Genomic DNA, 57,671 nt, shown 5'->3' with positions numbered 1-57,671 from the left:
GAGATAGAGACCCGAGGAGATCAGGCCGAGATGGCTCGAGAGGTAGAGCGCGACGAAGGGTGCGAAACCCGCGCCGAACAGCCAGGCAAGATCCGCCGTCAGCGCCGCACCGGTATAGCGATAGGCGGGCGAGAAATTCGAGGCGAGCGCGCCCGATGACTGGCCGAAGGAAAGGCCGAGCAGCAGGAAGCCGACAACCATGAAGACCGCCTCGCCGACAAGACCGCTGTCGAGCAGTTGCGGTGCGAAGCCGCTGAAGACGGCGATCGCCACGGCGCAGGTGCCGAGCAGCGCCGTACGGCCGAACCGGTCGGCGAGAAACCCTGACGCGAAGATCGAGGCGACGCCGACGATGCCTGCAAGCGCCTCGATATAGAGGAAGCGTGCCGGCAGTTCGCGCGTGAACAGGAACACCCAGGACAGCGGAAACACCGTCACCATGTGGAACAAAGCGAAGCTGGCAAGCGGCGCGAAGGCCCCGATCAGGACGGTGCGTCCCTCGGCCTTGAGCGTTGCGCGGACGCGGGCCGGCTGCAGCTCGCGCGTCTCATAGAGCGCCGCATATTGCGGCGTCACGACGATGCGAAGCTTGGCAAACAGGGCGACGACATTGATCGCGAAGGCGACGAAGAAAGGATAGCGCCAGCCCCAATCGAAGAAATCCGCTGCCGAGAGATGGCCGACGAAATAGGCGAACAGCGCGCTCGCGATGATGAGGCCGACCGGCGCGCCGAGCTGCGGGATCATCGCATACCAGCCGCGGCGGGCGTCGGGCGCGTTCAGCGCCAGCAGCGAGGCAAGCCCGTCCCACGAGCCGCCCCAGGCGAGGCCCTGGCCGATGCGAAGGCCGGCGAGGAGCCAAGCCGAGGCAACGCCGATCTGCGCATGGCCGGGCAGGAACGCGATAGCGACCGTTGATATGCCGAGCAGCAGCAGGGCCACCGTCAGCTTGAGGCCGCGGCCATATTGACGGTCGATCGCCGTGAACAGCACCGTGCCGACCGGCCGCGCGATGAAGGCGAGCGCGAAGATCGCGAAGGAATAGAGTGTCCCCGTCAACGGATCGAACTGCGGGAAGACCAGCTTCGGGAAGACCACGACGGACGCGATCGCATAGACGAAGAAATCGAAGAACTCCGACGCACGCCCGATGATGACGCCAATCGCGATCTCGCCCGGCTCGACCGAACCGTGGCGCGCGTGGATGCGCACCGCGTCGTTCTCGGCTTCCGTCGCCATCGGCGTCGCGGTCGGCGTTGACGTCGCCGTCTCAGCAATCATCTCAGATCCGTTCCTTGGTCGGCGCCGATCATGCGGCAAGAGTCCTCCCTGCCATCCTGACTTTCTGTTCCCTGACGCCCTCGGCGGGCATTGGACAAATTGTCCAGTCCCGCATTTGCTGCGCTGCATCTAGTTGTCTCGGGCATGCGATGCATCCCGGACAGGTCCGAACAGTGAGCCGATTTCGTTCCCTAGCCTTGCTGCCGGCAGCGCTGCTGCTCGGCGGCTGCAATATGGTCGTCCTCGCACCATCAGGCGATGTGGCGGTGCAGCAGCGCGATCTCATCATCGTCTCGACTGTGCTGATGCTGCTGGTCATCGTGCCCGTGATGGCGCTGACCGTGCTGTTTGCCTGGCGCTACCGACACACCAATAAGGCGGCAAACTATCAGCCCGACTGGGATCATTCGACCCAGTTCGAGCTGGTGATCTGGGCGGCGCCGCTCTTGATCATCATCTGCCTCGGTGCCGTCACCTGGATGGGCACGCATCTGCTCGATCCCTATCGCCCGCTCGATCGTCTGGCCTCCGGCCAGCCCGTCACGCAGGAAATGGCGCCGCTCCGTGTCGAGGTGGTGGCGCTCGACTGGAAATGGCTCTTCATCTATCCGGATTACGGCATTGCCACCGTCAACGAACTCGCGGCCCCCGTCGACCGGCCGATCGACTTCAGCATCACCTCGTCCGCCGTGATGAACTCGTTCTTCATCCCCGCGCTTGCCGGCCAGATCTACGCGATGCCCGGCATGCAGACCAAGTTGCACGCCGTGATCAACAAGCCTGGAACCTATGAGGGCTTCTCGGCCAACTACAGCGGCGCCGGCTTCTCGCAGATGAAGTTCGCCTTCCACGGAATGAGCAACGCGGATTTCGAAACCTGGACCGCCGATGGCAAGAAGGCCGAGGGCGAACTCGATCGCGCGACCTATCTCCAGCTGGAGCAGCCGAGCGAGAACGCTCCCGTCCAGCGCTTCGCCTCCGTCGATCCCGATCTCTATCGCCGCATCCTCAACCGCTGCGTCGAGCCGGGCAAGATGTGCATGAGCGAGATGATGGCGATCGATGCCAAGGGCGGGCTCGGCATGGCCGGCATCTACAACGTCCTGCCGCTGGAATATGACAAGTACCGCCGCCGCGGCAGCGTGCTCGGCACGGAGCCGGGCTATGTGGCCAGCATCTGCACGCCCGAAGAGGCCGCCGCAATGATGGCGAGCCGGTCCCTGCCGGCCTCCGTCCCCGCCGGCGCGCCGCTCACCGGCTCCGGCCTCCGCCTCCCCGGCACGATCGTTCCCGGCTTCACGCCGGCCCGCGTCCCGTCGCTCTCCCTCCTGACCGGCGAGCGCCAACCGACGAACTCATGACCCCCGCCCCCATGTCCGATCATTCCCCCATCATCCACGCGATCTTCGGCCGCCTGACGCTTGAATCGCTGCCGCTGAACGAGCCGATCGTCGTTGGCACGTTCATCGTCGTCGCGCTTGGCGGGCTCGCCCTCCTCGGCGCGATCACCTATTTCAAGCTCTGGGGCTATCTCTGGCGCGAGTGGTTCACCAGCGTCGACCACAAGCGGATCGGCATCATGTATATGGTGCTCGGCATCATCATGCTGCTGCGCGGCTTTTCCGACGCGATCATGATGCGGCTGCAGCAGTCGATCGCATTCGGCGGCAGCCAGGGCTATCTCGACAGCCATCACTACGATCAGATCTTCACCGCCCACGGCGTGATCATGATCTTCTTCGTGGCGATGCCGCTCGTCACGGGGCTGATGAACTTCATCGTGCCGCTGCAGATCGGCGCACGCGACGTCTCATTCCCCTTCCTCAACAATTTCAGCTTCTGGATGACCGCCGCCGGCGCCGTCATCGTCATGATGTCGCTGTTCATCGGCGAGTTCGCACGCACGGGCTGGCTGGCCTATCCACCTCTCTCCAATATCGGCTACAGCCCCGATGTCGGCGTCGACTACTATATCTGGGCGCTGCAGGTGGCGGGTGTCGGGACATTGCTGTCAGGTGTCAATCTCATCTGCACGATCGTGAAGATGCGCGCGCCCGGCATGACGATGATGAAGATGCCGATCTTCACCTGGACTGCGCTCTGCACCAACATCCTGATCGTCGCGGCCTTCCCGGTGCTGACCGCCGTGCTCGCGCTCCTGTCGCTCGACCGCTATATCGGCACCAACTTCTTCACGAACGACTTCGGCGGCAATCCGATGATGTACGTGAACCTCATCTGGATCTGGGGCCATCCCGAGGTCTATATCCTGATCCTGCCCGTCTTCGGCATCTTCTCGGAAGTCACGGCGACCTTCTCTCGCAAGCGCCTCTTCGGCTATACGTCGATGGTCTATGCAACGGTCGTGATCACCGTCCTCTCCTATCTCGTCTGGCTGCACCACTTCTTCACGATGGGCTCCGGCGCCAGCGTGAACTCCTTCTTCGGCATCACGACGATGATCATCTCGATCCCGACGGGCGCGAAGATGTTCAATTGGCTGTTCACGATGTATCGCGGCCGCATCCGCTTCGAACTGCCGATGATGTGGACGCTCGCCTTCATGCTGACCTTCGTCATCGGCGGCATGACCGGCGTTCTGCTCGCGGTGCCGCCGGCGGATTTCGTGCTGCACAACTCGCTGTTCCTCGTCGCGCATTTCCACAATGTCATCATCGGCGGCGTGCTGTTCGGCCTCTTTGCCGGCATCAGCTACTGGTTCCCGAAGGCGTTCGGCTTCAAGCTCGATCCGTTCTGGGGCAAGATGTCGTTCTGGTTCTGGGTCGTCGGGTTCTACTTCGCCTTCATGCCGCTCTATGTGCTCGGCCTGATGGGCGTGACGCGGCGCCTGCGCGTGTTCGATGATCCCGCGCTGCAGATCTGGTTCGTCATCGCAGCGTTCGGTGCCGTCCTGATCGCGCTCGGCATCCTGTTCTTCCTGATACAGATCGGGGTCAGCATCCGCCGCCGCGAGAGCCTCCGCGACACGACCGGCGACCCCTGGGACGGCCGCACGCTGGAATGGGCGACCTCATCACCGCCGCCCGACTACAATTTCGCCTTCACGCCGGTCGTGCATGACAATGATGCCTGGTGGGACATGAAGAACCGCGGCTACAGGCGGCCCGAGAGCGACTTCAAGGCGATCCTGATGCCGCGCAACACCGGCACCGGCGTGATCCTTGCCGGGTTCAGCATCGCGCTCGCCTTCGGCCTGATCTGGTACATCTGGTGGCTGGCGGCGATGAGCTTCGCGGGGCTGCTGGCCGTCGCGATCGGTCATACCTTCAATTATGCCCGCGACTTCCGTATCCCGGCTGAAACCATCCTCGCGACCGAGACCGCGCGAACCCGCCTTCTGGCCGCGGAGGCGACGCGATGAGCGACACCGCCCTGACCACGCCGCAAGGCGCACCGCTGTTCCACCTCGCCGACGAGCATGAGCACGAGGAGGGCGGCAGCACCGCGCTCGGTTTCTGGATCTATCTGATGAGCGATTGCCTCATCTTTGCGATCCTGTTCGCGACCTTCGGCGTGCTCGGTGGCAGCTATGCCGCCGGCCCCTCGCCGAAGGACCTGTTCGACCTGCCGCTCGTCGCGCTCAACACGTCGATGCTGCTTCTGTCCTCGATCACCTATGGCTTTGCTATGCTGGCGATGCAGCGCGGCCGCTCCGGCCAAGTGCAGGCCTGGCTCGCGGTGACCGGACTGTTCGGCCTCGCCTTCCTCTCGATCGAGCTCTATGAGTTCGCGCATATGATCCACGAGGGCGCGACGCCGCAGCGCAGCGCCTTCCTGTCGTCCTTCTTCACGCTGGTCGGCACGCATGGCCTGCATGTCACCTTTGGCCTGATCTGGCTGGTGACCCTGATGGTCCAGGTGAAGAAGCGCGGACTGATCGCGGCCAACCAGCGCCGGCTATCCTGCCTCAGTATGTTCTGGCACTTCCTCGACGTCATCTGGATCGGCGTCTTCACCTTCGTCTATCTCATGGGGATGCTGCGATGAGCTCGACCGCTGACGCCGCGCCTGCTGCGACCCACTCGCATGGCCATAGCCATAGCCATGAGCATGCCGCGCATCCGCAGGGCACGCTGAAGAGCTATGCCATCGGCTTCGTGCTGTCGGTGATCCTGACGGCGATCCCGTTCTGGCTCGTGATGAGCGGCGCATTGCCGATGCAGGCGACGGCGATCACCATCATCGGTTTCGCCGTGGCGCAGATCCTCGTGCATATGATCTGCTTCCTGCACATGAACATGAAATCTGAGGGCGGCTGGTCGATGATGGCCCTGCTGTTCACGCTGATCCTTGTTGTCATCGCGCTCAGCGGATCGCTGTGGGTCATGTATCATCTCAACACCAACATGATGCCCGGCCACGACATGAGCCAGATGCCATGACTTCAAGCAGCGGCCCCGGCGCTCCGCATGGGGGCGCGGGACCGCAGATACCTCCGGCCGCTGCCGTTCCCCGGCGGCGGCTGACGGCTCTGATCGTTGCCGGCTGTTGCGCCGTGCTGGTTCTGACGGCGCTCGGCACCTGGCAATTGCAGCGTCGAAGCTGGAAGCTCGATCTCATCCACAAGGTCGAGCAACGGGTCGATGCCGCGCCCGTCGCGGCGCCTGACCCCGCAGCCTGGCCGATGATCAATGCGCGCGACGACGCCTATCGCCACGTCGCGCTTTCGGGCCGGTTTCTCAACGATCGCGAGACCCTCGTGCAGGCCGTGACCGAACGCGGCTCCGGCTTCTGGGTCATGACGCCGTTTGCGACCGACTGGGGGTTCACGGTGCTCGTCAATCGCGGCTTCGTGCCCGGCGACCGGCGCGATCCCGCGACGCGGCGTGAGGGGCAGATTGCCGGCGACACAGCGTTTGCCGGGCTGATGCGGATGTCGGAGCCGGGCGGAGCCTTCCTGCGCGCCAACGATCCGGCTGCCGGACGCTGGTATTCGCGCGACGTCGCTGCCATCGCGGCGGCGAAAGGGCTTGGCCCGGTCGCTCCCTATTTCGTCGATGCCGACGCGACGGAAAATCCCGGCGGCTTGCCGGTCGGTGGCCTCACCGTCATCGCCTTTCCCAACAATCACCTCATCTATGCCCTCACATGGTTCGGCATGGCCATCCTGCTCGCAGGCGCGCTGGTCCATGTGGTCCGCAGCGAGCGGCGCGCCCGCTGAGCGATCCTCGCGCCGACGTCACGCCTTTGTGTGGGGACGGCGCGCAAACGCGACCTATCTCCTGGGATCATCACCGTCACGTCCGTGAACTGACGCGCAAGCGACGCATTGAGGTCCCATGAAGCCGATCGCAACAGCCGCCCTGCTGCTCCTCTTCGTGACGAGCGCCCACGCCGCCAGTGTCAATGCCGGCAACCATCAGCCAAGCCCAACCAAGCCCTTTGCGGCGGAAGAATTGGCCAGCTTCGACACGCCCTGGGCGCTCGCCTTCCTGCCTGACGGGCGGATGCTCGTCACCGAGAAGCCCGGTCATCTCTTTCTGGTGACGCGGGACGGCAAGAAGACGCCGATCGGCAATGTCCCGGCCGTCGCGGCGCAAGGGCAGAACGGCCTGCTCGACATCGCGCCATCGCCCAATTTCCGCAGCGACCATATCGTCTATCTGACCTATGTCGCGCCCGAAGGCAGCGGTGGCACGCTGACGCTTGCGCGCGCGAAGCTCACCGTCGCGGGAACGCAGGGCAGCCTCGACGCGCTTTCCGTGATCTGGCGGCAGACGCCCGAAGGTGGCGGCGGCCAGCCGGGCGGCATCATCGCGTTCGATCCTGATGGCACGCATCTCTTCCTGACGGTCGGTGACCGCATGCGTCCCCAGAGTGCGCAGAATCCGGACGAGGCGCGCGGCAAGGTGTTGCGGCTGACCCTCGATGGCAAGGCCGCTCCCGATAATCCCGATGCCGCGGCAGGCGGCGTGCGCGCCGAGACCTGGACTACAGGGCACCGCAACCCCTACGGCCTCGCCTTCGCGCCCGACGGCGCCCTGTGGCTGAACGAGATGGGACCGCGTGGCGGCGACGAACTCAACCTGATCGAGCCGGGCAAGAACTATGGCTGGCCGATCGTCTCGAATGGCGACAACTATAACGGCACCCCGATCCCGCGCCATGCCACGCGGCCGGAATTCGCCGCGCCGCCGCTCTACTGGAACCCGGTCATCGCACCGGCTGGCCTCGTCTTCTATGAGGGCGGCATGTTCCCGCAATGGCGCGGATCGGCGTTCATCGGCGGCCTCGCCGCGACCGCGCTGGTGCGCGTCAGTTTTGACGGCAACGGAAACGCAGATGAGGCCGAACGCTGGGATATGGGGGCCCGCATCCGCGATATCGCTGTTGCGCCCGATGGCGCGCTCTGGCTGATCGAGGACGACAGTCCCGGCCGCCTGTTACGGCTCGTGCCGGCCCGTTCGCCCTCCTAGGAGACGGTGCGCACGACGACTGGGCCGCTTGCGATTGTCTCGTGCGCGATCTATCTCAGAAGACGATCAGCACGGAGCGCCATGATGACCACGAGCAGGGACGCCGCTTCATCGGGCACATCGGGCACGGCACCGCGCCTCGATGACTTCGTCTGTTTCGCGCTTTATTCCGCGAGCCACGCCTTCAACAAGATCTATCGGCCGCTCCTGCAGCCACTCGGGCTCACCTATCCGCAATATCTCGTGATGATCGTCCTGTGGGAACGGGATGGGCAGACCGTCGGCGCTCTGGGCGACCGGATCATGCTTGAATCGAGCACGCTGACGCCACTTCTGAAGCGGCTTGAAGCCAACGGCCTCGTCACCCGTCTTCGGGATGCGTCCGACGAGCGCCAGGTCCGGATTCACCTGACGGATCGTGGGCAAGCCTTACGCCATGAAGCCGAGGCTGTTCCTGCCTGCATTGCCGAAAGATCGGGGCTCGACATCGCCGAAGCCGGTCGTCTCACGGCAGCCGTATCGGCATTGCGCGATGCCTTGCGGCTGCACGGCGAGGACTGATGCCGACGCGGCGCTCACACCCCATATAAAGCAAGAACCCGTATCGAGGAGACCATCATGCTGACGACGCCGTTTCCTGTCACCCACAGCGACGACGAATGGAAGAAGCTGCTGACGCCCGAGCAATATCGGGTGATGCGGCAGCATGGGACCGAGTATCCAGGCAGTTGCGCGCTGCTGCATGAGAAGCGGCCCGGAACGTTTTTCTGCGCCGGTTGCGGCCAGGCGCTCTTCGCTGCTGACGGCAAGTTCGAGAGCGGCACCGGCTGGCCAAGTTTCAACGACCCGATCGAGGGCGCGGTCGAGACCACTGTAGACCGCAGTCACGGCATGGTCCGGACTGAGTGCCACTGCTCGCAATGCGGCAGCCATCTCGGCCATGTCTTCGAGGATGGCCCGGCGCCGACCTATCTGCGGTATTGCATCAACGGCGTCGCGATGAACTTCGAGCCCGCCTGATCGTCCCAGACGGCCCCGTGCCCCGGCCGAGCCTCGCCTGCAGACGCTACGGCGGTCCGCTGAAGGGCGGGATGTGATCACGCGATAGCGTCGCGATTTCAAGATTGCCGAGGGCGGCTGGGTCAACCCGCCGCATCGTGGCCTGATCGCGTTTGCTCTCGGGACTGTCAAGCGATGCCGCCGCGATACGGGATGTCGCGGCGGCAATTCTCGGCTATTCATGCTAGGTGGTCGCTTCGCCGTCGCGCCGAATGCGGCGCAGCGTTTCGAGAAGTTGCTTTCGGGGGATAGCGAGCGTGAACGATCGGGCTTCTGTCAGGGGCGGCAAGCGCGCTCTGAGCCATCTGGTATCCGCGGCGCTGCTGGCGCTGGTGCTCCTGCCCGCCTCTTCTCCGGCAAGAGCGCAGGACGCGACGCCAATGCGCGTCGGCACCGTGGTGGTCGAGGCGCAGCCGATCAACCCTGCCAAGGAGTTTGTCGGGCGGATCGAGGCTAAGGAGCGCGTCGCGATCCGGGCCCGCGTCACCGGCTATCTCAGCGACGTGCTGTTCAAGGAAGGACAGCAGGTCAAGGAGGGCGACCTTCTCTACAAGATTGAGAGCGAGCCGTTCGAGGCCGCGGTTGCGCAGGCGCAGGGCGCGCTCGACAAGGCGCGCGGCCAGTCTGCCTTCGCGGATGCTCAGCTTGTCCGCGCCCAGGAATTGTTGAAGACCCAGAGCGGCACGCAGGCAACGCGCGATCAGCGCCAGGCCGAGCAGCTGACCGCCAAGGGCGATGTCCAGATCGCCGAGGCGAACCTGAAGACCGCCGAGATCAATCTCGGCTACACCGAGATCAAGTCACCGATCAACGGGCTCATCGGCCGGACCAGCGTCACCAAGGGCAATGTCGTCGGTCCCGACAGCGGCGTTCTCACGACGATCGTCAGCCAGGATCCGATGTTCGTGTCCATGCCGATCAGCCAGCGCGAGTTTCTGACGCTGAAGAGCTCCGATCGCATGACGAGCGCCGGCGCGCTGTCCGTGCTGATCCGCTTCTCCGACGGGACGGCCTATGACCTGCCCGGCAAGATCGATTTCGTCGATGTCTCGGTCGATCGCGCCACGGACAGCGTGCTCGTCCGCGCCGAGGTCGCCAATCCGAACGGGCTGCTGATCGACGGCCAGCTCGTCAAAGTCGCGCTGCAGCTCGAACAGCCGGTCGAGAAGATCCTGGTGCCGCAATCGGCGCTGATCGCCGACCAGAAGGGCGTCTATGTCTTCGTGGTCGAGGATGGCAAGGCCGCCACGCGGCGGCTCACTCTCGGCGGGGAGAGCGGCACGAGCGCCATCGTCGATGACGGGCTGAAGGCGGGCGACCAGGTGATCGTACAGGGCATCGAGGCGCTGCGGCCGGGTGTTCCGGTCACGGCAACGCCTGCATCCACGCTCCCGGGCGCGGGCTGAACCCATGATCTCCGCGCTCTTCGTCGACCGCCCGCGATTCGCCATCGTCATCGCGCTGGTGACGGTCATCGCCGGCCTCGTCTCGCTGCTCGCGATCCCGATCGCGCAGTATCCCGATATCGTGCCGCCCCAGGTCTCGGTGACGACGTTCTATCCCGGCGCCTCGGCGGCCGTGGTCGAGGCGACGATTGCGCAGCCGCTCGAGAGCCAGATCGTCGGCGTCGACAAGTCGATCTACATGAAGAGCGTCAGCGGCAATGACGGCAGCTATTCGCTGCTGGTGTCGTTCGAGCTCGGCACCAATCCCGATATCAACGCCGTCAACGTCAACAACCGCGTGCAGGTGGCGCTGTCGAAGCTGCCGCAGGATGTCCAGAAGCAGGGCGTCACGGTCAAGAAGCAATCGTCAGCCCTGCTCGGTGTCATCGCGCTTTCCTCGCCGAAGGAGACGCATGACGAGCTGTTCATCTCCAACTACGCCACCATCAATCTCGTCGACGACATCCGCTCGACGCCGGGCGTCGGCGATGCCCGCCTGTTCGGGCCGCAGGACTATGCGATCCGCGCCTGGATGCAGACCGACCGGCTGACAGGCCTCGGGCTGACGACCGCCGATGTCATCAAGGCGATCCAGAGCCAGAACGTGCAGGCGGCGGTCGGGCGCATCGGCGCGCAGCCGATCTCCGACGATCAGCAGCTGCAGCTCAACATCCAGACCAAGGGCCGACTGACCTCGATCGACGAGTTCAACAAGATCATCGTCCGTACCAATGCCGACGGCTCGGTGCTTCGCCTGGCCGATGTGGCGCGGCTCGAGCTCGGCGCGGCCAATCTCGACCGCTCGACGCGGCTGAACGGCGCGCCGGCGACGCTGATCGGCATCTACCAGGCGCCAGGCGCCAACGCGCTCTCGACGCTGGCCGCGGTCAAGGCCAAGCTCGACGAAGCCAAGAAGAATTTCCCCGAGGATCTCGACTGGAAGGTCACCTACGACCCGACGACCTTCGTCTCGGCGACGATCGAGGTCGTCGAGCACACGCTCATCGAAGCCTTCGTCCTTGTCGTGCTCGTCGTCTTCCTCTTCCTCGGCAATTTCCGCGCGACGCTGATACCGACCATCGCGGTGCCGGTCAGCCTGATCGGCACCTTCATCGTGCTGAACGCCATCGGCTATTCGGCCAATACCGTCTCGCTGCTGGCGCTGATCCTTGCCATCGGCATCGTCGTCGACGACGCCATCGTGGTGGTCGAGGCGGTCGAAGCGAAGATGGAGCACCATCCGGAAATGTCGCCCAAGGAGGCGACGAAGGCGGCGATGGCGGAGATTACCGCGCCGATTATCGGCATTACGCTGGTGCTCTTGTCCGTGTTCGTGCCGGTCGCGTTCCTCGGCGGCATCACCGGCGAATTGTTCCGCCAGTTCGCGGTCACCGTCGCCGTGGCGATGCTGCTCTCCGCCATCAATGCGCTGACGCTGTCGCCGGCGCTCTGCGCCATCCTGTTGAAGCCGCATCACGGGCCGCGGCGCGGGCCGATCGGCTATGTCATGCGCGGCATCGACCGCGTACGCGACGCCTATGGCGCCGTCGTCGCGCGGCTCGTGCGCATTTCTATCATCGGCCTCGTCATGGTGATCGGCTCGGGCATCGGCATCTATGCGCTCAACAAGGTGACGCCGACCGGCTTCCTGCCGGAAGAGGACCAGGGCGCGTTCTTCGTCGTGGTGCAGACGCCGGACGGCGCTTCGATCGGCCGCACCGGCGCGGTCGTCTCGCAGGTCGAGGCGATCCTCAAGGACGAGCCGGCGATTGCCGATTATTCCTCGATCATCGGCCTCAACTTCGTCGACAACTATTCGCAGCCGAACGCAGCCTTCGTCATCGTCTCGTTGAAGCCGTTCGATGAGCGGACGGCGTCGGACGATTCCGCGACAGCCGTGATGGGCCGGCTGCGGGGCAAGCTTGCCACCGTCACCGGCGGGCGGGCGCTGCCGCTGGCGCCGCCGCCGATCATCGGCCTCGGCAATGGGGGCGGGTTCAGCTATGTGCTGCGCGCCCTCGGCAACAACGATCCGGCAGCGCTGGCACAAGCTCTGCGCGGCCTTCTCGTCGCCGCCAACCAGGATCCGCAGCTCTCGAACGTCTTCAGTACATTCTCGGCCAGCAATCCGTCGGTCTTCCTCGATATAGACCGCGACAAGGCCCAGATCCTCGGCGTCGAGATCAGCGACATCTTCGCCGCGCTGCAGACCTCGCTCGGCGGCGCCTATGTCAACGACGTCAATTTGTTCGGGCGCACCTGGCAGGTGCAGGCGCAGGCCGAGGCGAGCGACCGCAAGTCGATAGACGATATCAGCCGCATCAATGTCCGCAGCAAGACCGGCCAGATGATCGCGCTGCGCAGCTTGGTCGAAACGCGCATCGTGCTCGGGCCACAGGCGCTGATCCGCTATAACAACAAGCTGGCCGTCACAGTGCAGGGCAGCCCGGCGCCGGGAGTCTCGTCCGGTCAGGCGCTCGCCGCGATGGAAGGCGTCGCCGCGAGGTCGCTGCCATCGGGTTATGGCGGCGAATGGACCGATATCTCGTTCCAGGAAAAGCGTGCCGAAGGCCAGATGGGGATGATCCTCGGCTTCGCGGTGTTGTTCGCGTTCCTGTTCCTGGTGGCGATCTATGAGAGCTGGACCATTCCGGTGCCCGTTCTGCTTTCGGTCTCCGTCGGCATTCTCGGCGCCTTCCTCGCGCTGGTGGTCGGCCATCTGACGCTCGATCTCTACGGCCAGATCGGCATGATCGTTCTCATCGGCCTCGCCGCGAAAAACGGTATCCTGATCGTCGAATTCGCCAAGGAACGGCGCGAGCAGGGGGTGCCGCTGCTCGAGGCGGCGACGGAGGGCGCGCGGCTGCGTTTCCGTCCGGTGATGATGACGTCCTTCGCGTTCATCCTCGGCCTGGCGCCACTCGTCTTCGGCAGCGGTGCCGCGATGCTGGCGCGCCGCAACGTCTCGACGCCCGTCTTCGGCGGCATGCTGGCCGCCTCGCTGATCGGCATCTTCGCCATTCCGGCGCTCTATGTGACGTTCCAGGCGCTGCGCGAACGCGTGAAAGGCCAGAAGGAGGCCTGACCGGGACCGGAGTTTATACCCGGTAAAGGCGAATCCGTTGTTTGCCTACACTTTATGCTTGCGTTTTCATCGATGATGATACTCTCATGAGTTGAGGGTGTAATCCGGGGGGATGCACGCCATGTCGCCAGTTGGGGGAGGCATCGCTTCGGGCGGTCGCGACCGCAGTGATGCGATGGTATGGCTGCAGCGCGATCTCCGTGCGCTCGGCTATCTGGCCGGCGGCCTCGACGGCAGCTTCGGCGCAGCGACCGCCCGCGCCATCCGGGCGCTGAAGATTGATCTTGTCCTCAATGACGGCAGCTCGCGCGGCGGCGATGGTCCTGCGCCGGTCAAGGTGCGCGATTACGCGCGTGGCCGCGCGGTGGCGCCCGGGGATACGGTCGACGCGCTGCTGATCGCCATCATCGCCGAGATGATCGGAGATCCAGCCTTCCCGAAGATCCCTTCCTCCGAGGACCCCGCCGGCGGGAATGCGCAGGCCACGGCGATGCTGGCGCAGCTGAGCGGGGTCGGCGCTCCCATGCCGTTCCTGTTCGCGATGATGTTGCAGGAAAGCGGCCGGCGACACTTCAACGTGCCGAAGTCCGGCGGCCTCGATACCTTTCTCGTCATGGGGCTCGACCGCAACGACGGAGAACAGCCCGATCGCATCACATCGCGCGGCTATGGGATCGGCCAGTATACGCTGTTCCATCATCCGGCCCGGCCGGAGGAGATCGCGGCGCTCATCCGCGACCCGGTGCATAATATCAGCCGGGCGATCGCCGAATTCACTGAGAAATTCGGCCGCTTCGTCGTTGGACCCGATGATCGCGCCGATGACCGGACCGCCGAGAACCCGCTGCTGCGGCTGCGGCTCTGTCGCTATGCGAAGGACGATGCGCGCTACATGACGGATTGCCGCGCCTGCGCACGGGCGGCGCGCCCGGTCACCATCCGCGCCGGCGTGCCGCTCTATCCCGGATCCAACCAGACCTATCGCGCGACGCCCTATTACCCGAGCGCCGATTACGGCAGCGTGCCCGACCGATCGGATTTCGGCTGCGACTGGCCCTATGCCGCCCGGCGCTACAATGGCAGCGGCATCAACTCTTTCCATTATCAGGTCCGCATCCTCAGGAACCTTTTTCTCGGAGCATGACGGCGGGCAGCCCCGAAGCCGGCTGCCGAACGTACCGGACGAAGGAGGGGCCGCGATGAGCCTCACAACCCTGCTCGGCGTCGCGATTTCGCTGGGCTTCGCCTATCTGCTGCTGAGTACGATCGCCTCGACGGTCAATGAACTCGTTGTCGGCATCACCAAGACGCGGGCAAAGGATCTGCGCGGCGCGATCGAAGCGCTGGTCGGCGACGGTGGCCAGTCGTTCGCGACCTCGCTGGCCGATAGAGTCTATGATCATGCCCTTGTCGCCGGCACGGCGAAGAGCGGCCTTCCCGCCTATGTTCCTTCGCGCAACTTCACGGTGGCGCTGCTCGATACGGTCCTTGGCGCCCAGCAGCAGCCGACGCTCACCGGCGTTCAGACGGCCATCGCCACCATGCCGCCCGGACCGGTCCGCCAAGCGCTGACGAGCCTGCTCGACAATGCCGGTGGCGATCTTGCGGTCTTCAAGACCTCGATCGACCGCTGGTACGACGATGCGATGGACCGTCTCGGCGGCGCCTATAAGCGCCGTGCGCAATGGACGCTATTCGCCATCGGGCTGCTGCTGGCCGCGTTCCTCAATGTCGACACCGTGCGCATGGTCAGGGTGTTGATGCGCGATCCCGTGCAACTCGAGGCATCAGTGAAGGCTGCGACAGCCTATATGGAATCCGTCGCGGCTGCCGCGGACAAGGCCCGCCAGCAGGCTGCCGACACGCCGGCGACCGGTACGACGCAGACGGAGACCGCCGCGACGCCCGACACCGTCGCGCAGCTCAAGGACATCCATCAGCGGCTGCTCGACGAGATCGGTACGCTGACCGCGAGTCCGCTACCCATCGGCTGGGAGACCTGCGTCGAGACCGCGAAACCCAAGGTCGACTGCACCAAGGCGGTAACGCTCGAGAACGTCCGGCACTTCAGGACGCCGATCCTGCCGATGATAGCCGGCTGGCTGCTGACAGCCATCGCGGTATCGTTCGGGGGTCCGTTCTGGTTCGACCTCATCAACCAGTTCATCAACCTGCGCAGCTCGGGGCCGAAGCCGGACGACCCCCGCAGGCAGACATCCTAGGAGCGCGCGATGGGCTACACGCTGAGCGCCGAGGATTTCAATGCCACCTTTCCGCCTGATCGCGACAAGCGGAAGGACACGTTCGAGATCGCTTTCGCGCTCGCCGGGACCGTCTCGGCCGGTGCCTATACAGCGGGCGTGCTCGACTATCTCGGCGAGGCGCTCGACGCCTGGGAAGCGGCCAAGGAACGCGGCGATGAGGATGCGCCGGGACACAGGGTCACGATCCGGGCTCTGGCCGGCGCTTCGGGGGGCGCGCTGAACGGCGCCATCTTCCTGCGTGCCGCCGGCCGGACATTTCCGCGCGGCGAGACCGAGGACAATCCGTTCTACGCGTCCTGGTGCGGCAGGGACTGCGTGACCATCAGCAAGCTGTTGGCGCCTGGAACCTCGCCAGGCGCCCATTCGGAAGCGCTGTTCAATACGTCGGCGATTGACCAGTGCATCGCACAGCTGCTGGCGTTCGGGAACCATCCGCATCCAAACCATCCGGTGCCGCAAGTCCGGGGCTATCTCGCCGATCCGCTGCGGCTGGTGGTAACGATGAGCAATCTGACGGGGACGCCCTACCGGGTCGATCTCAGGGGCAACGGCAATACCGGCTTCGAGATCTGGCGCCACGACGATACGGCGCGCTTCGCCCTGTCAGTGCCGGGCGCCGACACTGTTGCGGGCACACCGCCGCGGGTCGACGAAATCGCGCTGTCGAGCGTCAGCCCGGACGGATGGGACTGGCTGCAGGAGGCGGCACTCGCCACCTGCGCCTTTCCGATCGCCTTCAACGCACGTCCCGTCCGCCGCACGGACAAGCAGATCGCCGCACGCGCCACGGTAATGGCAGCTGCCGGCGAGACGAAGGCGTCGGTGGCGTCGATGGTACCCGTCTGGGAGAAGCTCGATCCGTGGCTGCAGCAGAATGCGACGACTCTGATGGTCGATGGCGGCGCGACCAACAATGAGCCGATCGGCGCCGCCCATGTCGAACTTGCCGGTCTCACCGGCAGCAACCCGCGCAACGTCGAGGAGGCGTGCCGGGCGGTGATCCTCGTTGATCCGTTCGCAACCCCTAGCGCGATGCCGAAGTCGCCGACGACCGCGGCCGATCTCGCCCGCGCCGTCGTCCGCCTGCTGCTCGACCAGGCCCGCTACCGCGCCGGCGACATCGCACTCGCCGTCGACGACGACGTCTACAGCCGCTTCCTGATCGGTGCCGGCATGACCGGCGCCGCCACGCCGACATTGGCCTCCGGCAGTCTCGGCGCGTTCGGCGGCTTCCTCGACCGCGAACTGCTCAAGCATGATTTCGCCCTCGGACGATACGACGCCTATCTCTTCCTGACCCGCAGCTTCCGCTTCGATCCGCTCAACGTGATCTTCGCCAACGCGGCGACCCCATGGACGCCCGGCCAGATCAATATCTATACGACCGGCGCCTATATCTTTCCGGGCCAGAAGCCGGCCGAGATCGGATTCCTGCCGATGATCCCGCTGATGGAATCGCTGCGAGAGAATCCGCCGAGGCCGCCGCCATCGGTTCCGAAGGCCACGCTTCCGAAGGGATTCGACGACCAGATCGCGGTCTGGCTCGATGGTTTGTTCGAACGAGTCCTGGCGGCCACCTCCCTCAACTTCGTCATGAAGACGGGGGCCAAAGGGCTGTGGAAGGCTTGGGGCCGCAGCAAGGCTCGCGGCGAGATCCTCAAGCGGATCTAGCAGCCGACCGCCGCGCCGCCTCAGGACACCTTTGATCGCGGGGTCGGGGCGAGCGGCAGGGCTGCAAACCGGTAGCCATCGCGGCCGGCCGCCTTGGCTTCATAGAGCGCGAGATCGGCGCGGCGCATGGCGTCTTCGATCGCCTCGGTGCGATCGGTCAGGGCGATGCCGAAGCTGGCCGTTACGCGATGGTCCTCTGGCAACATCGGATAGATGGTCATCGCCGACAGCTCGCGGATGGCGTCGATATAGACGCGCGCCGCCGCGATGCTGCAATCCGTCATCAGGATGCAGAATTCCTCGCCACCGATCCGGCCGCAGACCCCGTCCTTGCCGGCAAATTCCGCGAGATTGGTGCCGAACGTACGGATGACGTCATCGCCGGCGGCATGGCCGAAGCGATCATTGATCGATTTGAAGTGATCGAGATCGCACATGATGAGGGTCGACTGGATGCCGCTTTGAGACGTTCTCAGCGCGCGGTCCGCCTGCTCCAGGAAGGCGCCGCGATTGAGCGTGCCGGAAAGCGCGTCGCGCTGCAGGCGCCTCGCCGCCTCGGCCATCACGGCGCTGGTCACAAGGCCGGTGATCGCGACGCCCAGCAGCAATGAGAGGATGCCGCCCATCGTCTGAGAGTAATGCGCATAGACGCTGTTAAGATAATCGGTGCCGGGGCCGTCATCGGAGAGGGCGATCGAAACGGCCTTGGCCAGGAACTGGATGGCGGATGCCGCAAGAACGATTGCGAGCCCGAGATCGACAGCCCTGCGGCGCGAACAGGTCAGCGTGATGACGGCTGCGATGGCGAGCATGACGGCAAACGGCGTCTGATAGGCAAAAGCCCGCAGCGTCACGCTGCCGACCGGGCCGAGAATGGCGACTACGTTGAGCACCGCGGCCAGCAGCGCGAGGCCGAACAGCGGCCTAACGCTGCTGCCGGGACGATAGTGCCGTGTCAATCCAGCGGTGATCAGCGTCAACGCCCCCATGAACAGCACGAAGGACATCATCTGGAAGAGAGGGACGGACGGCAGTGTCGATGCGAGGGCCTGGACGCAGACCGTCGCCGACGCCGCAAGAAAGCCGGCCGCGCACCAGCGCCCGACCGACACCTCCGTCCGCCAGGTCAGCGCGAGAAAGGCGGCGGCAAAGGAAACACCAATCGCGAAATTGATCGCCAGGAGAAAGGCTGCACTACCCATCCGTTTCGCTTCGTCTCCACCTCGAGCGAATAGGCTCTGCTTCGCGCAGACCGTCCGCAAACGTGTCGAACTGCGCTGCCCCGCCACAGGTGGCGGAACTCCGAAGCTTTATCGCTTCAGCGCCTTGTCAGGAAGAGACGGATGAGGCGCGCGCTCTCTTCAGCGATCCCCGCGATCAGCGCTTCGCCCTTTTCGGCCGTTGCCGGACGCGGATCGCCAAATACGCCTGAGCGGTTGAATGTCGAAAGGTCAATCGGGGCGGTACCGAACAGCTCCGGAAATTCGGGATACTCGGGCGCGGCCTTGTCCATCCGCACGAGTTCCGGCGCCAGCGCGAGCATCATCGAGGTCTCGACTTCGTCGGCGTGGTAGAAAGTAGGCGCGGCTGGCCGGCTGTCGCAGATCGCGGACGCGATCCGCTCCATGCCCGGATAGTCGAGATGCATGACCGGAAAGCCGATCTCCGTCTTCAGCGCCCGGGCAGCGAGGGCAATCGGTTCGCGGTTGCCGAAATGACCGTTGATGATCACGAGCGCCTTGACGCCCATTCGGGCGAGGCCGCGTCCAAGATCGATCAGCACGGCGCGCAGCGTATCGGGCGAGAGTGACAGCGTGCCGGCGAAGCCTTCATTGTTCCAGGCATCACCATAGGCGATCGGCGGCAGCAGCATCCCGTCGATTGCGCCAGCGATGCGCCGTGCCACGCCCTGCGCCATCACCGTATCGGTCGAGAGCGGCAGATGGGCGCCATGCTGCTCCTGCGCGCCGACCGCGAGCACGGCCACGGCGCCTTTCTCGATGGCGGCCTTCACTTCGGGGGATGTGGCGGCGTGGAGATCGAGCATCGCGGTCATTCCTTGTTCGAGCGGCCGCGCCGGAACGGCACGCCGAGCGCGGCAGGCGCTCCGCCCCGGCCAACAAATCCGGCGAGGACGATGATGGTCAGGACGTAAGGCAGCATCAACAGGAACTGGAACGGGACCCCGGTCGGCAGGATCTGCGCTCGGAGCTGCAAGGCGTCGGCCGCCCCGAAGAGCAGCGAAGCGAGCAGCACGCCGACCGCATGCCGGCGGCCGAGAATGAGGATCGCCAGCGCGATATAGCCGCGTCCCGCCGTCATGCCATCGATGAACACACCGGTAGCCGATAGCGACAGGAAAGCGCCTCCGAGTGCGGCCAACGCGCCTGAAAGACCGATGGCGAAATAGCGGATGCCGTGGACATTGACGCCCAGCGTCTCGGCCGCCTCCGGATGCTCGCCGACGGCGCGGACGTCGAGGCCGAAGCGCGTCTTTGCCATCACGAACCACGTCACCAGCACGAGGCCAAGGGCGACATAGGCGAGCGCATCCTGGCGGAACAGCAGCGGCCCGATGAACGGGATATCGGCGAGGCTGCCGAGATCGAGCGGCACGAAGGCGTCGATCCGCGGCCGCTCCGTGCCGGCGCCGAAGATCAGGCGGTAGAAGAAGGAGGTGATGCCGATGGCGAGCAGGTTGAGCGCGATGCCGACGACAACCTGATTGGCGCCGAGCGTGATGGTGTAGACGCCGAGAATGAGCCCTGCCGCAATGCCTGCCAGGACGGCCGAGGCGACGCCGACCATGAGATGGCCAGTCGCGTAGGCAGCGACGAAACCGACAAAGGCGCCGACCAGCATCATGCCCTCGAGGCCGATATTGAGGACGCCCGAGCGCTCGGCTAACAGTCCGCCCAGCGCCGCCAGCATGATCGGGATCGCGAGCCGCATCGAGGCCGAGAGAAAGCCGACAAAGGTTGGGTCGGTCAGGAGGCCCAGCATGGTCATCCCCTCCGCCTGAAGCGGTCGGCGACCCAGTCGCGAAGAAGTGGGAGCGCGGCGCGCCCGATCAGGAACAAGACGACGAGCCCCTGGATCACGGTGGTCAGCGTCGAGGGAACGCCTGCGGCCGATTCCATGGTCGACGCGCCGATCTGCAGCGCCGCGAACAGGAAGGCGCTGGCGACGACGCCGAACGGATTGGTTGCCCCGAGCAGCGCGACGATGATCGCCGTATAGCCGAAACCGGGCGACAGATTCTCGATCATCCGCCGCTGCACGCCGGCGACTTCCGAGAAGCCGGCAAGCCCTGCCAGCGCTCCGCAGATGAGAAAACCGAAAAGGATGGTGCGACGGACGTCGATGCCGGCATTTTCGGCCGCGCGCGGATTGAGCCCGACAACGCGGAGCCGAAAGCCGTTCGTCCGCCGCCACAGGAAGAGATGCGCCAGGATGGCGGCGACGAGCACGATCAGGATTCCAGCATGGAGGCGCGTGCCTGCCAGCAGCACCGGCAGACGGCCATCACCAGTCAGGCGCGCCGTCTGCGCCAGCGCGCCGTTCGGATCCTTGAGGGGGCCGTGCAGCAGGAATGAGACGAGATGGATCGCCACATAGTTGAGCATGATCGTGGTGATCAGCTCATCGGCGCGGAAACGCAGCTTCAGCCAGGCAGCGAGGCCGGACCACAGGCCGCCTGCGAGCGCCGCCGAGAGGGCCATCGCCGGCAAAAGGACGTAAGCCGGCCATCCGGCACCGAGCACGCCGATGGCGCCGGCCGCCGTGCCGCCGAGGAAGAGCTGCCCCTCGGCGCCGACATTGAACACACCGGCCCTGAAGGCGAGCGCGATGCCGAGGCCGCAGAGCGCGAGCGGCACGGTGCGCACGAGCGTTTCGGCAATTCCGTTGCGGGAGCCGAGCGCTGCTTCGAACAGCGCGCCATAGGCGGTGAGCGGGCTGACGCCGACCGCGGCGATCAGCAGTGCGCCGACGAGGAACGCAGCCGCAACGGCAGCAAGGCTGCCGACAAGGCCGGGCGGGAGGCGAAGTCTCATCGCGCCGGGGTGATCCGTCACGGTCATGCAGCGCGCCCCGCCATCATCAAGCCGAGCCGTTCGACGGAGATCGCGGCTCGCGTCATCTCGCCGACGACCGCACCCTTGAACATGACGACGACGCGGTCCGACAGCGCAAGGATTTCGTCGAGCTCGGTTGAAACCAGGAGCACGCCGGCGCCGGCGGCTCGGCGCGCGAGCAACTGGCAGTGGACGAAGGCTGTTGCGCCGACATCGAGCCCGCGGGCCGGCTGGACCGCGACGACGAGGCTGGGATCGCGCGACAGCGCCCGGCCAAGCACGACCTTCTGCTGGTTGCCACCTGAAAGCGTGCCGACGCTCTGGCCCGGACCGCTGGCGCGGACGTCGAACGCCGCCATCACCTTTTCGGCGAGGCCGGCAACCGCGTCGCGGCGGATCCAGCCGCCGCGCGAGAAGGGCGCATCGCCGATGCGCTCCAGCACGACATTGTCGCGGATCGACATCGGCTCGACCAGCGCGGTGCGGTGGCGATCCTCGGGGATATGGGCAAGGCCGAGCGCAATGCGGCGGGCAATCGGCGCGGCCGTGACTTCGACGCCGGCGAGGACGACGCGTCCGCTTCCCACCTTGCGAAGGCCGACGATCGCTTCGGCGAGTTCCTGCTGGCCGTTGCCGTCGACGCCGGCGACGCCGACGATCTCGCCGGCCGCGACCGCAAGGCTGACGCGATCGACGCGGACGAGGCCGCGCGCGTCGAGGCAGGTGAGATCCGTCACGGAAAGGATTGGAGCGGTTGCCTCGGGCGCCGCAGTTGAGGTCGGCGCGTCCTCGATCTTCGGCAGCGCGATCTCGGCGCCGACCATCATGCGGGCGAGTCCGCGCGCATCGGTCTCGGCCGTTCGCGCCGTCGCGACGACCTTGCCCTGGCGGAGCACCGTGACCTTTCCGGTGAGAGCCATCACCTCGTTCAGCTTGTGGCTGATGAAAATGATCGCCGTGCCCTCGGCGGCGAGCGCGCGAAGGATGCGGAAGAGGCCCTCCGCCTCCTGCGGTGTCAGCACCGCCGTTGGTTCGTCGAGCACCAGAATGCGGGCGCCGCGATAAAGCGCCTTCAGGATCTCGACGCGCTGCTGCCCGGCGATCGAGAGATCGGCGATGCGGGCATTCGGGTCGATGTCGAGACCGTAGGTGGTGGCGAGATCGCGGATCTTCGCCGCGGCAGTCTTGAGATCCGGGATGAAACGTCCGGTGCTGCTGAGGCCGAGGCAGACATTTTCGGCGACGGTCAGCGTCGGCACCAACATGAAATGCTGATGCACCATGCCGATGCCAAGCCGCATCGCCTCATGCGCCGAACCGAGCGGCTCAATCTCGCCCGCGATGCGGATTTCACCGGCCGCCGGCACCAGCAGCCCGGCCAGTACGCGCATCAGTGTCGATTTGCCAGCCCCATTCTCGCCGAGAAGCGCATGGATCTCACCGGCATCCACGGCCAGATCGACGCCATCATTGGCAACGAAGCTGCCGAAGGTGACGGTGATGCCGCGCATGTCGAGGAAGGGGGGCGTGCTCATCATATTCTTCGTCACGGGAAGCCAATTCCCCAATTCTCAACCGTGCTGCGGGAACAGCAAACCCTCAAACGGCCATGGCCGGACTTGACCCGGCCATCCAGACTTCGTCGTCGCAGCCCGCAAGGCTGGATTGCCAGATCAAGCCCAGCAATGACAATGCTGGGCAAGCGCCCGACGTTCGAGAACCGAACCTACTCGACGTTCGACGTATCGAGCGGAACGGTGAAGGCTCCGGACTTGATCGCCTCGAATTTCGCCTGCACGGCCTTCAGTACCTCCGGCGGGACGCCGGCATCGAGGCCATGGAAGTCGGCGAGCTTCACGGAGCCCTGGGCAATGCCATACGACCAGTTCTGGCTCTTCCAGTTCTTGTCCTCAACGGCCTTGGCGACGGCGGTGACGAGCGGTCCGAGATCCCAGGTGACCGAGGTCAGCACGACCTTGGGCCCGAGATGGTTCTGGTCGGTCATGGCGCCGAGCGCGAAGACGTTCTTGGCGATGGCGGCGTCGATGACGCCGACGCCTTGTGCAGAGAGCACGTCTGCGCCCTGCTCGACCTGCGCGATCGCCGCCTCCTTGGCCTTGGGCGGATCAAACCACGAGCCGATGAAGGTGTGCAGCACCTTGGCATCCGGCACCATTTCCTTGGCGCCTGCCTCATAGGCATGGAGATTGGCCAGCATGTTCGGCGCCGGCATGCCGCCGACCCAGCCGATGGTCTTCGTCTTGGACGCGCCGGCGCCGAGCATGCCGGCGAGATAGGCGCCCTGGTAGTCCGGGTTGGAATAGGTGCCGAGATTGGGCGCCAGTTCCTTGGCCGTACCGGCCATGAAGGTGGTGTTCGGGAAGTCCTCGGCGACGTTTAGCGCTGCATCGCCGAAGGAGAAGGAATGAGCGAAGATAAGCCCATAGCCGCGCGAGGCATAGTCGCGCAGGATGCGTTCCGCATCGGCGTCCGAGACATTCTCCGAATAGGCCACCTCGACGCCGAGCGCCTTGGCCGCTGCCTGCAGCCCGTTATAGCCGACTGAATTCCAGTCATTATCGCTGATCGGCCCGGGCAGAACCATCGCGACCTTGAGACCATCGGCCTCGGCGATTGCGATGCTGCCGAAAGCCAGCGGCATCACCGCCAGCGCGACTTTGAGACCAGCCTTCAATTTCCCGAACATCATCGTCCCCGCTCTTTGAAGCCGTTTCAGCACTTGTCTATTCGATGCGCGCATTTTAGCCAGCCTGAAATGCGTGCGCCCTTGCGTGAAATGTGCACAGAGAGGTGACTTCTGTGTGCGCTCTACCACACGACGGGATGCGTCGCGCCGGTAGCGACATTGACGAAGCCCTCGGGTGCCAGCGGCGAAGGCGCGACGAGAACCCAGCGCCACGGGGCGCAGGTGAGCGTCGCGAAGGAGAGCCGTTCCGGGAAGCCGGGCCACCAGCGCGGCGAGAAGGTCGGCTCATACATCCAGTCGATCTTCGCGCCCTCGGCAGAAAGCGCCTGCATTTCGGCATCGAGCACCTCAGCCGGACGGGCGGTCATCAGTCCGCCGACTTCGTAATGGACCCGCGCCACGACCTTGCCGCCCGAGACCAGAACCCAGCCGCCCTGCTGCGCCGCGAGTTCGTTGGCCACCATCGCCATCGCCGCATCCGACGAGCCGACGACCCAGATATTGTGCTTGTCATGGCCGAGCGTCGCGCCGAGCGCCGTATCGGGGGTGCGCGGACCGGTGCCAAGCCAGAACATCTTCGCGACCTTCGCCTCGCCGGAGAAACGGTCAACAATGGCGAACTTCGTCACGTTGCGGCTCTCGTCACGCTGGACGGCGCCGTCGGCAACCGGGAGGTCCATGGTGATGAAGTCGTCATGCCAGTGGAACGGTCGCAGCAGCGCCGCCTTGGCCGTGGGTCCAGCGGCTACCGGCGCCGCGATGGCGAAGTCGTCAGCCGTCACCGTGCGACCGAGATTGACCGTCCGCGTCGCCCAGTCCGGCCAGTCGATCTTCGGCAGCGGCCCCTCATAGCGGCCGGCCTCGGCGGCCTTGCGGCCATCGGCGAAGACCTTGGCGACCGATAGCGTCTGGACATTGTCGAGCAGCACGATATCGGCGAAGCGGCCGGGCGCGATCGAGCCGACCCAGGGCGTCAGGCGCATATGGCGGGCCGGATTGATCGTCACGCACTGGATGGCGATCTCGGGCGCGAGGCCGTTCTCGATCGCGAGGCGGACATTGTGATCGGTCGCGCCAATCTTCAACGTGTCCGAGGCGCTGCGATCATCAGTGACGAAGGCGACCTGCGACCAATCGGAAAGGCCCTTGCCGATCAGGCCCTTGATGATGTCGGGCAGCGAATGCGGCCGCAGCTCGACGAAAAGTCCGTGCGTCAGCTTTTCCCAGACTTCCTCGAGGAACCAGCCCTCATGATCGGAGGCCATGCCGGCGGCGGCGAAGGCGTTGATGGTCGGCAGGTCGCGAATGCCGGCGGCATGGCCCTCGACCACGCCGCGTTTCTCGAAGGTGGCGCGGATCATGCCCCACAGACGGTCATAGGAGGGATTGTCGGGATTCCATACCGACGGCCAGTCCATCACCTCATCGAGCCCGGCGACCATCAGGCTCTCGGCCATGAACGCCTTCTGCTCGTCATAGCCGAACCAGCCGCCACCCCATTCATAGGCGGTTGGCGGAACGGCCGAGCCCGGCAGCGGGAAGATCTTCATCGGCGAGCCGCGACGGCGCGCCTCCAGCCAGAATTCGAGGTTCTTCGCGCCGTTCACATTGGAGAATTCGTGGCTCGCCTCGCAGACCCAGGTACAGCCGCGCGGCATGACCAGCGCGGTCTCATATTCCGGTGTGAGATGCGAGCTCTCGATGTGCTTGTGCGCCTCGCCGAAGCCGGGCACGGCGGCAAGATCGGGCTCGTGCAGGCGCTCGGCTACGTCACCCGTCCAGGACCCGGCCGGCCCGACATAGGCGATGCGCCGGCCCTTGATGACGATCTCCTGGTCGACGAGCCAGCTGCGCGAATGCACATCGAGCAGCCGACCGACCCGCAGCACCCGATCGGCCGGACGCTTGCCGAGCGCCGTCAGCGTCAGGTCCTGGCGAATGGCGATCTCATCCCCGGCCTCGATGATGAGATCGTCGGGAAGCGGCGCGGCGGATGGGAGCATGGGAACCTCAGGCGGAAGGGAGGCTGCCAGACGTAGAAGCGTGTTCGCCGCGTGTAAAGCGGCTCGCTGGTTGACGGACGGCGCCTTGGGCTCAAGCGGCGATCAGCCCGTTGCGGCCAATGTCATGCCCACGTCGGAACGAAGTTGCGACATCCGCATTGGCTGTTCACCGTCCAGCCAGGAGAACGATGATGACGATCCGCTCCCGCTCCACCCTGCTTGTCGCACTCGCCGTTGCCGCCGGCCTCGCTGGTTGCGCCAACACAGTGCATGGCGTTGCCACCGATGTGAAGCAGACCGGAAACGCCGTCGAAGACGCTGTCAAGTAATCGTCGCATGAGCGGGACGGCTGCAGCGGGGCATGACCGTGTTTGAATTCGCCGATGCGGCCTTTCTCGAAACCCACCTGCCGAAATCGCAGATCGCGCTGCGCTTCATCGCGGCCTCCGTGCTCGGTGCCTTGATCGGCGCCGAGCGGGAATGGCGCTCGCGGCCCGCCGGACTCAGGACGCATACACTGACGGCGCTGGCCTCCGCCGTCTTCACGATCGTGATGCTCGAGATCCTCCATTCCGATGCGCTCGGGATGGAGCATGTCCAGGTCGATCCCATCCGCATCATCGAGGCCGTGACGGCCGGCGTCGCTTTCCTCGCGGCCGGCGCCATCATCCAGAGCCGCGGGCAGGTGCACGGGCTCACAACCGGCGCGGCAATGTGGCTGGCGGGTGCCGTCGGGGTCGCCTGCGGACTCGGCTATGTTTCCGTCGGCGCCATGGCGACCGCCATCTGCCTCGTCGTAATCATCGCGCTCGGCTTTCTGCAAACCAAGACGCCGAAACCGGATCGCGATCGCTAGCCCGAGATCGGCGCTAAACCGATGTCGGGATCGCTGTCGACAGGGGGGCCGCTGGCTCAGCCGGCCAGCACCGCCTTGAGGCTCGCTTCCGTCGCGACGCTCGGCTTGTATTCAAGCCCGACCATGCCGCGATAGCCGTTGGCTTCGAGCCAGCCCACACGCGCCTGCCAGTCGAGCCGGCCGGTGCCGGGCTCGTGGCGGCCGGGCATGTCGGCGAGATGGGCATGGGCAATGCGATCGAGGCGCCCGTCGAGGACCTTGGCGATCTGCTCGTCCATCACCGCCGAATGATAGATGTCGTAGAGAATGCGGATTTCCGGTCGGCCGACATCGTCGATGATGTCGAGCCCCTCTTCCGTCGAGGGCAGAAAATAGCCGACGTGATCGACCAGCGTATTGAGCGGCTCGACAGCGAGCACGACGCCCGAGCCGGCGAGGATATCGGCCGCCTTGCGCAGGCAATCGGTGAGTGCCGAGCGCTGTTCGGTGCGCGAACGGCCCGGAAGGTCGGCGCCGGCCTGCGCGATCAGCATCGGGGCGCCAAGCTGCTGCGCGATCTCGATCGAGCGCTTCAGGCCTTCGAGGAACTCGGCATGCTTGGCCGGATCGGTCAGCGGCACCATCGGCTCGGCGACGAAGCCGGTAAGCGGGAGGCCGGTCTCATCGAGCGCAGCGCGGATGGCGGCAATATCCTTGTTGCTCCAGAGCCAGAACTCGACACCATCGAGCCCGGCCTTCTTTGCCAGGCGGATGCGATCGGCGAAGACAGGTGCCTCAGCGGCGAAGAGCCATTCGAGGCAGGCGGAATAGCGCATGGGAGATCCTTCGCTTTCGATCAGAGGCGATAATCGATGAGAACCTGCATGACCTCGGGCGACCCCTGGTCCAGCAGCCGATAACCGCGCGCCGCCTCGTCCAGCGGTACGCGATGGGTGACGAATCCCTTGAGATCGGCAGAATAGGCATCCATGAACTCGCGCGCTATGGCGCCGCGCCGCGCCGTCGACCAGAGCGGGCCGAGGAATGGATTCACATTGCCGACCTGCGAAGAGATGATGCGCGGGCGATTGTGATGGAACTCGCCCGAAAGACTGAGGCTCTCGAACGTGCCGCCATACCAGGACATCGCCACCACGGTGCCGTTGTAGCCGGCGGTACGGATGGCTTCGTTGAGCGCCGGCGCTGCGCCGGAGACTTCGATGACGACATCGGCGCCACGGCCTTCGGTGAGCTGGCGTACCGTCTCCGCCACCTTGTCCGCGCCGGGAACGAGAACATGATCGGCACCGCCGGCAAGCGCCAGCTCGCGGCGTAGATCGATGCCATCGACGCCGATGACGGTGCGGGCGCCGTTTCGCCGTAAGAGGCGGACCACCAGCTGGCCGATGACGCCAAGCCCGCTGACGACGACATCGGCGCCGAGCGGGATATTGGCATCGAGCACACCGTTATAGGCGGTGTTGAGATTGGCGAAGAAGATGCCGATCTCGGCATCGCCAAGGTCGCCGAGCGGCACGACCGCCTTCGCCGGCAGCACGGCGTGGGTGCCGTGCGGCGCGTAGGCGAAGACGAACTCGCCCTCCTTGCAATCCGTGACGGATGCGCCGACGCGCTCGACGCGGCCGACCATCGCGTAGCCATAGCGGGCAGGCCATTTCCAATCCGAGCCGCCATCGAGGAACAGCCGCGTCGCCGGATCCATATGCTGGCGCCATTGCGGCGCGAGACCGCGAAAGACATTGAGCTCGGTGCCGGCCGAAATGCCTGAGACGAGCGCCACGACGACGATGTCCTCGGGCCCGGGTTCGCGAAGCGACTCGTCGCGGATCTCGAGATCGCGCGGACCTGTGAAGTAGAGCGAGCGGGTCGAAACGCCCATGGATTATCCTTTCACGCCGCCGGCCAGGAGGCCGCCGACCAGTTGCCTGCGGAAGATGAGGAAGAGCAGGATGGCCGGCATGGCGATGATCGTGCCGCCGGCCATGACCTGGCCCCAGGAGAAGGAATAGGGATCGAACAGGCCCTGCAGGGCGAGTGGCAGCGTCTTGACGTCCGACTTTGAAATGAGGGCGAGCGCCATCAGATATTCGCCCCAGGACAGCACGAAGGCGAAGGTGCCGACGGCGATGATCGCCGGGCGGATCAGCGGCACGACGATGCGCCAGAGCGCGCCGAGCCGGCTGCAGCCATCGATCAGCGCCGCCTCCTCGAGTTCCTTCGGGATCGCGTCGATATAGCCCTTGAGCATCCACACCGCGATCGGCATGCCCAAGGCTAGATGGGTGAAGATCAGCGCCGTCAGCGTGTTGGTGAGGCCGATCTGGCGCACGATGACGACCAGCGGCACCAGCACAGCGAGGCTCGGCAGCATCTGCGTGCCGAGGATCAGGAGCGCGAAGAAGTTGCGCCCGTGAAAGGTGAATCGCGACAGGGCATAGGCGGCCGGCATCGCCAGCGCCGTGGTGATGATCGCGACGGTGATCCCGACGATGAGGCTGTTCTTCAGCGCGATCAGGAACGGCTTCTTGGCGAGGATCGCCGCGTAATGATCGAAGGTGAAGCGTGTCGGCAGCAAGCCGCCGCCGGTGATGTCGGTTTCGGGGCGGACCGAGGCGACGAACACCCAGAGGATCGGCACCAGCAGCAGGAACAGCACCGCGATGGTGACGAGATCGAGCGAGACTTCGCGGACGGCGGAACGGTGACGCATCAGCTCCGCCTCCGGAGCTTCAGGACGAAGAGCGAGGCAATGAAGAGCAGCACCAGCATGACAATCGAGATCGCCGCGGCATAGGCAGGACGGAGGTCGAGGAACACGGCCTTGTACATCGCGATGCCGACGATCGTCGTAGCGTCCTGCGGGCCACCCTTGGTCATGATCCAGGGCAGGTCGAACGAATAGAAGGCAAGGATGCCGAGAACGAGGCCGACGGTGATGGCCGTATTCCAGATCTCGGGCAGCGTCACATGGATGAAGCGGGAGACCGGTCCGGCGCCATCGACCTCGGCTGCCTCGTAGAGCTCGTCCGGGATCGACTTCAGCGCGGCGAGCAGCGCGATGACGAGGAAGGGCGTGCCCTTCCACCCGGAGATGAAGATGATGATGGCGAAGGCGCCGACGGGATCGTTGAGGATCGAGCTGTCGCCGGCGAGCCCGATCGCATGCAGAAGGGCATGGATCGGTCCGACGTCGCTGTCGAGCAGGAAGCGCCAGCCGAAGCCGAGCACAATGAAGGGCGTAACCCAGGGGAGCAGGATCAGGGCCGAGGCGGCCCGTGCCACGGCGCTTTCGCGGTTGAGCAGCAAAGCAATCGGCAGCGCGAGCACCAGTTCGACGAAGACGGTGCCGATCGTCCAGATCCAGGTCCGCCCGAACGCTGCCCAGAGCGGTCCATCCTGCAGCAATTGCTTGTAGTTGATCAGCCCGCCGAAGGTCGGGGTTGGCCGCCGCAGCATGTACCAGTCCTGCAGCGACAGCCAGAGCGCGTAGGTGAGCGGGACGATGGCAATCGCAAAGGCGACGAACACGGCTGGCCCGATCATGCCGTATGGGAGGAGGAAATCGGGCACGATGCTGCGGCGGCGGGGGCGCGCCGGGGCCAGCCGTGTCGTCGTCTCGAATGCCACGGTCATCGCCCTCCGCTTAGCGGGCGAGGACTTCGTTGATCGTCGTGCAGAGCTGTGCCGTCGCCTGGTCGGTCGTCTGCTGGCCGAGCGCCACGGCCTGTACGGCCTTCTGGATCGTATCCACCTCGAGCTGGCCCATCTGCGGGATCGCTTCGCCCGGATACTGATAGGGCTTGGCGTCCTTCAACTGCTCGACGAACAGCGGATAGGGGAACTCGGTCCAGGGCGCGCCCTTGGCGAGCGAAACGCTGCCGGGAATGAAGCCGCCCTTGGTGGCGAGGTTCTTGAGCGCTTCGCCATGTGTCGCGAAGAGGATCCACTTCGCCGCGGCGTCCTTGTTTTCCGAGGCATCCCACAACACGAGAGGCCAGCCGCCGAGGAAGCCGGAGCGGTTTTTCTCGCCGGCCGGGACGAAGGCGATGCCGACATCCTTGAGGAACGGCGCCTTGTCGTTCTGCAGGTCCTTGTAGAGGCCCGGATCCGACAGGATCATCGCGAACTTGCCGTCGCGGAAGCCCTTGCGGAACGTATCGCCATTCATGGTCGGCGCGTCCGGATGGGTCGCCTTTTCCTTATAGACGCTGACATAGGTATCGAGCGCCGCCTTAAATTCCGGCGTATCGAAGCCGCATTTGCCGTCATCGCCGATCATGCGGGCGCCATAACCGAGATAGGCGCTCATGAAATTCTGGACGGTGAAGTAGTCGAGGCTCATCGAAAGGCCGGCGCCATAGACGCCGTCACGCGTCAGCGTCTTCGCATCCTTGGCGAAGTCCGCCCAGGTCTGTGGCGGCTTGTCGGGATCGAGACCGGCGGCCTTGAAGAGATCCTTGCGATAATAGAGCGCGCGGGTCTCGACATTGACGGGCGAGGCCCACCACTTGCCGGCGAGGTTGTAATAGCCCTTGTCGCCAGGCCAGACTTCGGCGGCGAAATCGGTGCCGGTTTCCTTGTCATAAGCGGCGATATAGTCGTCGAGCGGGGCAAGCGCGCCGGCGGCCTGGAACTGCGCCACGACATTGTTGCCGAGCATCGAGACGTCCGGCAGCCCGCCGGCCGACAGCGCGCTGACGAGGCGCTGCTGCTGCTCCGACCAGGGCACGATCTCCATGTTGATCTTGATGTCCGGGTTCGCCTTCTCGAAGGCGGCGATCGCCTCGTTCCAGGCTGCGATGTCGGCATCGCGGGTCGAGAATTGCCAGAACGTGACATTGGTCTCGGCCAGGGCCGGCGTTGAAGCGAGGCCGGCGGCCATGACGCTCGTGGCCAGGGCCGTGGCTGCGAGAAGCGCCTTGATGCGCATGATTGTCCCTCCGAAATGGGTCCTGAGCCGCGCGATGCGCGGCGGCGGCGTTTCCTGGGAGGCCCGTCATTATGCGGGCCGGATCGCGCCAAATTGGCTTTGATCGCGATATGTCATCGATGACATATGTCAGCGATACCACTCGCCGGCCTGCCCGGTCAATCTCAATCGGCATCAGTCAGAGGGGCGCGGGTCCCGTCGAGCGGCGCAGCACGAGGTGGCTCGGCAATAGCGGCTGCTCGGGCCACGCTCCCGTCTCGATCGCGGCAAGAACGGCCCGGAACCCGATCCGGCCGAGCTGCTCCATCGGCTGGGCGACGGTGGTGAGCTGCGGCGTCAGATTGGCAGCGAGCGTATCGTCGAAACCGATGACGGAAATATCGTCGGGCACCCGCAATCCGGCCTCATAGATGGCCTGCAGCGCGCCGGCGGCGAGGATATCGCATGTCGCGAAAATCGCGGTTGGCCGGTCGTCGAGCGCCAGCAGGGCACGGGTGTGGTGATAACCCTCGCTGCCGGACCCGCTCTCGCTGAGACTATAGTATTTGCCGAGCCGGAGCAGCGCGGGATCGAAGGGGAGCCCTGCCGCTGCGAGGCCGGCACCATAGGCAGCAAGCCGGTCGTCCTCGACCGTCGGCCCCGCGGTTTCGCCGCGGCCGATCAGTTCGGGGTCTCCGCCGATGAAGGCGATGCGGCGATGGCCGAGCCCGGCGAGATGCGCCATGGCCTGGAGGGCGCCGACCGTATTGTCGACGCGGATCGCCGGGGCGGCCGGAGTGCGGCTGCGCTCGAGCTGCAGAGCGGGGATGCCGGCCGCCTTCAGCAGGCGGACATTCTCGGTAGAAACCGCGTTGGTGAAGAGAACCGCATCGACCCGCCGCTCGATGAAGCGTTCGATGCCGATGCGCTCGCGCTCGGCTAGGCCGTTATGGTTGAAGAGGAATGTCTTGTAGCCGTGATCGAGCGCCTCTTCCTCAGCCCAATGCGCCACGTTGACGAAGAACGGATTGACGATGATGGCGTCCAGCATGTGGCCGATGGTGAAGCTGCGCCGCTGGCGAAGGCCACGCGCCATGGCATTCGGCCGGTAGCCGATCGCCTTCACGGCCGCCTCGACACGCGCCCGGGCGTCGTCCGACACATAGCCCTGCGCCTTGAGAACGCGGGCAACCGTCGCCGTCGAGACGCCGGCGCGCTCTGCGACCTGCATCAGCGTTGCCGATTTCATCGCTTCGTCCTGCTCCTTAGCGCTGGGCTCGCGGCCAGTCCGCTCCCTGTCATAGACCGGCCTGACGCGGGCGCAAACCGCAGCCGGCGCCGCCACCCTCGACAGAGCCGCGCCGCCGCTCTATTCGGGCATGATGAACCTCATCGCCATCGACACCGCGCTTGAGAACTGCTCCGTCGGCCTTGTCGCAGGCGAGAGGACGGTATCGCGCGTTCGGACCATTGGCCGAGGCCATGCCGAAATCCTGATGGTCGAGATCGCGGCGCTCTTCGCGGAAGCCGGCATCCGGCCGGATGCGCTCGACCGCATCGTCGTCTCCGTTGGACCGGGGTCGTTCACCGGACTGAGGGTCGGCATCGCCGCGGCGCGCGGGCTGGCGCTCGTCCGCCATCTGCCGGTTGTCGGCCTTTCGACGCTCGCCGCCCATGCCTATCGCGCGAGCCGCCTCGCCGCGGATGAGCGGCCGATCCTTGCGCTGCTACCGGGGCGTGGCGGCGAGGCCTTCGGGCAGCTCTTCTCGGCGGATGGCACGCCGCTCGAGACCCCGTCGAGCCGACCTGCCACCGAATTCGCCGCTCGCGCGACCGCCGGCGGCTTCGCGGTTGCCGGTGCCGGCGCCGCGCTGCTCGGACCGGGCTTTGAGCCGCTGCATCTCGATTCGGCTCCCGCCATCGAGACGCTGCTGACGCTCGGCGCGGTGCTGGACCCAGCCAGCCATCCGCCGAAGCCGCTTTATGTCAAGCCGCCCGACGCCGTGCCGCAGGCTGGGGCCAGGATCGCGCGCCGATGTTCTATTCGATGATGTCGCTGTTTCCACAGTCACGCCTCATGACCGACGACGTTCGCGGCGAAACCGACATCGAGGCGATGGTCGCAATCCACGCGGAAGGGTTTCGCCGCGGCTGGGGCATCGACGAGATCGAGAAACTGCTGGCCGACCGGACCGTCCGCTGCCTGCTGCTGCGGCGCGAGACGGTGCTCGGCACACGGCGGGTGCTCGGCTTCATCATGATGCGGAGCGTTGCCGGCGAGGCCGAGGTGCTGACGATCGCTGTCGCCAGCGCGAGGCGTGGCCATGGTTACGGCCGCAGATTGCTCGAAGAAGCGCTGCGGCGGACCTATGCCGAGGGCGTCGGGGAAGTGTTCCTCGAGGTCAGCGAGAGCAATCCGCCGGCCCTCGCGCTCTATCGCCGGCTCGGCTTTGGTGAAGTGGGCCGCCGCAAGGGCTATTATGCCGATGGCGGACAAGGCGGCACCGCGCTTGTCATGCGCCTGCAACTTCGCTAAGCGGCGAACGGCCAGTTGAGGCGTCCGGGGGATGCGGCATGAGTCAGCTAGTGACGGATGAGAACCAGACGCTCGAAGCGGCATGCGCGGCCAAGGGCATGCGGATGACCGACCAGCGGCGCACCATCGCGCGGGTGCTCGACGCTGCCACCGATCATCCCGATGTCGAGGAAGTCTATCGCCGCGCCTCGGCGATCGATCCGCGCATCTCGATCTCCACGGTCTATCGCACGGTGAAGTTGTTCGAAGATGCCGGAATCATCGAGCGACACGATTTTCGCGACGGCCGGAGCCGCTATGAAACGGTGTCTGAGGAACATCACGATCATCTGATAGACTTGCGCTCGGGCGCGGTGATCGAATTCCGCAGCGAAGATATCGAAGCGCTGCAGGAGGTGATCGCCCAGCGGCTCGGCTATCGGCTGGTCGATCATCGGTTGGAACTCTATGCCGTTCCGATCGATGCCAAGGACAAGGGTCGTTCGTGAAAGCATCGTCATCTTGAAATTTTCGGGGCGGCTCGTAGTGCTGGTGCTCGTCCTCGCGGTGACGACACTTCTCTTCCTGCCGTTCCAGCTCGCCGCAATGGCGTTCTCGCCGCGCCATGCCGGTATCCTTCCGATGCTGTGGCAGCGCATCGCAGCCGCGATGCTGGGTCTCAAGGTCCGCGTCGAGGGGACGCCGTCCACAGCCCGGCCCCTGCTCCTCGTCTCCAACCATGTCTCCTGGCTCGATATCGTGACGCTCGGCAGCCTGATGCCGATGTCGTTCATTGCGAAGCGTGAAGTCTCGGAGTGGCCGGTTGTGCGGCGTCTCGCCCGCCTTCAGCGCAGCGTCTTCATCGACCGGGCCCGCCGCACGGCCACCTCGGAAGCCGGCGAGGCGATCGCGGCGCGGCTTGCCGGCGGGGATGCGCTGGTGCTCTTCGCCGAGGGCACGACCGGAGACGGCGTTTCGGTGCTGCCGTTCCGCAGCGCGCTTGTCGGCGCTGCCGCCAAGGCGAGTGTCGCAGCACAGGAGGGCAGCGGCGAAGCCGCGACGGGTTCGATCACGATCCAGCCGGTGGCGCTTGTTTATGTCGGGCTGCACGGGCTGCCGATCGGGCGGCTCCGGACAGCCGATGTCGCCTGGCATGGCGACATGGATCTCGCGCCGCATCTTTCCAATCTCGTGCGCGTCGGCGCGATCGATGCCGTGGTCGCCTTCGGAGTGCCTATCGTCTTCAGCCCCGGCGGCGACCGCAAGGAGGCGACCGCCGCGGCCGAGCGCGAGGTGCGCCTCATGGTTCGCCGAATCCGCGCCGCGCGTGGCAAGGCAGCAACGGCGGCCTGAGCTCGGTCCCGCCGCGCTTCTCAGCGCCGCCGAAAGAGGCTAGGAAGGGATTCCAAACCGCGCGGCGGCACGGCCTGATGCCGGCGCTGCCGCAAGCCCCCGCGGGATCAATGGCCGCAGCAGAAGAAAAGAAGCGCGTCTTCGTCAAGACCTATGGCTGCCAGATGAACGTCTACGATTCCGAGAGGATGACGGACGCGCTGGCGGCTGACGGCTATGTGCCGACGCAAAAGGTCGAGGAGGCCGATCTCGTCCTGCTCAACACCTGCCATATCCGCGAAAAGGCGGCTGAGAAGGTCTATTCCGAGCTCGGCCGCATCCGCGTGATGAAGGAGGAGGCCGCCCGCGCCGGACGCCAGGTCATGGTGGGCGTCACGGGCTGCGTGGCACAGGCCGAAGGGGCAGAGATCGCCCGCCGTGCGCCGGTTGTCGACCTCGTCGTCGGCCCGCAATCCTACCAGCACCTGCCACGCCTTTTGAAGGACGTCGCGGCCGGACGCCGCGCCATCGAGACTGAATTTGCGATCGCCGAGAAATTCGACGCCCTGCCGGCCGCGACCAAGGCGCAGACCCGCGCCCGCGGCGTCACCGCCTTCCTGACGATCCAGGAAGGCTGCGACAAGTTCTGCACCTTCTGTGTCGTTCCCTATACGCGCGGCGCCGAGGTTTCACGCCCGGCCGGCGCGATCATCGAGGAAGCGCGGCGGCTGGCGGATGCCGGCGTTCGCGAGCTGACGCTGCTCGGACAGAACGTCAATGCCTGGCATGGCGATGGCACTGATGGCCGTTCGTGGGGCCTTGGCGAACTGCTCTATCGCCTTGCCGAGGTTCCAGGCCTCGATCGCCTCCGCTACACGACCAGTCATCCGCGCGACATGGACGAGGCGCTGATTGCCGCCCATGGCGACCTGCCGGCGCTGATGCCCTATCTGCATCTGCCGGTGCAATCGGGCGCCGATCGCATTCTCGCAGCGATGAACCGCAAGCATGGCGCAGACGATTATCTCCGTCTCACTGACCGCATCCGCGCGGCGCGGCCCGATATTGCGCTGTCCTCCGATTTCATCGTCGGCTTCCCTGGCGAGAGCGATGCCGAGTTCGAGGCAACGATGCGGCTGATCGAAACGGTCGGCTATGCCGCGGCCTATTCGTTCAAATACAGCCCCCGCCCCGGCACCCCGGCGGCGCTGCGCGACGACATGGTCGAGGAGGCCGTGATGTCCGAGCGGCTGCAACGGCTGCAGGCGCTGGTCGCCGCGCAGCAGACTGCTTTCAACCGCCTGGCCGTCGGCCGCGTGGTGGATGTCCTCTTCGAGAAGCCAGGCCGCATGGCCGGCCAGATCATGGGTCGCACGCCCTATCTGCAGGCGGTGGCGGTCGAGGCTGGCACGGAGCGGATCGGCACGATCGGCCGCGTCGCGATCGACGGGCTTGGTACCAATTCCCTCTTCGGCACCCTGGCCGGCGCGCAGCCGCGCCCGGAGGCGCTGACGGCAGGCAACGCAACAGCAGCGGAGACCGCCCCTTGAGTGCACGCTCGACAACACCGGGGGGCCCGCCCGCCGGCCGGGTTTCCGAAATGTCGCACGCCTCCGATCTTGCCCATGTCGTCGTCGGTTTCGACGACAACCGCCTGGCAAGCGAATTGTTCGGCCAGTTCGACCAGAACCTTGCCATCCTCGAGAAGCGCCTCGGCATCGAGGCGGTCGCCCGCGGCAACCAGCTGACGATCCGCGGACGGCCGGAAGCCTGCGCGCAGGCGCGGCTCGCGCTCGATCTCCTCTATCTCCGCCTGCAGCAGGGCCACGAGATCGGCCCGGCCGATGTCGAGGGCGCCGTGCGCATGGCCGAGACCGCCGACGAACAGCTGACCCTGCCGAGCCTTGAGCCAAAGGGCCGGCTCGCGATGGCGCAGATCTCGACGCGCCGCCGCACGATCATGGCCCGCAATCCGGCGCAGGACGCCTATATCCGCGCGATGGATCGCGCCGAGATGGTGTTCGGCATCGGTCCGGCGGGTACCGGCAAGACCTATCTCGCCGTGGCTTATGCCGCAGCGCTGATCGAGCGTGGCGATGTCTCGCGGCTGATCCTGTCGCGGCCCGCGGTCGAGGCCGGCGAGCGACTCGGCTTCCTGCCGGGCGACATGAAGGAGAAGGTCGATCCCTATCTTCGCCCGCTTTATGACGCGCTTTACGACATGATGCCGCCCGACAAGGTCGAGCGCGGGCTGACCTCGGGCATGATCGAGGTGGCGCCGCTCGCCTTCATGCGCGGCCGCACGCTGGCCAACGCCGTCGTCATTCTCGACGAGGCGCAGAACACGACGTCGATGCAGATGAAGATGTTCCTGACCCGCCTCGGCGAGGGCTCGCGCATGATCATCACCGGCGACCCGACGCAGGTCGATCTTCCCGCCGGCCAGGTTTCCGGTCTCGCCGAAGCGGCGGATCTCCTGCGCGATGTGCAGGGCATCGTGCAGATCCGCTTCACCGATGTCGATGTCGTGCGCCATCCGCTGGTCGGGCGGATCGTGCGCGCCTATGACAGCGCACCGAAGACGGCGCAGCAAATGCCGCGTCCGCCGCGTCACGGGAGCGGCCCGTGAAGGCCTCCCCGGAAACGCGGAGTCCATCGGTCCTGCCGATCGCGATCGACCTCATGGTTGAGGCCGGGTCCTGGCCGGCCGAGGATGTCCTCGCCGCACTGCTCGCCCGCGCCGTCGAGGCGAGCTTCGCGGAAGGGCGGCTCGACGCCATCGAAGGCTCGGAACTCTCGGTGGTCTTCACCGACGATGCCCATATCCGGGAGCTGAACGACGCCTGGCGGCAGAAGGACAAGGCGACCAACGTGCTGTCCTTCCCCGGCAGCCCGCCCGGACGCGGCCGCTTTGGGCCGCTGCTTGGCGACATTGTCGTCGCCGCGGAGACGGTCGCCAGCGAGGCCGAGGCCGAGGGGATTTCATTTGACGACCACCTGACCCATCTTCTCGTCCATGGCTTGCTTCACCTGTTCGGGCATGATCACATAGAGGACGTGGAAGCCGAACGCATGGAAGCGCTGGAAACGGCCATTCTCGGCAGGCTCGGAATTGCCGACCCCTATGCCGAGCGCGCCCTTTGAGTATCGGGGCAGCGCGCCTCACACTGACATCTGGACCGATGACTGACACAGACACGCCCGGCACGGGCGCCGAAAACGCCCAGGAACCTCCAAGTATCTCCGCCTTCGCGCCGGACTCGCGCGAGGGGGAGAAACCATCGGAAAGCTGGTTCGACCGGCTGCGGCACGCCGTCGGCTTCAAGCCGAGCGGCTCGCTGCGCGAGGAGATGGAGGAAGCGCTCGAAGGCGACGACGCCACGACCGCCTTCACCGCCGAAGAGCGGCTGATGCTGCGCAACATCCTCCGGCTGCGCGACGTCCGCGTCGACGACGTGATGGTGCCGCGCGCCGATATCCTCGCCCTCGACGTCGACATGACGCTCGGCGCCGTCATCGGCGCCTTCCGCGAATCCGGCCACTCCCGCATGCCGGCCTATCGCGAATCGCTCGATGATCCGGTCGGTATGGTCCATATCAAGGACCTGATGGACCTCATCACCGGCGCGGCGATGGCCAATGGCGACATCGACTTCGCCAAAGTCGACCTGTCGCTGAAGCTCGCCGATACCGAGATCATCCGCAGCGTTCTGTTCGTCCCGCCCTCCATGCCGGCGGCGACCCTGCTCTCCACGATGCAGGCAAGCCATGTGCAGATGGCCGTCGTCATCGACGAATATGGCGGCACCGACGGGCTGGTCTCGCTCGAGGACGTGGTCGAGATCGTGTTCGGCGAGATCGAGGACGAGCATGACGAGGACGAGGCACCGCTGATCACCCCCGAGCCGGACGGCACCTTCCTCGCCGACGCGCGCGCCGATCTGGAGGATCTCGAGGCCGCACTCGGAATGGAACTCGGGCTTGGCGACGGCCATGACGATGTCGATACGATCGGCGGGCTGGTGTTCACGCTGCTCGGGCGGATTCCACAGGCCGGCGAGCGGATCGCGTTGCCAGACGGTCTTGCCTTCGAGATCCTCGAATCCGACCAGCGCCGCGTGAGACGGCTGCGAGTCAGCCGCGAGAACGCAGCGGCGGCTTGACCCTCGGGCGGGGGGCCGCGAGGCTTCCCACCGTCCCTAGACCCTGATTCGCGAGCCACGCCATTTCGAGATCGCGCCCCCGCCGCGCAGGGCTCTCCGCGCTCGCCGATGCCGTCCTCCTTTCGTGGGGATGGCGGCGCGCGCTGATCGCCGTCGGCGCCGGGGCGCTCTCGGCTCTGGCGCTGCCGCCGTTCGGGCTGTTCCCGATCCTCTTCCTGACGATGCCGGTGCTCGTTCTCCTGCTGGACGGCGCAACGTCGCCGCCTGGCGCGGGCGCGGTGCGCCGGCTCGTCCCGGCCTTCCGAACCGGCTGGATGTTCGGATTTGGCTATTTCCTCGGCGGACTCTGGTGGATCGGTGCGGCCTTCCTGGCGGAATCAGGCGCCGGCGTCGTCTTCCTGATGCCCTTCGCCGTTCTGTTGCTGCCGGCTGGCCTTGCCTTGTTCTGGGGCCTTGCCACCGCTCTTGCCCGCATCGTCTGGCCGGAAGGCTGGAGGCGCGTCGTGCTTCTGGCCGTCGTCCTTGCGGTGGCCGAATGGCTGCGCGGGCATATCCTTACAGGCTTTCCGTGGAACGCCTTTGGCTACACGCTGATGCCGATGCCGCTGATGATGCAGGGCGCAGCGCTTGTCGGGCTGTGGGGCATGACGCTGCTCGCCTTCCTCGTCTTCATGGCGCCGGTGCTGCTGATTGGCGAGCGGACCGGTGGAGCGGGCCGACGCATCGCCTTTCTCGTGATCCTCGCTCTCTTTCTCGGCGATCTCGGCTATGGCGCAGCGCGGCTTGCTCTTTCCGACGAGCCCATGGTTCCGGGGGTCAAGCTGCGGCTTGTGCAGCCTGTGCTGGCGCAGGACGAGAAGTGGTCACCGGGCCGCGACAGCGCCGTGCTGCAGCGCTATCTCTCGCTCAGCAGCCAGGGCATGACAGAAGACGGCGCTTCGCCCTTCTCGATCCTCATCTGGCCGGAAACGGCGCTGCCCTTCTTCCTGACCGACCAGCCCAACGCATTGGCGGCCATCGGCGCGATGTTGCCGAAGGGCACGACGCTCATCACCGGCGCCGCGCGGAGTGAGCCAGGCGCGGACCCGGACGCGGCAGGGCGCGTCTTCAACAGCATTTATGTCATCGGCGATGACGGCGTCATCCGCGATGCCTATGACAAGGTACATCTGGTGCCGTTCGGCGAATATCTGCCGTTCGATGGGCTGCTGTCGCGCCTGGGCCTGCATGAAATGGTGGCGTTGCCGGGTGGTTTCGATGCTGGCCGCCGGCTTCGGACGCTTCCAGTCGAAGGCGCGCCATCCTTCGGCCCGCTGATCTGCTACGAAATCATCTTCCCCGGGGCCGCGACGGATCGTCGCCTCCGGCCCCGATGGCTGGTGAATGTCACCAATGACGGCTGGTTCGGTAATACGCCGGGCCCGCATCAGCATCTGCAGCAAGCTGTCGTCCGCGCCGTCGAGGAGGGACTGCCGCTCGCGCGCGCAGCCAATACCGGCATTTCCGCGATCGTCGATCCGTACGGCCGCATTATTGCCGCGCTGGCGCTGGAAAACGAGGGCGTAGTCGACGGGCCGCTTCCCGAAGCGCTCGCATCGACACCCTATGAACGTTTCGGAGATTTGCCTTTCGCGGTTGCGGTTTTCTTTGGCTTCTTGTTGGCCACACTTGCGGGTTTCACTCCAGCTAAAACCCGGAATTGACACGCTCCGCATTGCACTCCATTTTGGCAGCGTGGGCCGGGTGGATGGCGCCGGGATATTACCGTCCAATCATGATGGATCTTTTATTGCGGGGGCATGGCAAAGACCAAGCCCATCGTAGCCCTGCGCTGTTTCGGAAAGAGAGCTTTCGATGGTTATTAAGAAAGTCCCTAATCCCATCGATGTACACGTGGGCGGGCGTGTCCGACTGCGTCGCATGATGCAGAACATGAGCCAGGAAAAGCTTGGCGAGAGTCTTGGAATCACGTTCCAGCAGATTCAGAAATACGAAAAGGGCACCAACAGGATTGGCGCCAGCCGACTCCAGCACATCTCGTCTGTCCTGCAGGTTCCGGTCTCGTTCTTCTTCGAGGACGCGCCGGGAACGCCCTCGGACGCCGGTTTCGAAGAAGGACGGCCGGCTGCCTTCGTGACCGACTTCCTGTCGAGCGCCGAAGGATTGCAACTCAACCGTGCCTTCGTGCGAATCAAGGATGCCAAGATTCGCCGCAAGATCGTCGATCTCGTGCGCGCAGTTGCCGGCGAGGAAGTTCCGGACTGATCGCCCCAGGCGACGGTCTTTTTCAGAACGATTTTTCAAGAGACCGCCGAGATGGTGAGTCGCGCCCATCGCGGCTTGACCGGCCCCTCGATCCGAATAATACCTTGTTCGGAATTCTGCAGGTCGCCTGCTCATCTCACCAAGCGCGGGGGTAATAGTGTCGAGGACGTCGTATCTCTTTACCAGCGAGTCGGTCTCCGAGGGCCACCCTGACAAGGTTTGTGACCGGATCTCCGATGAGGTGGTGGATACGTTCTTCCGTCTGGGGCCGGAGCAGGGCTGGGACCCGAGCCATCTGCGCGTCGCATGCGAGACGCTCGCGACCACCAACCGCGTCGTGATCGCCGGCGAGACGCGCGGCCCCGCCACGATCACGCGCGACCTGATCTCCCACGTTGCCCGCCTGGCCATTCGCGATATCGGCTATGAGCAGGACGGCTTCCACTGGGAGACCGCGGAGATCGACGTGCACCTGCATGCGCAGTCGGTCGACATCGCCGTCGGCGTCGACGCTGCTGGCAACAAGGACGAGGGTGCCGGCGATCAGGGCATCATGTTCGGCTATGCCTGCACCGAAACGCCGGAATTGATGCCCGCGCCGATCTTTTACGCCCACCGCATTCTGAAGCGCCTGTCGGAAGCGCGCCGCTCGAAAGAGACGCATGCGCTCGGCCCGGACGCCAAGAGTCAGGTCACCGTGCGCTATGAAGACGGCAAGCCGGTCGAAGTCACCCAGATCGTGCTCTCGACGCAGCATCTCGACGAGAACCTTTCGTCGAACGACGTCCGCTCGATCGTCGAGCCCTATATCAACGAAGCGCTGCCGGCCGGCTGGATCACGCCGTCGACCATCTGGCACGTCAATCCGACCGGCAAGTTCGTCATCGGCGGCCCCGATGGTGACGCCGGCCTGACCGGCCGCAAGATCATCGTCGACACCTATGGTGGCGCGGCGCCGCATGGCGGCGGTGCGTTCTCCGGCAAGGACCCGACCAAGGTTGACCGCTCCGCGGCTTATGCCGCCCGTTACCTGGCGAAGAATGTCGTCGCCTCGGGCGCGGCCGAGCGCTGCACGATCCAGATCTCCTACGCCATCGGCGTCTCGCAGCCGCTGTCGATCTATGTCGACCTGCATGGCACGGGCAAGGTCTCGGAGTCTGCCGTCGAGGCCGCGCTGTCCAAGGCGATGGACCTCTCGCCGCGCGGCATCCGCGAGCATCTGAAGCTTAACCGCCCGATCTATGCGCGCACGTCGTCCTATGGACATTTCGGCCGCGCGCCGGAAGAGGACGGCGGCTTCTCCTGGGAGAAGACCGATCTCTCGGACACGTTGCTGAAACTGCTTTGAGCGAAACCGGCGCGGCATCCCGCCGCGATTCGTTCTATGGCCGTCGCAAGGGCCATGCCCTGCGTGCCACCCAGGCGGATACGCTGACGCGCGTGCTCGATGCCTTGCGCGTCGACACGGCTGCGGCGGCGCCCGATGATCTTTGCCGTCTGTTCGATGCTGCCGTCGAGGACGTTGCGCTCGAGATCGGCTTCGGCGGCGGCGAGCATCTGCTGCACCGCGCGGCCACCGAGCCCGCCACCGGCCGCATCGGCGCTGAGCCCTTCGTCAACGGCATGGCCAAGGCGGCGGCGGCGATCGACGCCGGCAGGCCGGGCAATCTACGCCTGTTCGACCGCGATGCGGCCGAGCTGCTCGACTGGCTGCCGCCGGCGAGCCTCTCGGTCGTCGACCTGCTCTATCCGGACCCCTGGCACAAGCGCCGCCACTGGAAGCGTCGCTTTGTTTCCACCGCCAATCTTCAGCGCATCGCCCGCGTGCTGCAGCCGGGCGGACTGTTCCGCTTCGCGTCCGACATCCCGTCTTATGTCGACTGGACGCTGATCGCGGTGGCGGCCGATCCGCAGTTCGAATGGACGGCGGAAGACGCCGATGACTGGCGGATGCCATTCCCTGGCTGGCCGGGCACGCGCTATGAGCAAAAAGCAATCCGCGAAGGCCGCCGCGGCGCCTACCTGACCTTTCGCCGGCGATAACGGCGTTTCGATCAGGCGCTATGGCCGATCCGGCAGCGCGCGGATGCGGGGGCGCAGGCGCAACCCACCGAAATCCAGACTTCAAGATGACCGCGCCCCTCGGCGACCCCCATCGCGAAGGGGCGCGAGATCTCAGGGACCGACGAGATAAGGCAGCGCGAGCAGCGACGTGCTCGCCGCCGTCAGAATGAGAAAGGCGGCAAAACGCAGGGCGATGGATTTCATGATACGCAACACCGGAGAGGTTCGTGGATCGAACGGACCGAGACTGCGAAGATCCTGCTTAGCAATGTATTGATGAGCGTTGCTGAAGTTGAAATAATTCCAGCCGGTGGCGCGCCTGCAACGGAGCATCGCGGCGGCAGGGCAGCCGACATGGCGACGCCGCTTGCAATTGCCGGCCCATCGGCCTATACGCCTTTCATTCATCTCAAACGATCGGTTCGTTGGAGAGTGGACCCCCGGGGCCCGCTCGCAAGACTTCTTGGCCGATCGTGCGAGTTCCTTTGCGGCCTGGCGCATGCCGGGCTGATCAAACCTTCGGACGGATTGCCTTGGCCGATCCCGCCACCGCCGCCATCGAACCCCGCATCGTCGTCGAGACCGGCGTCGACGCGCGTGTCGCCGCGATCATCGAGCCGATCGTCGCCGATCTCGGTTATCGCCTCGTGCGGGTCAAGACCTCGCGCCGTAACGGCATGACGCTACAGGTGATGGCAGAGCGGCCTGACGGCACCATGACGGTCGACGATTGCGAGCAGATCAGCCGCAACATCTCGCCGGCACTCGATGTCGAAGACCCGATCACCGAGGCCTATCATCTCGAGGTCTCCTCGCCCGGGATCGACCGCCCGCTTGTTCGCCGCTCGGATTTCGAGCGCTGGTCCGGCCATATCGCCAAGATCGAGACCAGCCTGCCGGTCGACGGTCGGCGCCGCTTCCGCGGCACGCTGCTCGGCGTCGAGGGCGAGGCAACGGGGCTCAAACTCGAGGACGCGCCGGCCGGCGCGCCGGACCGGATACAGATACCGCTCGCCGCGATCGGCGATGCCAAGCTCGTCCTGACCGACGCGCTTATTGACGACACGCTTCGGGACCACGCGGCCCTTTCGGGCAGCGAGGACTCCGACATTGACGACATCATAGACGAGTCGTCCGACGCCTGACGGCGCGGGGATCGTTCAAAAGAGTAACGGAGACAGGACGATGGCAGTCAGCGCCAACCGCCTCGAACTCTTGCAGATCGCCGATGCGGTCGCCCGCGAGAAGGTGATCGACCGGCAGATCGTCATTGCCGCGATGGAGGACGCCATTCAGAAGGCGGCCCGCTCGCGCTATGGCTCCGAGACGGATGTTCGCGCCGAGATCAATCCGAAGACCGGCGAGATCCGGCTGCAGCGCCTGCTGCAGGTCGTCGAGACCGTCGAAAACCCGGCCGTCGAGGTCTCGCTCGAGGTTGCGACCGACCAGAATCCCGCTGCCCGCGTTGGTGACTATATCGCCGAAGCGCTGCCGCCGATGGATTTCGGACGCATCGCTGCCCAGTCGGCCAAGCAGGTCATCGTGCAGAAGGTGCGCGAGGCCGAGCGCGACCGCCAGTTCGACGAATACAAGGACCGTATCGGCGAGATCGTCAACGGTTCGGTCAAGCGCGTCGAATACGGCAATGTCATCGTCGATCTCGGTCGTGGCGAGGGCATCGTTCGTCGCGACGAACTGATCCCGCGCGAGACGTTCCGCTATGGCGATCGGATTCGCTCTTACGTCTATGACGTTCGCCGCGAGCAGCGCGGGCCGCAGATCTTCCTGTCGCGCACGCATCCGCAGTTCATGGCGAAGCTGTTCGCCCAGGAAGTGCCGGAAATCTATGATGGCATCATCGAGGTGAAGTCGGTGGCGCGCGACCCCGGCTCCCGTGCCAAGCTCGCCGTCATCTCGCGCGATTCATCGATCGACCCGGTCGGCGCCTGCGTCGGCATGCGCGGCAGCCGTGTCCAGGCGGTGGTGAACGAGCTGCAGGGCGAGAAGATCGACATCATTCCGTGGTCTGCCGACCCGGCAACCTTCATCGTCAATGCGCTGCAGCCGGCCGAAGTCGCCAAGGTTGTGCTCGATGAAGAGGCCGAGCGTATTGAAGTCGTGGTTCCCGATGACCAATTGTCTCTTGCGATCGGCCGTCGCGGACAGAATGTTCGCCTAGCCTCGCAGCTGACAGGCTGGGACATCGACATCCTCACGGAGCAGGAAGAGTCCGAGCGCCGCCAGAAGGAATTCCAGGAGCGTTCGACCCTGTTCAACACCGCGCTGGATGCCGACGAGGTTGTCGGCCAGCTGTTGGCTTCCGAAGGTTTTGCCTCGCTTGAGGAAATCGCCTTCGTCGAGCAGGACGAACTGGCTTCGATCGAGGGCTTCGACGAAGAGACGGCCGCCGAGCTGCAGCAGCGCGCACGCGACTATCTCGACAGGATCGAGGCCGAGCATGACGAAGAGCGCAAGGTGCTCGGCGTCGCCGACGAATTGAAGGAACTTGCCGGGATGACCAGCTCGATGCTGGTTGCGCTCGGCAAGGACGGCATCAAGACGATGGAAGATTTCGCCGGTTACGTGCCGGACGATCTCGTAGGCTGGGCCGAGCGCAACGAAGGCGAGACCAAGCGCCATGGGGGCTTGCTCGACAAGTTCGGACTGACGCGCGGCGATGCAGAGCGCATGATCATGACGGCACGTGTCAAAGCGGGCTGGATCACGGAAGACGAAGCCGAGGCAGAAATCGAGGCGTCCGCCGCGACCGAAGCCGAGGCGGCGGGTGTCGAGGAGACCGAGGCCTGAGCGAAGCTCGGGTCGCGGGCAGATCATCATGCCGCGCCGTAGCGAGCCGACGGTCCGCAGTTGCGTTGTTTCGCGGCTGGCGATGCCATCGGACCAGTTGATCCGCTTTGTCCTCGATCCCGAGGGCCGGGTGGTTCCCGATTTGCGGCGGCGCTTGCCGGGCCGCGGCGTCTGGGTGACGGCGCGCAAGGAAATGGTGGCGGCGGCCGAAAAGAAGCGGTTGTTCGCCAAGGGGTTCAAGACCGCTGTCACGGTCGAGCCCGGTCTGGCCGATCGCGTCGGCCTGCTGCTCGAGGATGGCGCCGTGCAGGCCCTGTCCTTCGCGCGGAAGGCGGGCGAAGTCGTCACCGGCTTCACCAAGGTCGAGACAGCGATCGCACGGGAGCAGCTTGCTGCGATCGTGCAGGCAAATGAGGCGGCCGATGACGGCCGGACGAAGATCGCGGCGGCGCTGAAGCGCCGCTTCGGACGCACTGATGCAGTTCCCGTTATTCGTATCTTCCGATCCGAACAATTGGATTTGGCATTGGGCCGGTCAAATGTGATACATGCTGCACTGCTCGCGGGCCGGGCGAGCGAAAATGTTATTGAGCGTGTCGCCGCGCTCGCCCGTTTTCTGGGGGAAGACGGGCCCGTTGGCATTGGCGACGACGGCCGCGAGATCGAACCGCCGGAAGTGCCCGAGAAGACCGCGCCGTGAAAGGGCGCTAGACCCGCAGGACAGAAGACCGAATGAACGATACGAGCAATAGCGGCGACAAGGATGTTGGCGGCGCGAAGAAGACGCTGAGCCTTAAGGGCCGTGACCTCGAGCGCGGCACCGTCAGGCAGAGTTTCTCACACGGGCGCACCAATACCGTCGTCGTGGAGAAGAAGAAGCGCGTGCTGATTCCGGGCAAGAGCGAGCCGGCCCCCGCGCCGGTTGCCGCCAGCCCGGCCGCACCACCGCGACCGGCCGCACCGCCGGTGTCGCAGACGCGCACGATCCAGTCCAATACGCAGGCAAGGCCGACGCCCGCCGCGCCGTCGCAGCCGTCGCGGTCCCAGCCGCAGCGCTCCGGTATGGTCCTGCGCCAGCTCTCGACCGACGAGCTCGACGCCCGTGCCCGCGCCTTGGCCGATGCCCGCGTCCGCGATGCGGAAGAGCGTCGTCAGGCCGAGGAAGATGCGAAGCGTCGCGTCATCGAGGAGGCTCGCCTCGCCAAGGAGCGTGAGGAAGCCGCCAAGCGCCAGGCCGAGGAAGATATCCGCAAGGCCGCAGAAGCGGCCGTGAAGGAACGCGCCGAGGAAGCAGCCCGCCGCCGCCTTGGCGACGAGGCGCCGCGCGCTCCGGCCGTTCCGGCTGGTGAACGTGCGCCTGGCGCTTCCGAGAAGCCCGCCGCCCGTACGGCGGCCCCGGGGGCTGCCCGCACGCCGGCACGCGCCGACGAGGAAGAGGGTCGCTCCGGCGGCCTGCGTCCTTCGACGGCCAAGCGTCCGAAGACGATCGACCCGAAGCCGGTCAAGAAGGAAGACGCCAAGCCGCGTGGCCGTCTGACGCTGTCGAACGCGCTCGACGATTCCGAGCGCGAGCGTTCGCTGGCATCGGTCCGCCGCCGCCGCGAGCGTGAGCGTGCTCGTCTCATGGCGCAGGGTCCGCGCGAGAAAATCTCGCGTGAAGTGATCCTTCCCGAGACGATCAGCATTGGCGATCTTGCCAACCGCATGGCGGAGCGCGCCGTCGACGTCATCAAGTTCCTTATGAAGCAGGGCCAGCTCCTCAAGGCCACCGACGTGATCGACGCCGACATGGCGCAGCTGATCGCCGAGGACATGGGCCACACGGTGCGCCGCGTTGCCGAATCGGACGTCGAGGAGGGCCTGTTCGACCGGCAGGATGCCGAGGCCGAGCAGATTTCGCGCCCGCCTGTCGTCACGATCATGGGCCATGTCGACCACGGCAAGACCTCGCTGCTGGATGCGATCCGCAAGACCAACGTCGTTTCTGGCGAGTCGGGCGGAATCACGCAGCATATCGGCGCCTATCAGGTCGAGCAGAACGGCCAGAAGATCACCTTCATCGATACGCCTGGCCACGCCGCGTTCACCGCGATGCGTCAGCGCGGTGCCCGTGCGACGGATATCGTCGTTCTGGTGGTGGCGGCGGATGACGGCGTCATGCCGCAGACGATCGAGGCCATCAATCACGCCCGCGCCGCCAAGGTTCCGGTGATCGTCGCCATCAACAAGATGGACAAGCCCGACGCCGATCCGACGCGGGTGCGCACCGAACTGCTTCAGCACGAGGTGTTCGTCGAAACGATGGGCGGCGAGACGCTGGATGTCGAGGTTTCGGCCAAGACCGGCGCCAATCTCGACCGTCTGCTCGAGACGATCCTGCTGCAGTCGGAAGTGCTCGATCTCAAGGCCGATCCGCGGCGCGTTGCCGACGGCGTCGTCATCGAGGCGAAGCTCGATCGCGGCCGTGGCCCGGTCGCGACCGTGCTCGTCCAGGGCGGAACGCTGCATCCCGGCGATATCGTCGTGGCCGGCTCCGAATGGGGACGTGTGCGCGCGCTGATCAATGATCAGGGCCAGACGGTCTCGGAGGCGCCGCCTTCGATGCCGGTCGAGGTTCTCGGCTTCCAGGCCGCACCCGAGGCGGGCGACCGCTTCGCCGTGGTCGAGAGCGAGGCCCGTGCCCGCGAGATCGCTGATTACCGTGCTCGTCAGAAGCGCGAGAAGTCCGTTGCCCGTCAGACGACGGCGCGCGGTTCGCTCGCGGAAATGATGAGCCAGCGCCAGAGCGCCGGCCTCAAGGAGTTCCCGCTCGTCATCAAGGGTGACGTGCAGGGTTCGGTCGAGGCCATCATCGGCGCGCTGGACGCGCTCGGCACCTCGGAAGTCGTGGCCCGGATCATTCATTCCGGCGTCGGCGGCATCACCGAGTCCGACGTCACGCTGGCCGCGGCCTCGAATGCCGCGATCATCGGCTTCAACGTGCGTGCCAACAAGCAGGCGCGCGACGTCTCGGAGCGCGACGGCATCGAGATCCGCTATTACAACGTGATCTACGATCTCGTCGACGACGTGAAACAGGCGATGTCCGGACTTCTCACGCCCGAGCGGCGCGAGACGATGCTCGGCAATGCGGAGATCCTCGAGATCTTCCACATCACCAAGGTCGGCAAGGTCGCAGGCTGCCGCGTCACCGACGGCACGGTCGAGCGCGGGGCGAATGTTCGCCTCATCCGCGAGAACGTCGTTATCCACGAGGGCAAGCTCTCGACGCTCAAGCGCTTCAAGGACGAAGTCAAGGAAGTGCCGGCGGGCCAGGAATGCGGCATGGCCTTCGAGAGATACGAAGACATGCGCGCCGGCGACGTCATCGAGTGCTACCGGGTCGAAGAGATCAAGCGGTCGCTCTGACCTGACAAGCGATTGGCTTTCCCGCTCCCCTCCGGGAGCGGGAAAGCCCTCCCTTCTGACGCCCCGCGTTCAATCGCGGGAAGGCCTCGGCATTGCCCGCTGTCGCGGTGGACGATGCGGACGCAATACAATCATCCGATATGAGAAGAGGCCGGTCCGAACCCGGCGGATGCCCATGTTGCGGCATCGAGAAGGAGACTTCCCATGGCAAGGACTGCTGCCAACGGCAAGAAGATCGGAACGCCCGGTCAGCGCCAGCTGCGCGTCGGCGAACTGGTGCGTCACGCGCTCGCGGAAATCCTGACGCGCGGCGACCTGCGCGAACCGGATCTCGAACGCGTCGTGGTGACCGTTCCCGAGGTGCGGCTTTCGCCCGACCTCAAGATCGCGACGGCCTATGTCATGCCGCTCGGCGGCCAGAATCTCGACGGCGTCGTGGCCGCGCTCGATCGCCATCGCAAATATCTGCGCGGCGAGGTCGCGCATCGCATCAACATGAAATTTGCGCCGGATCTACGCTTTCGCGTCGACACCTCTTTTGAAGAGGGATCCAAGATCGACGCCCTGCTGCGCACCGATCCGATCGTCCGGCACGATGTCGTGACGCCCTCGCCCGATGCGGACGAGGACGAGGACGGACCGGACGACGCGCGCGACTAACAAGCCAACAGGAAAGACATCATGGGCCAGCGCCAGAAGAAGGGCCGGCCGATTTCCGGCTGGCTGATCCTCGACAAGCCGCTCGGCATGACCTCGACGCAAGCCGTCTCGGTCGTGAAGCGCATCTTCGGCGCGCAGAAGGCCGGTCATGCCGGCACGCTCGATCCGCTTGCCACCGGTCTCCTGCCGATTGCCCTCGGCGAGGCAACCAAGACCGTCCCCTATGTGATGGACGGGCGCAAGATCTATGGCTTCACCGTCCGCTGGGGCGAGGAAACCACGACCGATGACGCCGAGGGCGCCGTGGTCGCGCAGTCTGATCTCCGCCCCTCGCGCGCCGCGATCGAAGCGGTGCTGCCCGAGTTCATCGGCACGATCATGCAGGTGCCGCCTGCCTTCTCGGCGATCAAGATCGACGGCGAGCGCGCCTATGATCTCGCCCGGGACGGTGAGGACGTTCAGCTGGAGCCGCGCCCGATCGAAGTGCACCGGCTCGATCTCGTCGACATGCCGGACGACAACACCGCCATCTTCGCTGCCGAATGCGGCAAGGGCACCTATGTGCGGGCGCTGGCGCGCGATATGGGCCGGCTGCTCGGCACGCGCGGCCATGTCGCCAATCTGCGCCGCTTGCTCGTCGGACCCTTCGACGAAGCCTCCATGGTGAAGCTCGACACGTTGCGCGAGGCGCAGGCGGAGGGCGGCTTTGATCAGGCGGACGCCATGCTGGCGCCGGTCGAGACAGCGCTATCCGATCTTCGCGAAATCCGCATCGGCGAAGCGGAAGCGGCGCGGCTGCGCAATGGCCAACCCTTCATCCTGCGCGGCCGGGACGCGCCGCTCGCCGGCGAAACCGTGTTCGCGACACAGGCTGGATCATTGGTGGCGATTGGCTCGGTCGAACAGGGCAGCTTCCAGCCGCTGCGCGTCTTCGTCGGCGAATAGCGGAACCTCGGCTGGACGCGGGTCGTTCCTTCTTCGTCAAGGAGAACGAAATGACCATCAAATCCGATCGTCCGACGCATCTTGTCCTCGTCGCCGATGGCGCCAAGGCGTTGTTCCTGCGCAATAGCGGGCAAGGCGGTGGCTATCGCCTCGACATCGAGACGGTGCTCGAGAATGACAACCCGCCGACCCGCGAGCAGGGAACCGACCAGCCCGGCCGTGCCATCAGCGCGGCCGGCGGCAATGGTTCGCCGCACGGCCAGAGCGGCATGGAACAGACGGACTGGCACCGTCTCGGCAAGGAGCGCTTCGCCGCGTCGATCGCGGAGCGGCTTGACGCCGATACGAGGGCCGGCGCCCTCGCCTCGCTCGTCATCGTCGCGTCGCCGCTGGTGCTCGGCACCCTGCGCAAGGCGATTTCGAAGGAGACGGCCGGGCTCGTCCGCCAGGAGATCGCCAAGGACCTGACGGGCATGACGGTTGCCGAGATCGAGAAGGCGCTGGCCGCATAGGGCCGCCGCCGAAACTTTCCGCTGGTCTTGGTGACGATCTTCGGGCATATGTCGCCCGCGCCCTGAAGGTCGAACGGTCTTCAGGGCGAAGCCCTATGGAGCGGCGACCGTGCTGGACGACATCCCGGCACCGGCCGACCACATCCAGGCAAGGGTTCCGGATCATTCCGGAACCGATCCGGCCGGGCATGTCGCCCGGTCCAGTCACTCTCGAAAGGATCCCCGATGTCGATCACCGCTGCTCGCAAGCAGGAACTGATCAGTGAATATGCGACGGGCCCGAACGATACGGGTTCGCCGGAAGTGCAGGTTGCCGTTCTGTCGGAGCGGATTGCCAACCTGACCGAGCATTTCAAGGGCCATGCCAAGGATAACCATTCCCGGCGCGGTCTGCTCAAGATGGTGAGCCAGCGCCGCAGCCTTCTCGACTATGTCAAGAAGATCGACGAGCAGCGCTACAAGAGCCTGATCGAGCGTCTCGGCCTGCGTCGCTGAGCGGGTCGGGCTGACGCCCGTCCCCGAAGACGCAAACTAGCGCGCGGCGGCATGGGGTCGCCGCGCTGATGTGCTCGCGGTTGTACGCCCGAGCCATGGCAGGATCGCCGGATGCTTTTGCTGCCTGTGCAGCGCCGAGAGCCTCCCGCCGTCTTGTCCATGGCTCCTCCGACGCATCCGCGGCGGAAAGGAACTGCCATGTTCGACATTCAACGTGTCGAGATCGAATGGGCCGGACGCCCGCTCGTGCTCGAGACCGGCAAGATTGCCCGCCAGGCCGACGGCGCCGTCCTCGCCACCTATGGCGAGACCAGCGTGCTGGCGACTGTCGTCGCCGCCAAGCAGCCGAAGCCCGGTATCGATTTCTTCCCCCTGACGGTCAATTATCAGGAAAAGACCTTCGCAGCCGGCAAGATCCCCGGCGGCTTCTTCAAGCGCGAAGGCCGTCCGTCGGAGAAAGAGACGCTGACTTCGCGTCTCATCGACCGTCCGATCCGCCCGCTCTTCGCGGAAGGCTTCCGCTGCGAGACGCAGGTCGTCGCCACCGTGCTCAGCCATGACCTCGAGAACGATCCCGACATCGTCGCGATGGTTGCCGCCTCGGCAGCGCTGACGCTTTCGGGCGTGCCGTTCTACGGCCCGGTCGGTGGTGCGCGCGTTGGCCTGATCGACGGCGCCTTCGTGCTCAATCCGCTGCTCGAGCAGGCCGCTGACTCGAAGCTCGACCTCGTCGTCGCCGGCACCACCGACGCCGTGCTGATGGTCGAGTCCGAGGCCCAGGAGCTTTCGGAAGACACGATGCTCGGCGCCGTGATGTTCGGTCATGCCGGCTTCCAGCCGGTCATCGACGCGATCATCCAGCTCGCCGAGAAGGCCGCCAAGGAGCCGCGCGCTTTCCAGGCACCGGATCTCTCGGCCATCGAGACCGAGATGCTCGGCATCGCCGAGAACGAGCTGCGTGACGCCTACAAGAACACGGTCAAGCAGGACCGCTACGCCGCCGTCGACGCCGTCAAGGCGAAGGTGATGGCCCACTTCTTCCCGGAAGGGCAGGAGCCGCGCTTCGACAAGGAGAAGATCGGCGCCGTCTTCAAGGAACTGCAGGCGAAGATCGTTCGCTGGAACATCCTGGACACCGGCAGCCGCATCGACGGTCGCGACCTGAAGACGGTCCGTCCGATCGTCTCGCAGGTCGGCATCCTGCCGCGCGCCCATGGTTCGGCGCTGTTCACCCGCGGCGAGACGCAGGCTCTGGTGGTCGCGACGCTCGGCACGGGCGATGACGAGCAGTTCATCGACGCGCTGGAAGGCACCTACAAGGAAACCTTCCTGCTGCACTACAACTTCCCGCCCTATTCGGTCGGTGAGACCGGCCGCATGGGTTCGCCCGGCCGCCGCGAAATCGGCCATGGCAAGCTCGCCTGGCGCGCCGTTCGCCCGATCCTGCCGAAGCACCACGAGTTCCCCTACACGATCCGCGTCGTCTCGGAGATCACCGAGTCGAACGGCTCCTCGTCGATGGCAACCGTGTGCGGCACGTCACTTTCGCTGATGGACGCCGGCGTTCCGCTGAAGCGTCCGGTGGCGGGCATCGCCATGGGCCTCATCCTCGAGGGCGAGCGCTTCGCGGTGCTCTCCGACATCCTCGGTGACGAGGATCATCTCGGCGACATGGACTTCAAGGTGGCCGGTACCGCCGAAGGCGTGACCTCGCTGCAGATGGACATCAAGATCGCCGGCATCACCGAGGAGATCATGAAGGTCGCCCTCGACCAGGCCAAGGGCGGCCGTGCGCATATCCTTGACGAGATGGCCAAGGCGCTGACATCAGCCCGCCCGTCGCTCGGCGAGCATGCACCGCGCATCGAAGTGATCCAGATCCCGACCGACAAGATCCGCGAAGTGATCGGGTCGGGCGGCAAGGTGATCCGCGAGATCGTCGAAAAGACCGGCGCCAAGATCGACATCTCGGACGACGGCACCGTCAAGGTTGCCTCGACCGACGCCAAGGCGATCACGGCAGCGCTCAACTGGATCAAGGGCATCGCCGCTGAGCCGGAAGTGAACGCGATCTATCAGGGCACCGTTGTGAAGGCCGTCGATTTCGGCGCCTTCGTCAACTTCTTCGGCGCCCGCGACGGCCTCGTCCACATCTCGCAGCTTTCCAACCAGCGCGTCGCCAAGACGCAGGACGTTGTCAAGGAAGGCGACAAGGTCTGGGTCAAGCTGCTCGGCTTCGACGAGCGCGGCAAGGTCCGCCTGTCGATGAAGGTCGTCGACCAGACGACCGGGCAGGAAATCAAGGAAGAAAAGGCCGAGACCGTCGCCGAGTAAACGGCCGGCTCAAGCCCGTCAAACGAAGAAAGCCCGGCGAGCGATCGCCGGGCTTTTTTTCCTTATGCGACTCGGCGAAGGACTCCATTGCCGAGATAAGTCAACGAAATTCTTGGGGCGAGCACCACATATCGCCTTACGGCAAGCTTTGCCACTATATGTAGATTCGTGCTTGACTCGAGTCTGATCTGCATTCTTCATGAAAGGGACTGCGGAATCGGCGAAGCCGCCGGTGATCAGACCGGCGGCTTCCAAGATACCAACCCGTGCAGCACAGATGCTGGGCGCGGGCAGGGGCTCCAACACGGGGATCATGAATCCTTCGGCTCCGATAGGTCAAGCCCAGCGTCGCATCAAGGACGAAAAAATGGCCGATCGAACATATCCTTCATACTGGTTGTACAAGGACAATGTTGGCGAATGGCGGTGGAGTTATGCCGCTGTTAACGGACGCACCATCGCTGTGAGCAGCGAAAGCTACAAACGTCGTGCTGATTGTGAGCACGGCATTGAGTTGATGAAGGGATCATCGCGTGATCCCGTTTGGTATCCGGCAAATCTTGAGAACGCCGCATAACGCTCAATGGAGGCCCGGCGTCACCCGCCGGGCCTCCATCTGCAAGTGATCATTCTCATTGGCGACATAGAATTGACTTCTACGCCACCATCCCCGGGGCGGCGTCAACCACGTCCTTCTCGACGTGGCTTTCGAACTTCGCGAAGTTCTTGACGAACATGCCGACGAGCTTGGCCGCCTGCGCGTCGTAGCCGGCCTTGTCCTGCCAGGTCTTGCGCGGATGCAGAAGATGCGGCTCGACGCCGGCGACGTCGGTCGGGACCTGGAAGCCGAAATTGCGGTCGGTGTAGAAGCGAGCATCCGCCAGCGAGCCGTCGAGCGCTGCGGTCAGCAGCGTTCGGGTCGCCTTGATCGGCATGCGGCGGCCAGTACCATAGGCGCCGCCGGTCCAGCCGGTATTGACCAGCCAGCAGGTGACACCGTGTTCGGCGATCAGGTGGCGCAGTAGATTGCCGTACTCCGCCGGATGGCGCGGCATGAACGGGGCGCCGAAGCAGGTCGAGAACGTCGCCTGCGGTTCGGTGACACCCTTCTCGGTGCCGGCGACCTTGGCGGTGTAGCCGGAGAGGAAGTGATACATCGCCTGTGCCGGCGTCAGTCTCGCGATCGGTGGCATGACCCCGAAAGCGTCGGCCGTCAGCATGACGATGGCCTTCGGATGACCGGCGCAACCGGTCGCGCTCGCATTCGAGATGAAATCGAGCGGATAGGCGGCGCGGGTGTTCTCGGTCTTCGACGCATCGTCGAAATCCGGCAACCGTGTCACCGGATCGATGGCGACGTTCTCCAGCACGGTGCCGAAGCGCTTGGTCGTCGAGAATATCTCCGGCTCGGCCTCGGCCGAGAGCTTGATCGTCTTGGCGTAGCAGCCGCCTTCGAAATTGAAGATGCCGGCCTCGCCCCAGCCATGCTCGTCATCGCCGATCAGCGTGCGGCCGGGATCTGCTGAGAGCGTGGTCTTGCCGGTCCCTGAAAGGCCGAAAAAGACCGCCGTATCGCCTTCGGGTCCGACATTGGCCGAGCAATGCATGGGCATGACGCCCTTGGCCGGCAGCGTGAAGTTCAGATAGGTGAACACCGCCTTCTTCATTTCGCCGGCATAGGACGTGCCAGCGATGAGCACGATGCCGCGCGTGAAATCACAGGCGATCATGGTCTCTGTGCGGGCGCCATGGCGGTCCGCGCTCGCCTTGAAGCTCGGCATGTCCAGGATGGTCAGCTTCGGCACGAAACCCTGCAGCGCCTTCGCCTCGGGCCGGATCAGGAGGTTGCGGATGAACAGCGAGTGCCAGGCCTTCTCGGTGAAGACCCGGACATTGACCTGCTCGGAAGGATCGGCGCCGGCGTGGAGATCCTGCGCGAACAGCTCCCGATTGGCGGCATGGGCCAGCATGTCCTCATGCAGGCGATCGAAATGCGCCCGCGACAGCGCCTTGTTGCTGTCCCACCAGACCTGATCCTCGGTGAGGGCATCGCGGACGATGAACTTGTCCTGCGGCGAGCGGCCGGTATGACTGCCTGTCTCGACCGAGAGCGCACCATCCGCGGTGATGATGCCCTCGCCCCGGCGCAGCGACTGTTCATAGAGAGCTGGCGCGCCATCGTTCCAATAGAGCGCCGACAGCCACTTCAAGCCGAAGGCGTCGGCACCGAAGGAAGGGTTGCGAAGGCCAGTCTCGCTCACAGTGGCAGTCTCCTCAAATGGCGGGCCCGAACGCCCGACCAGAACGCGATCAGACGCAACCAATGCGTCCGGCCGTCGGCGGACACGCGCCGACGGCCGCCCCTAGGGCGGCTTTA

Annotated in this window: 52 protein-coding genes (1 of these 52 running past the window's edge); 37 read left to right on the top strand and 15 right to left on the bottom strand. The window is 65.4% G+C overall.

Features of this window, described 5'->3' with window-relative positions; all coding sequences use genetic code 11:
• Nucleotides 1-1,239: the 5' portion of an MFS transporter gene (locus LB518_RS21720; protein ID WP_224579963.1), read on the bottom strand. The gene continues 72 nt to the left of window position 1, outside the view; the window shows 1,239 of its 1,311 coding nt (coding positions 1-1,239); its start codon is at nucleotides 1,237-1,239; the stop codon falls past the left edge of the window.
• Between the two features lie 215 nt (nucleotides 1,240-1,454).
• Here LB518_RS21720 and cyoA point away from each other — a divergent pair, with 215 nt between their 5' ends.
• The 13 genes from cyoA (at nucleotide 1,455) to LB518_RS21655 (ending at nucleotide 17,242) form a co-directional block, all read left to right on the top strand.
• Nucleotides 1,455-2,642, top strand: a complete 1,188-nt coding sequence (cyoA, locus tag LB518_RS21715) for a ubiquinol oxidase subunit II (protein ID WP_224579913.1) — start codon at nucleotides 1,455-1,457, stop codon at nucleotides 2,640-2,642.
• 11 nt (nucleotides 2,643-2,653) lie between these two features.
• Nucleotides 2,654-4,663, top strand: coding sequence for a cytochrome o ubiquinol oxidase subunit I (gene cyoB / locus LB518_RS21710; protein WP_224579962.1), 2,010 nt, complete (start codon nucleotides 2,654-2,656; stop codon nucleotides 4,661-4,663).
• Nucleotides 4,660-5,289: a cytochrome o ubiquinol oxidase subunit III gene (cyoC, locus tag LB518_RS21705; RefSeq protein WP_224579912.1), complete on the top strand. Its 630-nt coding sequence runs from the start codon at nucleotides 4,660-4,662 to the stop codon at nucleotides 5,287-5,289. The genes cyoB and cyoC overlap by 4 nt, the downstream gene beginning before the upstream one ends.
• Nucleotides 5,286-5,684 carry a cytochrome o ubiquinol oxidase subunit IV gene (cyoD, locus tag LB518_RS21700; protein ID WP_224579911.1) on the top strand — a complete coding sequence of 133 codons (399 nt, stop codon included), beginning with the start codon at nucleotides 5,286-5,288 and terminating at the stop codon, nucleotides 5,682-5,684. Before cyoC ends, cyoD begins: the two co-directional genes overlap by 4 nt.
• A complete protein-coding gene (locus LB518_RS21695) occupies nucleotides 5,681-6,463 on the top strand; it encodes an SURF1 family protein (RefSeq protein WP_224579910.1) in 783 nt (260 codons plus the stop codon). The genes cyoD and LB518_RS21695 overlap by 4 nt, the downstream gene beginning before the upstream one ends.
• Before the next feature lie 118 nt (nucleotides 6,464-6,581).
• The gene (locus tag LB518_RS21690) at nucleotides 6,582-7,718 is read left to right on the top strand and encodes a PQQ-dependent sugar dehydrogenase (RefSeq protein WP_224579909.1); all 1,137 of its coding nucleotides are present in this window, start codon (nucleotides 6,582-6,584) and stop codon (nucleotides 7,716-7,718) included.
• A gap of 81 nt (nucleotides 7,719-7,799) precedes the next feature.
• On the top strand, nucleotides 7,800-8,279 hold the full coding sequence (locus tag LB518_RS21685; protein ID WP_502845866.1) for a MarR family winged helix-turn-helix transcriptional regulator: 480 nt from the start codon (nucleotides 7,800-7,802) through the stop codon (nucleotides 8,277-8,279).
• A gap of 57 nt (nucleotides 8,280-8,336) precedes the next feature.
• The gene (gene msrB, locus LB518_RS21680) at nucleotides 8,337-8,738 is read left to right on the top strand and encodes a peptide-methionine (R)-S-oxide reductase MsrB (RefSeq protein ID WP_224579907.1); all 402 of its coding nucleotides are present in this window, start codon (nucleotides 8,337-8,339) and stop codon (nucleotides 8,736-8,738) included.
• A gap of 296 nt (nucleotides 8,739-9,034) precedes the next feature.
• Nucleotides 9,035-10,183 carry an efflux RND transporter periplasmic adaptor subunit gene (locus LB518_RS21675; RefSeq protein WP_224579906.1) on the top strand — a complete coding sequence of 383 codons (1,149 nt, stop codon included), beginning with the start codon at nucleotides 9,035-9,037 and terminating at the stop codon, nucleotides 10,181-10,183.
• 4 nt (nucleotides 10,184-10,187) lie between these two features.
• Nucleotides 10,188-13,307: an efflux RND transporter permease subunit gene (locus LB518_RS21670; RefSeq protein WP_224579905.1), complete on the top strand. Its 3,120-nt coding sequence runs from the start codon at nucleotides 10,188-10,190 to the stop codon at nucleotides 13,305-13,307.
• Nucleotides 13,308-13,428: 121 nt separating this feature from the next.
• Nucleotides 13,429-14,451: a peptidoglycan-binding domain-containing protein gene (locus LB518_RS21665; protein ID WP_224579904.1), complete on the top strand. Its 1,023-nt coding sequence runs from the start codon at nucleotides 13,429-13,431 to the stop codon at nucleotides 14,449-14,451.
• 55 nt (nucleotides 14,452-14,506) lie between these two features.
• Nucleotides 14,507-15,529: a hypothetical protein gene (locus LB518_RS21660; protein ID WP_224579903.1), complete on the top strand. Its 1,023-nt coding sequence runs from the start codon at nucleotides 14,507-14,509 to the stop codon at nucleotides 15,527-15,529.
• A 9-nt stretch (nucleotides 15,530-15,538) separates the two neighbouring features.
• A complete protein-coding gene (locus LB518_RS21655) occupies nucleotides 15,539-17,242 on the top strand; it encodes a patatin-like phospholipase family protein (RefSeq protein WP_224579902.1) in 1,704 nt (567 codons plus the stop codon).
• A 20-nt stretch (nucleotides 17,243-17,262) separates the two neighbouring features.
• On the opposite strand, the gene LB518_RS21650 is transcribed toward LB518_RS21655, so the two are convergent.
• From LB518_RS21650 to LB518_RS21620, 7 genes are all read right to left on the bottom strand, one after another.
• Nucleotides 17,263-18,444, bottom strand: a complete 1,182-nt coding sequence (locus LB518_RS21650; protein ID WP_224579901.1) for a GGDEF domain-containing protein — start codon at nucleotides 18,442-18,444, stop codon at nucleotides 17,263-17,265.
• A 116-nt stretch (nucleotides 18,445-18,560) separates the two neighbouring features.
• Nucleotides 18,561-19,298 carry a creatininase family protein gene (locus tag LB518_RS21645; RefSeq protein ID WP_224579900.1) on the bottom strand — a complete coding sequence of 246 codons (738 nt, stop codon included), beginning with the start codon at nucleotides 19,296-19,298 and terminating at the stop codon, nucleotides 18,561-18,563.
• Nucleotides 19,295-20,251 (bottom strand): ABC transporter permease, encoded by a 957-nt coding sequence (locus LB518_RS21640; protein ID WP_224579899.1) that lies wholly within the window; start codon nucleotides 20,249-20,251, stop codon nucleotides 19,295-19,297. Before LB518_RS21640 ends, LB518_RS21645 begins: the two co-directional genes overlap by 4 nt.
• The gene (locus LB518_RS21635; protein ID WP_224579898.1) at nucleotides 20,248-21,297 is read right to left on the bottom strand and encodes an ABC transporter permease; all 1,050 of its coding nucleotides are present in this window, start codon (nucleotides 21,295-21,297) and stop codon (nucleotides 20,248-20,250) included. Before LB518_RS21635 ends, LB518_RS21640 begins: the two co-directional genes overlap by 4 nt.
• A 23-nt stretch (nucleotides 21,298-21,320) precedes the next feature.
• Entirely contained in the window at nucleotides 21,321-22,853 is a 1,533-nt protein-coding gene (locus LB518_RS21630) for an ABC transporter ATP-binding protein (RefSeq protein ID WP_224579897.1), read from the bottom strand.
• A 191-nt stretch (nucleotides 22,854-23,044) separates the two neighbouring features.
• Entirely contained in the window at nucleotides 23,045-24,028 is a 984-nt protein-coding gene (locus LB518_RS21625) for a BMP family protein (protein WP_224579896.1), read from the bottom strand.
• 119 nt (nucleotides 24,029-24,147) lie between these two features.
• A complete protein-coding gene (locus LB518_RS21620) occupies nucleotides 24,148-26,028 on the bottom strand; it encodes an adenine deaminase (RefSeq protein WP_224579895.1) in 1,881 nt (626 codons plus the stop codon).
• 191 nt (nucleotides 26,029-26,219) lie between these two features.
• On the opposite strand from LB518_RS21620, the gene LB518_RS21615 reads away from it, so the two are divergent.
• Together LB518_RS21615 and LB518_RS21610 are read left to right on the top strand one after the other, a co-directional pair.
• Nucleotides 26,220-26,357 (top strand): EncA/B family entericidin, encoded by a 138-nt coding sequence (locus LB518_RS21615; protein WP_224579894.1) that lies wholly within the window; start codon nucleotides 26,220-26,222, stop codon nucleotides 26,355-26,357.
• Between the two features lie 32 nt (nucleotides 26,358-26,389).
• A complete protein-coding gene (locus LB518_RS21610; protein ID WP_224579893.1) occupies nucleotides 26,390-26,884 on the top strand; it encodes an MgtC/SapB family protein in 495 nt (164 codons plus the stop codon).
• A gap of 56 nt (nucleotides 26,885-26,940) precedes the next feature.
• On the opposite strand, the gene LB518_RS21605 is transcribed toward LB518_RS21610, so the two are convergent.
• The 6 genes from LB518_RS21605 to LB518_RS21580 all read right to left on the bottom strand — a co-directional run bounded on the left by LB518_RS21605 (nucleotide 26,941) and on the right by LB518_RS21580 (nucleotide 33,042).
• Nucleotides 26,941-27,699, bottom strand: coding sequence for a hydroxypyruvate isomerase family protein (locus LB518_RS21605; RefSeq protein WP_224579892.1), 759 nt, complete (start codon nucleotides 27,697-27,699; stop codon nucleotides 26,941-26,943).
• Nucleotides 27,700-27,719: 20 nt separating this feature from the next.
• Entirely contained in the window at nucleotides 27,720-28,763 is a 1,044-nt protein-coding gene (locus tag LB518_RS21600; RefSeq protein ID WP_224579891.1) for a zinc-dependent alcohol dehydrogenase, read from the bottom strand.
• Nucleotides 28,764-28,766: 3 nt separating this feature from the next.
• Entirely contained in the window at nucleotides 28,767-29,594 is an 828-nt protein-coding gene (locus tag LB518_RS21595; RefSeq protein WP_224579890.1) for a carbohydrate ABC transporter permease, read from the bottom strand.
• Complete coding sequence (locus tag LB518_RS21590; protein WP_224579889.1) at nucleotides 29,594-30,517, bottom strand: carbohydrate ABC transporter permease; 924 nt, start codon at nucleotides 30,515-30,517, stop codon at nucleotides 29,594-29,596. The genes LB518_RS21595 and LB518_RS21590 overlap by 1 nt, the downstream gene beginning before the upstream one ends.
• 10 nt (nucleotides 30,518-30,527) lie before the next feature.
• On the bottom strand, nucleotides 30,528-31,814 hold the full coding sequence (locus LB518_RS21585) for an ABC transporter substrate-binding protein (RefSeq protein WP_224579888.1): 1,287 nt from the start codon (nucleotides 31,812-31,814) through the stop codon (nucleotides 30,528-30,530).
• Nucleotides 31,815-31,992: 178 nt separating this feature from the next.
• On the bottom strand, nucleotides 31,993-33,042 hold the full coding sequence (locus LB518_RS21580) for a LacI family DNA-binding transcriptional regulator (RefSeq protein ID WP_224579887.1): 1,050 nt from the start codon (nucleotides 33,040-33,042) through the stop codon (nucleotides 31,993-31,995).
• Nucleotides 33,043-33,175: 133 nt separating this feature from the next.
• Between LB518_RS21580 and tsaB the strand changes: the two genes are divergently transcribed.
• The 22 genes from tsaB (at nucleotide 33,176) to LB518_RS24910 (ending at nucleotide 55,871) form a co-directional block, all read left to right on the top strand.
• Nucleotides 33,176-33,844, top strand: a complete 669-nt coding sequence (tsaB, locus tag LB518_RS21575) for a tRNA (adenosine(37)-N6)-threonylcarbamoyltransferase complex dimerization subunit type 1 TsaB (RefSeq protein WP_224579886.1) — start codon at nucleotides 33,176-33,178, stop codon at nucleotides 33,842-33,844.
• Complete coding sequence (rimI, locus tag LB518_RS21570) at nucleotides 33,829-34,329, top strand: ribosomal protein S18-alanine N-acetyltransferase (protein WP_224579885.1); 501 nt, start codon at nucleotides 33,829-33,831, stop codon at nucleotides 34,327-34,329. The genes tsaB and rimI overlap by 16 nt, the downstream gene beginning before the upstream one ends.
• Nucleotides 34,330-34,367: 38 nt before the next feature.
• The gene (locus tag LB518_RS21565) at nucleotides 34,368-34,817 is read left to right on the top strand and encodes a Fur family transcriptional regulator (protein WP_286198811.1); all 450 of its coding nucleotides are present in this window, start codon (nucleotides 34,368-34,370) and stop codon (nucleotides 34,815-34,817) included.
• A 13-nt stretch (nucleotides 34,818-34,830) separates the two neighbouring features.
• The gene (gene olsA, locus LB518_RS21560; RefSeq protein ID WP_224579884.1) at nucleotides 34,831-35,661 is read left to right on the top strand and encodes a lyso-ornithine lipid O-acyltransferase; all 831 of its coding nucleotides are present in this window, start codon (nucleotides 34,831-34,833) and stop codon (nucleotides 35,659-35,661) included.
• 110 nt (nucleotides 35,662-35,771) lie between these two features.
• On the top strand, nucleotides 35,772-37,190 hold the full coding sequence (gene miaB, locus LB518_RS21555) for a tRNA (N6-isopentenyl adenosine(37)-C2)-methylthiotransferase MiaB (RefSeq protein ID WP_224579883.1): 1,419 nt from the start codon (nucleotides 35,772-35,774) through the stop codon (nucleotides 37,188-37,190).
• A gap of 50 nt (nucleotides 37,191-37,240) precedes the next feature.
• The gene (locus tag LB518_RS21550) at nucleotides 37,241-38,269 is read left to right on the top strand and encodes a PhoH family protein (RefSeq protein ID WP_224579882.1); all 1,029 of its coding nucleotides are present in this window, start codon (nucleotides 37,241-37,243) and stop codon (nucleotides 38,267-38,269) included.
• Nucleotides 38,270-38,322: 53 nt separating this feature from the next.
• Nucleotides 38,323-38,784 carry an rRNA maturation RNase YbeY gene (gene ybeY, locus LB518_RS21545; RefSeq protein WP_224579960.1) on the top strand — a complete coding sequence of 154 codons (462 nt, stop codon included), beginning with the start codon at nucleotides 38,323-38,325 and terminating at the stop codon, nucleotides 38,782-38,784.
• Nucleotides 38,785-38,822: 38 nt separating this feature from the next.
• Nucleotides 38,823-39,803 (top strand): hemolysin family protein, encoded by a 981-nt coding sequence (locus LB518_RS21540; RefSeq protein ID WP_224579881.1) that lies wholly within the window; start codon nucleotides 38,823-38,825, stop codon nucleotides 39,801-39,803.
• Between the two features lie 62 nt (nucleotides 39,804-39,865).
• Nucleotides 39,866-41,506 carry an apolipoprotein N-acyltransferase gene (gene lnt / locus LB518_RS21535; protein ID WP_224579959.1) on the top strand — a complete coding sequence of 547 codons (1,641 nt, stop codon included), beginning with the start codon at nucleotides 39,866-39,868 and terminating at the stop codon, nucleotides 41,504-41,506.
• Between the two features lie 151 nt (nucleotides 41,507-41,657).
• Nucleotides 41,658-42,068 carry a helix-turn-helix domain-containing protein gene (locus LB518_RS21530; RefSeq protein WP_224579880.1) on the top strand — a complete coding sequence of 137 codons (411 nt, stop codon included), beginning with the start codon at nucleotides 41,658-41,660 and terminating at the stop codon, nucleotides 42,066-42,068.
• Nucleotides 42,069-42,225: 157 nt separating this feature from the next.
• A complete protein-coding gene (gene metK / locus LB518_RS21525; RefSeq protein ID WP_224579879.1) occupies nucleotides 42,226-43,416 on the top strand; it encodes a methionine adenosyltransferase in 1,191 nt (396 codons plus the stop codon).
• Nucleotides 43,413-44,111: a tRNA (guanine(46)-N(7))-methyltransferase TrmB gene (gene trmB, locus LB518_RS21520; protein WP_224579878.1), complete on the top strand. Its 699-nt coding sequence runs from the start codon at nucleotides 43,413-43,415 to the stop codon at nucleotides 44,109-44,111. Before metK ends, trmB begins: the two co-directional genes overlap by 4 nt.
• 554 nt (nucleotides 44,112-44,665) lie before the next feature.
• Nucleotides 44,666-45,277: a ribosome maturation factor RimP gene (gene rimP / locus LB518_RS21515; protein ID WP_224579877.1), complete on the top strand. Its 612-nt coding sequence runs from the start codon at nucleotides 44,666-44,668 to the stop codon at nucleotides 45,275-45,277.
• 40 nt (nucleotides 45,278-45,317) lie between these two features.
• Nucleotides 45,318-46,940, top strand: a complete 1,623-nt coding sequence (gene nusA, locus LB518_RS21510; protein ID WP_224579876.1) for a transcription termination factor NusA — start codon at nucleotides 45,318-45,320, stop codon at nucleotides 46,938-46,940.
• Between the two features lie 28 nt (nucleotides 46,941-46,968).
• Nucleotides 46,969-47,640, top strand: a complete 672-nt coding sequence (locus LB518_RS21505; protein WP_224579875.1) for an RNA-binding protein — start codon at nucleotides 46,969-46,971, stop codon at nucleotides 47,638-47,640.
• 32 nt (nucleotides 47,641-47,672) lie between these two features.
• On the top strand, nucleotides 47,673-50,348 hold the full coding sequence (gene infB, locus LB518_RS21500) for a translation initiation factor IF-2 (RefSeq protein ID WP_224579874.1): 2,676 nt from the start codon (nucleotides 47,673-47,675) through the stop codon (nucleotides 50,346-50,348).
• 204 nt (nucleotides 50,349-50,552) lie between these two features.
• Nucleotides 50,553-51,008, top strand: a complete 456-nt coding sequence (gene rbfA / locus LB518_RS21495; RefSeq protein WP_224579873.1) for a 30S ribosome-binding factor RbfA — start codon at nucleotides 50,553-50,555, stop codon at nucleotides 51,006-51,008.
• Between the two features lie 21 nt (nucleotides 51,009-51,029).
• Nucleotides 51,030-51,953 carry a tRNA pseudouridine(55) synthase TruB gene (gene truB, locus LB518_RS21490; protein ID WP_224579872.1) on the top strand — a complete coding sequence of 308 codons (924 nt, stop codon included), beginning with the start codon at nucleotides 51,030-51,032 and terminating at the stop codon, nucleotides 51,951-51,953.
• A gap of 50 nt (nucleotides 51,954-52,003) precedes the next feature.
• Nucleotides 52,004-52,465: a baeRF12 domain-containing protein gene (locus tag LB518_RS21485; protein ID WP_224579871.1), complete on the top strand. Its 462-nt coding sequence runs from the start codon at nucleotides 52,004-52,006 to the stop codon at nucleotides 52,463-52,465.
• 225 nt (nucleotides 52,466-52,690) lie between these two features.
• The gene (rpsO, locus tag LB518_RS21480) at nucleotides 52,691-52,960 is read left to right on the top strand and encodes a 30S ribosomal protein S15 (RefSeq protein ID WP_224579870.1); all 270 of its coding nucleotides are present in this window, start codon (nucleotides 52,691-52,693) and stop codon (nucleotides 52,958-52,960) included.
• A 198-nt stretch (nucleotides 52,961-53,158) separates the two neighbouring features.
• A complete protein-coding gene (gene pnp, locus LB518_RS21475; protein WP_224579869.1) occupies nucleotides 53,159-55,294 on the top strand; it encodes a polyribonucleotide nucleotidyltransferase in 2,136 nt (711 codons plus the stop codon).
• A gap of 199 nt (nucleotides 55,295-55,493) precedes the next feature.
• Nucleotides 55,494-55,871, top strand: a complete 378-nt coding sequence (locus tag LB518_RS24910; protein WP_502845865.1) for a YegP family protein — start codon at nucleotides 55,494-55,496, stop codon at nucleotides 55,869-55,871.
• A gap of 79 nt (nucleotides 55,872-55,950) precedes the next feature.
• Here LB518_RS24910 and LB518_RS21465 read toward each other — a convergent pair whose 3' ends face one another.
• Nucleotides 55,951-57,555, bottom strand: coding sequence for a phosphoenolpyruvate carboxykinase (locus tag LB518_RS21465; protein WP_224579868.1), 1,605 nt, complete (start codon nucleotides 57,553-57,555; stop codon nucleotides 55,951-55,953).
• Nucleotides 57,556-57,671 lie beyond the last annotated feature (116 nt).

Origin of the sequence: Mesorhizobium sp. BR1-1-16, from assembly GCF_020165495.1 — a bacterium.
Lineage (GTDB): Bacteria > Pseudomonadota > Alphaproteobacteria > Rhizobiales > Kaistiaceae > Kaistia.
Note: the sequence above shows the minus strand (reverse complement) of the source record. Positions and strands in the feature narration are given on the sequence as shown.

Coding starts and splice junctions, on each gene's coding strand:
- LB518_RS21650 (WP_224579901.1), bottom strand. CDS start 18,444: ATGGGTAGTGCAGCCTTTCTCCTGGCGATCAATTTCGCGATTGGTGTT.
- rimI (WP_224579885.1), top strand. CDS start 33,829: ATGTTCTATTCGATGATGTCGCTGTTTCCACAGTCACGCCTCATGACC.
- LB518_RS21685 (WP_502845866.1), top strand. CDS start 7,800: ATGATGACCACGAGCAGGGACGCCGCTTCATCGGGCACATCGGGCACG.
- truB (WP_224579872.1), top strand. CDS start 51,030: ATGGGCCAGCGCCAGAAGAAGGGCCGGCCGATTTCCGGCTGGCTGATC.
- LB518_RS21660 (WP_224579903.1), top strand. CDS start 14,507: ATGAGCCTCACAACCCTGCTCGGCGTCGCGATTTCGCTGGGCTTCGCC.
- cyoC (WP_224579912.1), top strand. CDS start 4,660: ATGAGCGACACCGCCCTGACCACGCCGCAAGGCGCACCGCTGTTCCAC.
- LB518_RS21665 (WP_224579904.1), top strand. CDS start 13,429: ATGTCGCCAGTTGGGGGAGGCATCGCTTCGGGCGGTCGCGACCGCAGT.
- nusA (WP_224579876.1), top strand. CDS start 45,318: ATGGCAGTCAGCGCCAACCGCCTCGAACTCTTGCAGATCGCCGATGCG.
- LB518_RS21590 (WP_224579889.1), bottom strand. CDS start 30,517: ATGACCGTGGCATTCGAGACGACGACACGGCTGGCCCCGGCGCGCCCC.
- cyoB (WP_224579962.1), top strand. CDS start 2,654: ATGTCCGATCATTCCCCCATCATCCACGCGATCTTCGGCCGCCTGACG.
- LB518_RS21655 (WP_224579902.1), top strand. CDS start 15,539: ATGGGCTACACGCTGAGCGCCGAGGATTTCAATGCCACCTTTCCGCCT.
- LB518_RS24910 (WP_502845865.1), top strand. CDS start 55,494: ATGAAAGGGACTGCGGAATCGGCGAAGCCGCCGGTGATCAGACCGGCG.
- LB518_RS21690 (WP_224579909.1), top strand. CDS start 6,582: ATGAAGCCGATCGCAACAGCCGCCCTGCTGCTCCTCTTCGTGACGAGC.
- LB518_RS21635 (WP_224579898.1), bottom strand. CDS start 21,297: ATGAGACTTCGCCTCCCGCCCGGCCTTGTCGGCAGCCTTGCTGCCGTT.
- rbfA (WP_224579873.1), top strand. CDS start 50,553: ATGGCAAGGACTGCTGCCAACGGCAAGAAGATCGGAACGCCCGGTCAG.
- LB518_RS21585 (WP_224579888.1), bottom strand. CDS start 31,814: ATGCGCATCAAGGCGCTTCTCGCAGCCACGGCCCTGGCCACGAGCGTC.
- LB518_RS21615 (WP_224579894.1), top strand. CDS start 26,220: ATGACGATCCGCTCCCGCTCCACCCTGCTTGTCGCACTCGCCGTTGCC.
- LB518_RS21620 (WP_224579895.1), bottom strand. CDS start 26,028: ATGCTCCCATCCGCCGCGCCGCTTCCCGACGATCTCATCATCGAGGCC.
- LB518_RS21625 (WP_224579896.1), bottom strand. CDS start 24,028: ATGATGTTCGGGAAATTGAAGGCTGGTCTCAAAGTCGCGCTGGCGGTG.
- msrB (WP_224579907.1), top strand. CDS start 8,337: ATGCTGACGACGCCGTTTCCTGTCACCCACAGCGACGACGAATGGAAG.
- ybeY (WP_224579960.1), top strand. CDS start 38,323: ATGGTTGAGGCCGGGTCCTGGCCGGCCGAGGATGTCCTCGCCGCACTG.
- LB518_RS21530 (WP_224579880.1), top strand. CDS start 41,658: ATGGTTATTAAGAAAGTCCCTAATCCCATCGATGTACACGTGGGCGGG.
- LB518_RS21485 (WP_224579871.1), top strand. CDS start 52,004: ATGACCATCAAATCCGATCGTCCGACGCATCTTGTCCTCGTCGCCGAT.
- LB518_RS21645 (WP_224579900.1), bottom strand. CDS start 19,298: ATGACCGCGATGCTCGATCTCCACGCCGCCACATCCCCCGAAGTGAAG.
- LB518_RS21670 (WP_224579905.1), top strand. CDS start 10,188: ATGATCTCCGCGCTCTTCGTCGACCGCCCGCGATTCGCCATCGTCATC.
- rpsO (WP_224579870.1), top strand. CDS start 52,691: ATGTCGATCACCGCTGCTCGCAAGCAGGAACTGATCAGTGAATATGCG.
- infB (WP_224579874.1), top strand. CDS start 47,673: ATGAACGATACGAGCAATAGCGGCGACAAGGATGTTGGCGGCGCGAAG.
- LB518_RS21550 (WP_224579882.1), top strand. CDS start 37,241: ATGTCGCACGCCTCCGATCTTGCCCATGTCGTCGTCGGTTTCGACGAC.
- cyoD (WP_224579911.1), top strand. CDS start 5,286: ATGAGCTCGACCGCTGACGCCGCGCCTGCTGCGACCCACTCGCATGGC.
- LB518_RS21505 (WP_224579875.1), top strand. CDS start 46,969: ATGCCGCGCCGTAGCGAGCCGACGGTCCGCAGTTGCGTTGTTTCGCGG.
- LB518_RS21595 (WP_224579890.1), bottom strand. CDS start 29,594: ATGCGTCACCGTTCCGCCGTCCGCGAAGTCTCGCTCGATCTCGTCACC.
- LB518_RS21600 (WP_224579891.1), bottom strand. CDS start 28,763: ATGGGCGTTTCGACCCGCTCGCTCTACTTCACAGGTCCGCGCGATCTC.
- LB518_RS21540 (WP_224579881.1), top strand. CDS start 38,823: ATGACTGACACAGACACGCCCGGCACGGGCGCCGAAAACGCCCAGGAA.
- LB518_RS21630 (WP_224579897.1), bottom strand. CDS start 22,853: ATGAGCACGCCCCCCTTCCTCGACATGCGCGGCATCACCGTCACCTTC.
- LB518_RS21565 (WP_286198811.1), top strand. CDS start 34,368: ATGAGTCAGCTAGTGACGGATGAGAACCAGACGCTCGAAGCGGCATGC.
- pnp (WP_224579869.1), top strand. CDS start 53,159: ATGTTCGACATTCAACGTGTCGAGATCGAATGGGCCGGACGCCCGCTC.
- LB518_RS21640 (WP_224579899.1), bottom strand. CDS start 20,251: ATGACCATGCTGGGCCTCCTGACCGACCCAACCTTTGTCGGCTTTCTC.
- LB518_RS21605 (WP_224579892.1), bottom strand. CDS start 27,699: ATGCGCTATTCCGCCTGCCTCGAATGGCTCTTCGCCGCTGAGGCACCT.
- LB518_RS21610 (WP_224579893.1), top strand. CDS start 26,390: ATGACCGTGTTTGAATTCGCCGATGCGGCCTTTCTCGAAACCCACCTG.
- miaB (WP_224579883.1), top strand. CDS start 35,772: ATGGCCGCAGCAGAAGAAAAGAAGCGCGTCTTCGTCAAGACCTATGGC.
- LB518_RS21580 (WP_224579887.1), bottom strand. CDS start 33,042: ATGAAATCGGCAACGCTGATGCAGGTCGCAGAGCGCGCCGGCGTCTCG.
- tsaB (WP_224579886.1), top strand. CDS start 33,176: ATGAACCTCATCGCCATCGACACCGCGCTTGAGAACTGCTCCGTCGGC.
- LB518_RS21695 (WP_224579910.1), top strand. CDS start 5,681: ATGACTTCAAGCAGCGGCCCCGGCGCTCCGCATGGGGGCGCGGGACCG.